Source organism: Terrirhizobium terrae (assembly GCF_030323265.1).
Lineage (GTDB): Bacteria > Pseudomonadota > Alphaproteobacteria > Rhizobiales > Rhizobiaceae > Neorhizobium.
Map to the genome: position 1 here is coordinate 286,158 of NZ_CP104991.1, position 54,380 is coordinate 340,537.

General features: G+C 58.5%; 66 protein-coding genes and 4 pseudogenes (2 of these 70 cut by a window edge). 30 read left to right on the plus strand and 40 right to left on the minus strand.

The window, feature by feature from the left end:
• The 10 genes from N7E02_RS05145 to N7E02_RS05190 all read right to left on the minus strand — a co-directional run.
• Window positions 1-887, minus strand: the 5' portion of a protein-coding gene (locus tag N7E02_RS05145; protein WP_286578964.1) for an HAL/PAL/TAL family ammonia-lyase. It extends 616 nt beyond the left edge of the window; only the first 887 of its 1,503 coding nucleotides appear in the window; its start codon is at window positions 885-887; the stop codon falls past the left edge of the window.
• A complete protein-coding gene (locus tag N7E02_RS05150; protein ID WP_286578965.1) occupies window positions 884-1,885 on the minus strand; it encodes an ornithine cyclodeaminase family protein in 1,002 nt (333 codons plus the stop codon). The genes N7E02_RS05145 and N7E02_RS05150 overlap by 4 nt, the downstream gene beginning before the upstream one ends.
• A 12-nt stretch (window positions 1,886-1,897) precedes the next feature.
• A complete protein-coding gene (locus N7E02_RS05155) occupies window positions 1,898-3,214 on the minus strand; it encodes an LLM class flavin-dependent oxidoreductase (RefSeq protein WP_286578966.1) in 1,317 nt (438 codons plus the stop codon).
• A complete protein-coding gene (locus tag N7E02_RS05160; protein WP_286578967.1) occupies window positions 3,211-4,176 on the minus strand; it encodes an LLM class flavin-dependent oxidoreductase in 966 nt (321 codons plus the stop codon). Before N7E02_RS05160 ends, N7E02_RS05155 begins: the two co-directional genes overlap by 4 nt.
• 88 nt (window positions 4,177-4,264) lie before the next feature.
• Window positions 4,265-4,894, minus strand: coding sequence for a DUF427 domain-containing protein (locus N7E02_RS05165; protein ID WP_286578968.1), 630 nt, complete (start codon window positions 4,892-4,894; stop codon window positions 4,265-4,267).
• A gap of 126 nt (window positions 4,895-5,020) precedes the next feature.
• Window positions 5,021-5,953, minus strand: coding sequence for an ABC transporter ATP-binding protein (locus N7E02_RS05170; RefSeq protein ID WP_286578969.1), 933 nt, complete (start codon window positions 5,951-5,953; stop codon window positions 5,021-5,023).
• The gene (locus N7E02_RS05175; RefSeq protein WP_286578970.1) at window positions 5,892-6,590 is read right to left on the minus strand and encodes an ABC transporter permease; all 699 of its coding nucleotides are present in this window, start codon (window positions 6,588-6,590) and stop codon (window positions 5,892-5,894) included. Before N7E02_RS05175 ends, N7E02_RS05170 begins: the two co-directional genes overlap by 62 nt.
• Window positions 6,591-6,600: 10 nt before the next feature.
• Window positions 6,601-7,218 carry an ABC transporter permease gene (locus N7E02_RS05180; protein WP_286578971.1) on the minus strand — a complete coding sequence of 206 codons (618 nt, stop codon included), beginning with the start codon at window positions 7,216-7,218 and terminating at the stop codon, window positions 6,601-6,603.
• A 118-nt stretch (window positions 7,219-7,336) separates the two neighbouring features.
• On the minus strand, window positions 7,337-8,212 hold the full coding sequence (locus tag N7E02_RS05185) for a glycine betaine ABC transporter substrate-binding protein (RefSeq protein WP_286578972.1): 876 nt from the start codon (window positions 8,210-8,212) through the stop codon (window positions 7,337-7,339).
• A gap of 387 nt (window positions 8,213-8,599) precedes the next feature.
• A complete protein-coding gene (locus tag N7E02_RS05190) occupies window positions 8,600-9,529 on the minus strand; it encodes a LysR family transcriptional regulator (protein ID WP_286578973.1) in 930 nt (309 codons plus the stop codon).
• Window positions 9,530-9,693: 164 nt separating this feature from the next.
• Between N7E02_RS05190 and N7E02_RS05195 the strand changes: the two genes are divergently transcribed.
• From N7E02_RS05195 to N7E02_RS05205, 3 genes are all read left to right on the plus strand, one after another.
• Window positions 9,694-10,113, plus strand: coding sequence for an ester cyclase (locus N7E02_RS05195; protein WP_286578974.1), 420 nt, complete (start codon window positions 9,694-9,696; stop codon window positions 10,111-10,113).
• Window positions 10,114-10,259: 146 nt separating this feature from the next.
• Window positions 10,260-11,042 (plus strand): NAD(P)H-dependent oxidoreductase, encoded by a 783-nt coding sequence (locus N7E02_RS05200; protein ID WP_374730628.1) that lies wholly within the window; start codon window positions 10,260-10,262, stop codon window positions 11,040-11,042.
• A gap of 70 nt (window positions 11,043-11,112) precedes the next feature.
• On the plus strand, window positions 11,113-11,949 hold the full coding sequence (locus N7E02_RS05205; protein ID WP_286578975.1) for an NAD(P)-dependent oxidoreductase: 837 nt from the start codon (window positions 11,113-11,115) through the stop codon (window positions 11,947-11,949).
• A gap of 440 nt (window positions 11,950-12,389) precedes the next feature.
• On the opposite strand, the gene N7E02_RS05210 is transcribed toward N7E02_RS05205, so the two are convergent.
• From N7E02_RS05210 to N7E02_RS05230, 5 genes are all read right to left on the minus strand, one after another.
• Window positions 12,390-13,004 carry a VOC family protein gene (locus N7E02_RS05210; protein WP_286578976.1) on the minus strand — a complete coding sequence of 205 codons (615 nt, stop codon included), beginning with the start codon at window positions 13,002-13,004 and terminating at the stop codon, window positions 12,390-12,392.
• A gap of 394 nt (window positions 13,005-13,398) precedes the next feature.
• Window positions 13,399-14,469: an ABC transporter ATP-binding protein gene (locus tag N7E02_RS05215; RefSeq protein ID WP_286578977.1), complete on the minus strand. Its 1,071-nt coding sequence runs from the start codon at window positions 14,467-14,469 to the stop codon at window positions 13,399-13,401.
• 23 nt (window positions 14,470-14,492) lie between these two features.
• Window positions 14,493-15,377 carry a carbohydrate ABC transporter permease gene (locus tag N7E02_RS05220; protein ID WP_374730629.1) on the minus strand — a complete coding sequence of 295 codons (885 nt, stop codon included), beginning with the start codon at window positions 15,375-15,377 and terminating at the stop codon, window positions 14,493-14,495.
• A complete protein-coding gene (locus N7E02_RS05225) occupies window positions 15,370-16,311 on the minus strand; it encodes a carbohydrate ABC transporter permease (protein WP_286579086.1) in 942 nt (313 codons plus the stop codon). The genes N7E02_RS05220 and N7E02_RS05225 overlap by 8 nt, the downstream gene beginning before the upstream one ends.
• Before the next feature lie 107 nt (window positions 16,312-16,418).
• On the minus strand, window positions 16,419-17,714 hold the full coding sequence (locus N7E02_RS05230; RefSeq protein ID WP_286578978.1) for an extracellular solute-binding protein: 1,296 nt from the start codon (window positions 17,712-17,714) through the stop codon (window positions 16,419-16,421).
• Between the two features lie 228 nt (window positions 17,715-17,942).
• Here N7E02_RS05230 and N7E02_RS05235 point away from each other — a divergent pair.
• From N7E02_RS05235 to N7E02_RS05270, 9 genes and pseudogenes are all read left to right on the plus strand, one after another.
• A pseudogene (locus tag N7E02_RS05235) lies at window positions 17,943-19,141 on the plus strand (ROK family protein).
• A 36-nt stretch (window positions 19,142-19,177) separates the two neighbouring features.
• On the plus strand, window positions 19,178-20,281 hold the full coding sequence (locus tag N7E02_RS05240) for a Gfo/Idh/MocA family protein (protein WP_286578979.1): 1,104 nt from the start codon (window positions 19,178-19,180) through the stop codon (window positions 20,279-20,281).
• A gap of 22 nt (window positions 20,282-20,303) precedes the next feature.
• Entirely contained in the window at window positions 20,304-20,684 is a 381-nt protein-coding gene (locus N7E02_RS29465; protein ID WP_353622810.1) for a ThuA domain-containing protein, read from the plus strand.
• Complete coding sequence (locus N7E02_RS29470) at window positions 20,618-20,944, plus strand: ThuA domain-containing protein (RefSeq protein WP_353622811.1); 327 nt, start codon at window positions 20,618-20,620, stop codon at window positions 20,942-20,944. The genes N7E02_RS29465 and N7E02_RS29470 overlap by 67 nt, the downstream gene beginning before the upstream one ends.
• Before the next feature lie 352 nt (window positions 20,945-21,296).
• A pseudogene (locus N7E02_RS05250) lies at window positions 21,297-21,646 on the plus strand (antitoxin Xre/MbcA/ParS toxin-binding domain-containing protein).
• Window positions 21,647-21,653: 7 nt separating this feature from the next.
• Window positions 21,654-22,151, plus strand: a complete 498-nt coding sequence (locus N7E02_RS05255) for an RES family NAD+ phosphorylase (protein WP_286579087.1) — start codon at window positions 21,654-21,656, stop codon at window positions 22,149-22,151.
• Window positions 22,152-22,344: 193 nt separating this feature from the next.
• On the plus strand, window positions 22,345-23,382 hold the full coding sequence (locus N7E02_RS05260) for an IS110 family RNA-guided transposase (RefSeq protein ID WP_286577931.1): 1,038 nt from the start codon (window positions 22,345-22,347) through the stop codon (window positions 23,380-23,382).
• Between the two features lie 410 nt (window positions 23,383-23,792).
• Window positions 23,793-24,092, plus strand: coding sequence for a hypothetical protein (locus N7E02_RS05265; RefSeq protein WP_286579088.1), 300 nt, complete (start codon window positions 23,793-23,795; stop codon window positions 24,090-24,092).
• Window positions 24,092-24,523: a type II toxin-antitoxin system VapC family toxin gene (locus tag N7E02_RS05270; RefSeq protein ID WP_286578980.1), complete on the plus strand. Its 432-nt coding sequence runs from the start codon at window positions 24,092-24,094 to the stop codon at window positions 24,521-24,523. The genes N7E02_RS05265 and N7E02_RS05270 overlap by 1 nt, the downstream gene beginning before the upstream one ends.
• A gap of 246 nt (window positions 24,524-24,769) precedes the next feature.
• Here N7E02_RS05270 and N7E02_RS29475 read toward each other — a convergent pair whose 3' ends face one another.
• The 6 genes from N7E02_RS29475 to N7E02_RS05295 form a co-directional block, all read right to left on the minus strand.
• On the minus strand, window positions 24,770-24,913 hold the full coding sequence (locus N7E02_RS29475) for a BA14K family protein (RefSeq protein ID WP_353622812.1): 144 nt from the start codon (window positions 24,911-24,913) through the stop codon (window positions 24,770-24,772).
• A gap of 535 nt (window positions 24,914-25,448) precedes the next feature.
• A complete protein-coding gene (locus N7E02_RS05275) occupies window positions 25,449-25,844 on the minus strand; it encodes a DUF1236 domain-containing protein (RefSeq protein WP_286578981.1) in 396 nt (131 codons plus the stop codon).
• A gap of 191 nt (window positions 25,845-26,035) precedes the next feature.
• Window positions 26,036-26,236, minus strand: a complete 201-nt coding sequence (locus N7E02_RS05280) for a CrpP-related protein (protein WP_286578982.1) — start codon at window positions 26,234-26,236, stop codon at window positions 26,036-26,038.
• A 700-nt stretch (window positions 26,237-26,936) separates the two neighbouring features.
• Complete coding sequence (locus N7E02_RS05285; RefSeq protein WP_286578983.1) at window positions 26,937-27,413, minus strand: methylated-DNA--[protein]-cysteine S-methyltransferase; 477 nt, start codon at window positions 27,411-27,413, stop codon at window positions 26,937-26,939.
• Between the two features lie 147 nt (window positions 27,414-27,560).
• Window positions 27,561-27,962 (minus strand): Ada metal-binding domain-containing protein, encoded by a 402-nt coding sequence (locus N7E02_RS05290; RefSeq protein ID WP_286578984.1) that lies wholly within the window; start codon window positions 27,960-27,962, stop codon window positions 27,561-27,563.
• Window positions 27,962-28,366: a YybH family protein gene (locus tag N7E02_RS05295; RefSeq protein ID WP_286578985.1), complete on the minus strand. Its 405-nt coding sequence runs from the start codon at window positions 28,364-28,366 to the stop codon at window positions 27,962-27,964. The genes N7E02_RS05290 and N7E02_RS05295 overlap by 1 nt, the downstream gene beginning before the upstream one ends.
• Window positions 28,367-28,542: 176 nt before the next feature.
• Here N7E02_RS05295 and N7E02_RS05300 point away from each other — a divergent pair, with 176 nt between their 5' ends.
• From N7E02_RS05300 to N7E02_RS05315, 4 genes are all read left to right on the plus strand, one after another.
• Complete coding sequence (locus tag N7E02_RS05300; RefSeq protein WP_286578986.1) at window positions 28,543-29,055, plus strand: RrF2 family transcriptional regulator; 513 nt, start codon at window positions 28,543-28,545, stop codon at window positions 29,053-29,055.
• 11 nt (window positions 29,056-29,066) lie between these two features.
• A complete protein-coding gene (locus tag N7E02_RS05305; protein WP_286578987.1) occupies window positions 29,067-29,819 on the plus strand; it encodes an SDR family oxidoreductase in 753 nt (250 codons plus the stop codon).
• 15 nt (window positions 29,820-29,834) lie between these two features.
• Window positions 29,835-30,272, plus strand: coding sequence for a cupin domain-containing protein (locus N7E02_RS05310; protein WP_286578988.1), 438 nt, complete (start codon window positions 29,835-29,837; stop codon window positions 30,270-30,272).
• Between the two features lie 92 nt (window positions 30,273-30,364).
• Complete coding sequence (locus tag N7E02_RS05315; protein ID WP_286578989.1) at window positions 30,365-30,811, plus strand: carboxymuconolactone decarboxylase family protein; 447 nt, start codon at window positions 30,365-30,367, stop codon at window positions 30,809-30,811.
• Window positions 30,812-30,875: 64 nt separating this feature from the next.
• Here the strand turns inward: N7E02_RS05315 and N7E02_RS05320 are convergent.
• A pseudogene (locus tag N7E02_RS05320) lies at window positions 30,876-31,798 on the minus strand (SDR family NAD(P)-dependent oxidoreductase).
• 101 nt (window positions 31,799-31,899) lie between these two features.
• Between N7E02_RS05320 and N7E02_RS05325 the strand changes: the two are divergent.
• The 3 genes and pseudogenes from N7E02_RS05325 (at window position 31,900) to N7E02_RS05335 (ending at window position 33,679) form a co-directional block, all read left to right on the plus strand.
• Complete coding sequence (locus N7E02_RS05325) at window positions 31,900-32,775, plus strand: LysR family transcriptional regulator (protein ID WP_286578990.1); 876 nt, start codon at window positions 31,900-31,902, stop codon at window positions 32,773-32,775.
• A 290-nt stretch (window positions 32,776-33,065) separates the two neighbouring features.
• Entirely contained in the window at window positions 33,066-33,362 is a 297-nt protein-coding gene (locus N7E02_RS05330; RefSeq protein ID WP_286578991.1) for a type II toxin-antitoxin system RelE/ParE family toxin, read from the plus strand.
• 4 nt (window positions 33,363-33,366) lie between these two features.
• Window positions 33,367-33,679, plus strand: a pseudogene (locus tag N7E02_RS05335) (addiction module antidote protein).
• 131 nt (window positions 33,680-33,810) lie between these two features.
• On the opposite strand, the gene N7E02_RS05340 reads toward N7E02_RS05335, so the two are convergent.
• Entirely contained in the window at window positions 33,811-34,260 is a 450-nt protein-coding gene (locus N7E02_RS05340; RefSeq protein ID WP_286578992.1) for a type II toxin-antitoxin system VapC family toxin, read from the minus strand.
• Window positions 34,257-34,508, minus strand: a complete 252-nt coding sequence (locus N7E02_RS05345; RefSeq protein WP_286578993.1) for a type II toxin-antitoxin system Phd/YefM family antitoxin — start codon at window positions 34,506-34,508, stop codon at window positions 34,257-34,259. Before N7E02_RS05345 ends, N7E02_RS05340 begins: the two co-directional genes overlap by 4 nt.
• Window positions 34,509-34,765: 257 nt before the next feature.
• Here N7E02_RS05345 and N7E02_RS05350 point away from each other — a divergent pair, with 257 nt between their 5' ends.
• Complete coding sequence (locus N7E02_RS05350; RefSeq protein WP_286578994.1) at window positions 34,766-35,416, plus strand: LysR substrate-binding domain-containing protein; 651 nt, start codon at window positions 34,766-34,768, stop codon at window positions 35,414-35,416.
• 278 nt (window positions 35,417-35,694) lie between these two features.
• Here N7E02_RS05350 and N7E02_RS05355 read toward each other — a convergent pair whose 3' ends face one another.
• The 6 genes from N7E02_RS05355 to N7E02_RS05385 form a co-directional block, all read right to left on the minus strand.
• Window positions 35,695-35,835, minus strand: coding sequence for a nucleotidyl cyclase domain-containing protein (locus N7E02_RS05355; RefSeq protein WP_286579089.1), 141 nt, complete (start codon window positions 35,833-35,835; stop codon window positions 35,695-35,697).
• Between the two features lie 290 nt (window positions 35,836-36,125).
• Window positions 36,126-36,323: a hypothetical protein gene (locus tag N7E02_RS05365; protein WP_353622813.1), complete on the minus strand. Its 198-nt coding sequence runs from the start codon at window positions 36,321-36,323 to the stop codon at window positions 36,126-36,128.
• A gap of 9 nt (window positions 36,324-36,332) precedes the next feature.
• On the minus strand, window positions 36,333-36,632 hold the full coding sequence (locus N7E02_RS05370) for a DUF982 domain-containing protein (protein WP_286578995.1): 300 nt from the start codon (window positions 36,630-36,632) through the stop codon (window positions 36,333-36,335).
• A 77-nt stretch (window positions 36,633-36,709) separates the two neighbouring features.
• Window positions 36,710-37,183, minus strand: a complete 474-nt coding sequence (locus N7E02_RS05375; RefSeq protein WP_286578996.1) for an Hsp20 family protein — start codon at window positions 37,181-37,183, stop codon at window positions 36,710-36,712.
• Window positions 37,184-37,331: 148 nt separating this feature from the next.
• Window positions 37,332-37,622: a hypothetical protein gene (locus N7E02_RS05380; RefSeq protein WP_119944829.1), complete on the minus strand. Its 291-nt coding sequence runs from the start codon at window positions 37,620-37,622 to the stop codon at window positions 37,332-37,334.
• Window positions 37,623-37,715: 93 nt separating this feature from the next.
• On the minus strand, window positions 37,716-37,988 hold the full coding sequence (locus N7E02_RS05385; RefSeq protein WP_286578997.1) for an usg protein: 273 nt from the start codon (window positions 37,986-37,988) through the stop codon (window positions 37,716-37,718).
• A gap of 277 nt (window positions 37,989-38,265) precedes the next feature.
• Here N7E02_RS05385 and N7E02_RS05390 point away from each other — a divergent pair, with 277 nt between their 5' ends.
• The 3 genes from N7E02_RS05390 to N7E02_RS05400 are packed head-to-tail and all read left to right on the plus strand — an operon-like array spanning window position 38,266 to window position 40,547.
• Window positions 38,266-38,580: a co-chaperone GroES gene (locus N7E02_RS05390; protein ID WP_286578998.1), complete on the plus strand. Its 315-nt coding sequence runs from the start codon at window positions 38,266-38,268 to the stop codon at window positions 38,578-38,580.
• Between the two features lie 52 nt (window positions 38,581-38,632).
• Window positions 38,633-40,261 carry a chaperonin GroEL gene (gene groL, locus N7E02_RS05395; RefSeq protein WP_286578999.1) on the plus strand — a complete coding sequence of 543 codons (1,629 nt, stop codon included), beginning with the start codon at window positions 38,633-38,635 and terminating at the stop codon, window positions 40,259-40,261.
• 52 nt (window positions 40,262-40,313) lie between these two features.
• Window positions 40,314-40,547, plus strand: a complete 234-nt coding sequence (locus tag N7E02_RS05400) for a hypothetical protein (RefSeq protein WP_286579000.1) — start codon at window positions 40,314-40,316, stop codon at window positions 40,545-40,547.
• Between the two features lie 65 nt (window positions 40,548-40,612).
• On the opposite strand, the gene N7E02_RS05405 is transcribed toward N7E02_RS05400, so the two are convergent.
• From N7E02_RS05405 to N7E02_RS05415, 3 genes are all read right to left on the minus strand, one after another.
• Window positions 40,613-42,451: a PAS domain S-box protein gene (locus N7E02_RS05405; protein WP_286579001.1), complete on the minus strand. Its 1,839-nt coding sequence runs from the start codon at window positions 42,449-42,451 to the stop codon at window positions 40,613-40,615.
• A gap of 577 nt (window positions 42,452-43,028) precedes the next feature.
• Window positions 43,029-43,238 carry a hypothetical protein gene (locus N7E02_RS05410; RefSeq protein ID WP_286579002.1) on the minus strand — a complete coding sequence of 70 codons (210 nt, stop codon included), beginning with the start codon at window positions 43,236-43,238 and terminating at the stop codon, window positions 43,029-43,031.
• A 309-nt stretch (window positions 43,239-43,547) separates the two neighbouring features.
• Window positions 43,548-45,590, minus strand: a complete 2,043-nt coding sequence (locus tag N7E02_RS05415; protein ID WP_286579003.1) for a histidine kinase dimerization/phosphoacceptor domain -containing protein — start codon at window positions 45,588-45,590, stop codon at window positions 43,548-43,550.
• Between the two features lie 283 nt (window positions 45,591-45,873).
• Here N7E02_RS05415 and N7E02_RS05420 point away from each other — a divergent pair, with 283 nt between their 5' ends.
• The 5 genes from N7E02_RS05420 (at window position 45,874) to N7E02_RS05440 (ending at window position 50,606) form a co-directional block, all read left to right on the plus strand.
• Entirely contained in the window at window positions 45,874-46,989 is a 1,116-nt protein-coding gene (locus N7E02_RS05420) for a PAS domain-containing protein (protein ID WP_286579004.1), read from the plus strand.
• A gap of 3 nt (window positions 46,990-46,992) precedes the next feature.
• Window positions 46,993-47,406 carry a response regulator gene (locus N7E02_RS05425; RefSeq protein WP_093003416.1) on the plus strand — a complete coding sequence of 138 codons (414 nt, stop codon included), beginning with the start codon at window positions 46,993-46,995 and terminating at the stop codon, window positions 47,404-47,406.
• A 488-nt stretch (window positions 47,407-47,894) separates the two neighbouring features.
• Window positions 47,895-48,767: a GAF domain-containing protein gene (locus N7E02_RS05430; RefSeq protein WP_286579005.1), complete on the plus strand. Its 873-nt coding sequence runs from the start codon at window positions 47,895-47,897 to the stop codon at window positions 48,765-48,767.
• Window positions 48,768-48,879: 112 nt separating this feature from the next.
• On the plus strand, window positions 48,880-50,202 hold the full coding sequence (locus tag N7E02_RS05435; RefSeq protein ID WP_286579006.1) for a sensor histidine kinase: 1,323 nt from the start codon (window positions 48,880-48,882) through the stop codon (window positions 50,200-50,202).
• A complete protein-coding gene (locus N7E02_RS05440; RefSeq protein WP_286579007.1) occupies window positions 50,199-50,606 on the plus strand; it encodes a response regulator in 408 nt (135 codons plus the stop codon). The genes N7E02_RS05435 and N7E02_RS05440 overlap by 4 nt, the downstream gene beginning before the upstream one ends.
• Here the strand turns inward: N7E02_RS05440 and N7E02_RS05445 are convergent.
• Window positions 50,586-50,900, minus strand: coding sequence for a hypothetical protein (locus N7E02_RS05445; protein WP_286579008.1), 315 nt, complete (start codon window positions 50,898-50,900; stop codon window positions 50,586-50,588). The two genes, N7E02_RS05440 and N7E02_RS05445, sit on opposite strands and share 21 nt — an antisense overlap.
• A gap of 236 nt (window positions 50,901-51,136) precedes the next feature.
• On the opposite strand from N7E02_RS05445, the gene N7E02_RS05450 reads away from it, so the two are divergent.
• Both N7E02_RS05450 and N7E02_RS05455 read left to right on the plus strand, forming a co-directional pair.
• Complete coding sequence (locus N7E02_RS05450) at window positions 51,137-51,394, plus strand: DUF982 domain-containing protein (RefSeq protein ID WP_286579009.1); 258 nt, start codon at window positions 51,137-51,139, stop codon at window positions 51,392-51,394.
• A gap of 46 nt (window positions 51,395-51,440) precedes the next feature.
• On the plus strand, window positions 51,441-51,707 hold the full coding sequence (locus N7E02_RS05455; protein ID WP_286579010.1) for a DUF982 domain-containing protein: 267 nt from the start codon (window positions 51,441-51,443) through the stop codon (window positions 51,705-51,707).
• 66 nt (window positions 51,708-51,773) lie between these two features.
• Here N7E02_RS05455 and N7E02_RS05460 read toward each other — a convergent pair whose 3' ends face one another.
• The 6 genes from N7E02_RS05460 to N7E02_RS05485 form a co-directional block, all read right to left on the minus strand.
• Window positions 51,774-52,226 carry a hypothetical protein gene (locus N7E02_RS05460; RefSeq protein ID WP_286579011.1) on the minus strand — a complete coding sequence of 151 codons (453 nt, stop codon included), beginning with the start codon at window positions 52,224-52,226 and terminating at the stop codon, window positions 51,774-51,776.
• A gap of 219 nt (window positions 52,227-52,445) precedes the next feature.
• Window positions 52,446-52,721 (minus strand): hypothetical protein, encoded by a 276-nt coding sequence (locus N7E02_RS05465; RefSeq protein WP_286579012.1) that lies wholly within the window; start codon window positions 52,719-52,721, stop codon window positions 52,446-52,448.
• Between the two features lie 79 nt (window positions 52,722-52,800).
• Entirely contained in the window at window positions 52,801-53,181 is a 381-nt protein-coding gene (locus N7E02_RS05470) for a DUF6481 family protein (RefSeq protein ID WP_286579013.1), read from the minus strand.
• Window positions 53,182-53,211: 30 nt separating this feature from the next.
• Window positions 53,212-53,436 carry a hypothetical protein gene (locus N7E02_RS05475; protein ID WP_286579090.1) on the minus strand — a complete coding sequence of 75 codons (225 nt, stop codon included), beginning with the start codon at window positions 53,434-53,436 and terminating at the stop codon, window positions 53,212-53,214.
• 121 nt (window positions 53,437-53,557) lie between these two features.
• Window positions 53,558-53,767, minus strand: coding sequence for a cold-shock protein (locus tag N7E02_RS05480; RefSeq protein ID WP_018902430.1), 210 nt, complete (start codon window positions 53,765-53,767; stop codon window positions 53,558-53,560).
• A gap of 417 nt (window positions 53,768-54,184) precedes the next feature.
• Window positions 54,185-54,380: the end of a response regulator gene (locus N7E02_RS05485; RefSeq protein WP_353622814.1), read on the minus strand. It continues 317 nt past the right edge of the window; the window shows 196 of its 513 coding nt (coding positions 318-513); its start codon lies off the right edge, out of view — the gene reads right to left on this strand; the stop codon is at window positions 54,185-54,187.

Below are 54,380 nucleotides of genomic sequence, written 5' to 3' on the forward strand. Positions count from 1 at the left end.
CGTTCGGCGCGCTCCAGCGCATCGGCAAGCGCACCATGGATCGATGCGATGCAGCGCAGGCTGAGCGGATCCTGGATCGCCGTGTTTGCTTCGTGGAGGGACGATCCGTCCAATGCCTTCCTTAGCGCGCGGGCTTCCTTGACCTGGCCCGGTCCTGGCCGGGCGATCTGGATAGCGGCTGCGAGGATGGCCGGGTTGCCGGCCATGCCTTCGAAGCTCAGCGCCGCCGCCTGCCTCTGCCAGCCGAGGAGACGTCCAAGGTCGTGCAGGACCAGAGCCCCCTCGCCCGCCGATACCGCTGATGCATTGAGCAAGGCAATCCCGTCCTTCGGCTGCAGGATTGAGGGCTTGAGGCCGGCACGCGCGAGCGCCTCCGAGGCGGGCAGTACCTCGCCGTGATATTCGGCCTCTCCCTCGCCGACGAGAACGCGCGCCATGGCCGAGAGAAGGACGAGGTCGCCGGCGCCGATGGAGCCGATCGAGCGCATCACAGGATGCACGCCGGCGTTGAGGAGAGCTAGCAAGGCCTCGAAAACACCGGGCGATATGCCCGATCCACCGACGGCGAGCATGGCAAGCCGCGCGGCGATGACCGCACGGGTCACGTCACGCGAAAGCGGTTCACCGACGGCCATTCCCCTGCCCTGGATCAGTTGCAGCTGGAAGGCCGCAAATTCGTCGGTAACGGCGGTCTTCAGATTGGCGCCAAGGCCGGTATTCATGCCGTAGATCGGTTGGCCGGAGGCTGCCACGCTTTCGAGCACGAGCCGTGCCTCCACGAGACGGGCAAGCACATGCTCGTCGGCCGCAACCTGCACCTGGTTCCGGGCGATCGTCGCGATATCCGCAATCGAGACGCCCGAACCCGCCAGCCGGATCGTCGTCATGCGAAACGAAGCCTCTGCCCGAGATTGGCGGCCTTGGCTTTTTCGAGAAGTGCCGAGCCAAGCGCGATATCACTGAGGGATAGGCCGCGATGCCACAAGAGAATGGTCTCCTCGTCGCTCTGGCGGCCGGGCTTCAGACCGGCGACGATCTGGCCGAGTTCCGCATGCAGGGTCTGTTCGGAAAGCTTTCCGGCTTCCACATGCGCGCGCAGCGAGCCGAGCTTGCCGCCCTTGCACTGACCCCAGTCGTCAACCACCAGCTTGTCCATGATGTCGGTCAGCGACAGCTCGACCGCGCTCATGGTGCCGTAAGGCACGACGAAGGCGCCCTTCTTGATCCATTCCGTCTTCAGCATCGGTTCCGGCGCGTTGAGCCGTGATGCCTCGACGACAATGTCGGCGCCTTCGACGCAATCGCGCCAGTTGTCGGTCACGGTGATCTTCTTGCCGAGGTCTTCCTCAAGCGTGGCGCCGAAGGCGTCGCGGCTTTCCGGGCGGCGCGAATGGACGCGGATCTCGTCGAAATCGAAGAGGTGGTCGAGCAGCCGCACGTTCCAGTAGGCGGTGCCGCGCGCGCCGATATGGCCGAGCACTTTCGATCCCTTTCGGGCAAGATGTTTCGCGCCCATTGCGGTGACCGCGCCGGTGCGCATGTCGGTGATGGCGGTCGCGTCGAGGATCGCCTTCGGCACGCCGGTGCGCGGATCGAAGAGATTGAGCACGCCGAATTCCGACGGATAGCCAAGCTTATAGTTGTCGACATAGTCGCCGACGACCTTAATGCCTGCCAGACCGAGCGGCGCCACATAACCGCGCAGCACGTTGAAGTGACCGTGGAAGCTTGCATCCGGTTCCAGATGCACGCGCGGTTCGATCACGGTCTCTTGCCTGCCCTGCGCGCCGAGCGATGTCTCGATCGCACCCAGGATCTCGTCATTGGAAAGGTCGAGCGCATCAATGTCGAAGGCGTTGAGATAGTCGATGTAGATTGGGTCCATTGTGATCTCACTTCATCCTTTGTTGGGCAAGGCAACGCCGAGATTTGTTCGTAACGTCCTGCCCTCGTACTCTTCCCGAAACAGGCCACGGCGCTGCAGTTCCGGCACGACCAGCGTGACGAAGTCTTCAAGCCCCGAGGGAAACAGTGGTGCCATAACGTTGAACCCGTCGGCAGCACCGTCGAGAAAGCGCTCTTCCATGGCATCGGCGACCTGGGCCGGCGTGCCGACCACCTGCCAATGGCCGCGGGCGCCGGCGAAATGCCGGGCCAGTTCGCGGATCGACAACCCTTCGCGCTTGCCAAGATCGATGATCAGCTGCTGCCGGCTCTGGATCAGATTGGTCTGCGGCATTTCGGGCAAGGGACCGTCGAGCGGATAGGCGGAAAGATCCTGGATGCTGAGATAGCTTGCAAGCAGCGCTACGCCGACAGCATCGGGAATAAGGTCCTGCAGGGCGCGGTATTTGGCTTTCGCCTCGTCTTCGGTGGCACCGATGATTGGAGAGATGCCCGGCATGACCTTCAGGTCATCATGCCCGCGGCCATATTTCGCAAGCCGTGCCTTCACGTCGGCGTAGTAGGCCTGGGCTTCCGCCTTGGTCTGCGAGGCGGCAAAAACGACGTCTGCGGTGCGCGCTGCGAGATCCTTGCCGACATCCGAGGCGCCGGCCTGCACCATGATCGGTCGGCCCTGCGGCGAGCGCTGGCTCTCGAGAATTCCATCGATGGCGAAGTGCTTGCCGTGCCGATGGACAGGATGAAGCTTGGACCGATCCGCAAAAGCTTCACCGTCGGCCGGGAGGTAGGACCCGTTTTCCACGCTGTCCCACAGCGCCAGCGCCGCATCGGCAAATTCTTCTGCGCGTTCGTAACGTTCGGAATGAGGGCGCAGGCCGCTGGACGCAAAATTTTCCGCCTCCAGTTCACTTGCGGAGGTGACGAGGTTCCAGCCTGCGCGGCCTCCGCTCAACTGATCGAGCGCTGCGAAGCTGCGGGCAAGCCCATAAGGCTCCGTATAACTGGTCGATGCCGTCGCCACGAGGCCGACATGGGATGTGTTGACGGCGATTGCGGCAAGAAGGCTCAGCGGTTCGAAGGCCGTCGAGCGGGCGGCCTGGCTGGCGAGATCCGGATTGCGCTCGCGAATGGCTGCCGCGTCCTCGATGAAGATCATGTCGAACTTGCCGCGTTCGGCGATCCTGGCGAGCTGGATGAAATGGTCGATATCGCTGCCGGCCCGCGCATGTGCATCCGGATGCCGCCAGGCCGCGATATGATGACCACCCGCCATCAGGAAGGCACCGAGTTTTATCTGAGGTCTGCTCATCGCGAGATCTCCTCACCAAGGGCAGAGGGGTGCACCGATTGCGCAAGGCCGAGCCTGTCACGTAAGGTCGTGCCGGCGTTGGGGCCGGTCATCCCGCGCTGCCTGAGTTCGGGGGCAATTTCGGAGATGAAACGCTGGCTGATCTTCAGGGTCGGCGGGAAAATGGTGAAACCATCCAATCCGGCAGCCGCTGCCAATTCCAGCAACTGATCGGTGATTTCTCCGGTCGTCCCGGCGATGCGGACTGCCTGATCGTAGCCAGGAAATCCTGATGCATCATCCGTTCCCTGTGAGCCGGACACGATGATCGGGACGATGCTGGCCAAAAGCCGGATGCCGCGCCTCGAACGACCTGCTGCCTCTACGGCCTTGACGGCGTGAGCCGCTGCCGTGACGAGCCCATCGGCCGTCTCCGCCTGCAGCAGAAGCAGGTCGCCGGTTCTGGCCGCGAGGGCCTTGTTGCTGTCTGCCAGAAGGTGGGCAACGAGCGGCCTGCCCTGGGGCGAGCGATTGACGTTGAGCGGGCCGCGGACGGAAAAATGTGGGCCCTTGTGATACGCGACATGCATCTTCGACGGATCGAAGAAACGGCCGGCCCTCTTGTCGTAGAGGAAGGCATCATCCTCAAAACTGTCCCAGAGAGCCGTGACGACATCCACATATTCGCTCTCGCGACCGGCATCGCTGTCGTCCGTAACGACCAGCCATCCCGCTCGCCCTTTACTGATAAGATCCAGCGACGCAAAACGGCGGGCGAGGTTATAGGGCTCGTGCTGAACCGTGGACGCCGCCGCGATGATGCCGATCCGGCCTGCGCGTGTCGCCAGTGCCGAGGCAGACAGTGTTGGCTCGAAGGGCACTGCCACCGACGAAAGATCGTTCACGGGACGAAGGCCGAGCCGATCTGACAGCAGGACGAAGTCGAAGCCCGCCGCCTCGGCGGCAGCGACTTGACCCAGCAACGCATCGAACCCGAGAAGCCGCGCGTCAGGCGCCTGTCGCCAGGCGTCCGGATCATGGCCGAAGGGGAGAGCGAATAGCCGAGCAACATCAGGATGCAGCCTCTATGCTGACGCAGATCTCGTCGACCTTCTCGTTAAAGAAGGAGATCAGGCCGGCAATCTTGGCGCTCTCGTCAAGGGGTTTCGGATGGGTCCAGACGATATCGTCGTGCCGTTTGCCGTCCAGCTCGAAATGGAAATAGGAGGCGGTCCCCTTATAGGGGCAGTATGTCTTCAGTTCGCTCTCTACGAGCCTTCCCGCGACGATGTCCTCGGCGGGGAAATAGTAGCGGGTGATGAGCCCGGTCTCGAACAGGAAGATCGCACGATTGCTGCGCGCGGCAAGCCGGCCGTCGACGAAGACCTCGACCAGACGCGAACTCGGGATCGTATCGACCCGCTTATGAACGTTGCGCGGATGACGGAAGATTTCCTCATCCTCCTCGAACCAGAGAACGGCGGACCATTCCACCGTGACGAAGCCGGCAAGCTCGTGTCGCCCGATGGCTGATCCGTCGAAGGACCATGCCTTGGACGTGCCGATCCCGGCCACGTCGAAGACCTGTCTTTCTCCCAGAAGCGGCGAGGCCTCGCCCTTTGCGGCCGGAGACAGGATATCGGCAAGAAAGTCGCTCTTCGGCAAGTAATAGACCGGATGGCCGCCATTCTCGTAGATCACGATCGCGCCTGTCGTGTCAGCGATTGTCCTCTCCCCGCCTTAAGGCGGATGCGGCGATGAGTGGGCTCGATCAGGACCGCGGGCACTTCGGAAGAACGATAGGAAATGGACATCGGCTTTCTCCGGTCAGATCGAGAAGATCGCTTCGCGTGTCAGATGGCCTGTCACGGCGCCGTCCTCGCCGGTCACGGCCAGAACGTCGGTATTGCCCGCCACCATCAGGGACAGCGCATCGCGCAGGTTGAGCGATGCGGCGACGCTGGATGCGGCATTGTCCGGTGGCCCGGCGCGCGCGGCATCTGCCACCGAAAACAGGCTGAGCCGCTTGATCGCGCGATCGACGCCGACGAAATTGGAGACGAAGTCGTCCGCAGGCTTGGACAGGATCGCGTCCGGCGTATCATATTGCACGATCCTGCCCGCCTTCATGATGGCGATGCGATCGCCCAGCCGGATCGCTTCGTCGAGATCATGGGTGACGAGGACCACCGTCTTACGCACCCGGCTGAGGATCTGCCGGAATTCGTCTTGAAGGCGTGCCCGGGCGATCGGGTCGATCGCACCGAACGGCTCATCCATTAGGAGGACAGCGGGATCTGCGGCGAGCGCGCGGGCGACGCCGATACGCTGGCGCTGGCCGCCCGAAAGCTGGCGCGGGTAACGGTCCAGCATTCCCTTCGGGTCGAGGCCGACGAGATCGAGCAGTTCCACCGTGCGCTTCTGGATTCGCGGCTGGTCCCAGCCGAGCAGGTTCGGTACCGCGGCGATGTTTTCCGCGATCGTCATATGGGGAAAGAGGCCGACATTCTGGATCACGTAGCCGATATGACGGCGCAACTGCACCGGGTCGGCGCGCGTCACATCCTCTCCGTTGAAGAAGATGCGTCCCTCCGTCGGCTCGATCAGGCGGTTGATCATCCGCATCGTCGTCGTCTTGCCGCAGCCGGACGGGCCGATCAGCGCCACCGTCGATCCTTCCGGTACTTCCAGCGTCAGGTTATCGACCGAAGGCGCGGCCCCTTCTGCATAACGCTTGGTGACGTTCTCCATGCGGATCATGCGGTTGTTCTTTCTGCAAAAGCTTCTTCTCGGTAAAGCCGAGGATGAATTCGGTGCCGAGAGCGAGAATGGCGATCGGCGCGGCGCCGACGAGAAGGCGCGACATGTCCATCATGCTGATGCCGCCGGCGATGAAATCGCCAAGCCCGCCACCGCCGATGAACGGCGCGAGCGTTGCACCGGCCAGAACCTGGACGGCGGCGGTTCGCGCACCGGCGAACATCGCCGGTGCGGCGAGCGGAATGCGGATCTTCCATAAGACCTGAGAACGGCTCATGCCCATGCCGATCGCCGCCTCGACGGCATCGGGATCGACATCCCGAAGCCCCACATAGGCGTTGAGCAGGATCGGCGGCAGGGCAAGCACGGTGAGCGCCACGATCGACGGCCTCAGGCCGATACCGAGCAGCGGCATCATGATGGCAAGGATCGCAAGGCTTGGGATGGTGCGCAGTCCGTTAACCGTGTTGATGACGCCGAAGGCGAAACGGCCGTAGTTGACGATCGCCACCGACAGCGGCAGGGCGATGGCGAGCGCGATTGCCAGCGACACGCCGGACATGACCAGATGCTGGCCGAGCGCGCGCAGGAATACATCGGGATTGCTGGCGATCCAGGTCAGGGCATTGTTCAGCATGAAAGCCTCCTCACTGCCATCGGACCAGCAGCCGTTCGGCGCGGGTCAGGATCAGGTCGAAGGAGATGGCAAGCAGCGCCGTCAGGATGCCGCCGACCAGGATTTTTTCGAGATATTCCTGATCGATGCCGATCAGGATGATCGTGCCGAGCCCGCCGCCGTCGATGAAGGCGGCAACGGTGGCGATGCCGATCGTGGTCACGAGCGCAATGCGGGCGCCCGACAGGATCAATGGTGCGGCCAGCGGCAGTTCGATGCGGAAGAGCCTCTGCCAGCGCCCGTATCCCATGCCATCGGCGGCATCGAGCACATCGGCAGGCACGCCACGCAGGCCGGTGACGATGTTGCGTAGCAGGATTAGCAGACAATAGGAGGACAGGCCGATCAGTGCAGGCTTCATGCCAAGCCCGACCAGTGGAATGAGCAGCGCAAAGAGCGCCAGGCTCGGGATGACGAAGATGATGTTGGCGACGGTCAGCGCGACGGCATAAAGCCTCTGCCGGCGAGCGCAGAAAATGCCGACGAGGAGCGCGATGACCAGTCCGATCAAAACTGCGGAGATCGACAGGACGAGATGCTGCCAAACGGCGAGCGCGATCTCTGGAATATGTCTGGGAGTCCACTTCAACGATCAGGAACTTTCTCTGAAGCGATCATGAAAAAGAAAAGGGAATGGATGCGGCACAGCCTAGAGAACCGGCCGCATCCCCATTTCAAGTTGCGCGTCGCGCAATCATATCAAGTCTTCAGATGCCCTGGGCTTCGAGGAATTCGGCGGCGACGTCCGCCGGTTCTTCCTTGTCTCGGTCGACCTTGGCGTTCAGCTCGCGCATGTTCTCGTTGTTGAGCAGCGGGCTGATCTTGTTCAGGACCTCAGCGATCTTCGGGTTCTTGGTCAGCGTGTCCTGGCGAACGACCGGAACGAGATAGTAGGGCGGGAATAGGCTCTTGTCGTCTTCGAGCACGACGAGCTTGTTTTCCGAAATCTGCCAGTCGGTGGCAAAGCCGTAGGAGACGTCGAGATCCTTGCTGGTCAACGCACTGTAACGGATGCCGAGCTTCGCGAAGATCTTAAACTCCTTGAACTCGATACCGTAGGTTTGTTTCAGACCCGGCAGGCCGTCCTTGCGCTCGCCGAAACCGGCTTCGGCACCGAAGGTCAGGTCCTTCGAGGCGGGCCCAAGATCGGTGAGCGTCTTCAGCTTGTACTTCTCGGCCGTTTCCGGAAGCGTGATGATCGCATAGCCGTTGTTGATCTTGGTCGGTTCGAGAAGCGTCAGCTTCAGGTTCTTCTCGTAATAATCCTTGACCTCGCCGTAGATCTTCTCGGAGCTGCCGGACAGATCACCCTTCACGACGGCCGCGAGCGCGGTGCCGGTATATTCGGGATAAAGATCGATCTCGCCATTCGTGAGTGCGGTATGGGCGACCAGCGTCGCACCGAGATTGAGGCGACGCTCGACTTCGACGCCGGCCTTTTCCAACGCCTGGGCGTAGATCTCGGCAACGACGAACTGTTCCGTAAAGTTCTTGCTGCCGATTTTGACGGCCTGCGCGTTTGCCTGTGCAGCAAGTCCGATAAAGGCCGAGGCCAAAATGCCTGTAAAGATCTTCAAATTCATCAGCTTCCCCTATTTGCCGTGATTGCGACGACACTTTTTAATGGCTTGATGCTCCGACCGCACAGGACGCTATGCTATTTTCGGACATTCCCGAGAAACAAATACCTGTGATTTTGATTGGCCAGACAGAAGGTGGATAATTAGATCAGCGCGCTCGAAAATCGAGGTATGGATAAGTTGATCGTGCGCAAAAGTTTGTCCTTTCCTCAGGGCGGTCCGGACCCCATAATCGGCTCTAGCCCTTACCGCTAAACCTAGCGTAACGATGGCGATGTCTTAGCTGGCGGCGGCGCATCGCGCTAACACTGGATCGATCTCGATCAGTCTCCACGCGGCGGCGTCGTGTTCGGGAAAATAGGCCTAGTCTTTTATACGTTGGGCGGAGTGTCATGCCAACGCAGCGAGCCTGTCACGCAGCCAGCTTTGTGCTGGATGGTTGGTGGTTCGGTCGTGCCAGATAATGGCGATGATAAAGCCGGGTATGTGGAGGGGCGGTCCCAGTACCTGAAGCCGGTCTGACCAACCTTCTGCGATTCGACGTGGAATTACCGCGATCATATCGGATCGTGACACGATCTCCGGCACGATCAGGAAGCCTGACGTTGACAAGGCAACGGTACGACGGCGGCCGATCGCCTCAAGCGCCGCATCGGTAGGTCCGGCAAAGCCTCCGCCCAGTTTTGAAACGACGACGTGGTCCTGCGCGCAGAACAAGTCCAGATCAAGGACGCCGTGCACGGCCGGATGCCCCTTTCGCGCGATGACCACATACTCTTCCTCGTAGAGCCGGCGCTGGCGCATCGCCGCCGGCGCTTCTTCGGGCCTCGCCAAGGCCAAGTCCACCTCGCCACGCTCTAACTGTGTCGTGAGTGCCATCACGTCGAGCGCCCGCCAGGCGATGCGGACCATCGGCGCCTCGGCCCGCAAGGCGATCGAGTAGCTTGCCAACAGCGCATATTGGACGTAGTCGCTCGCCGCGATCACCACGGTCGCACGTAAAGTCTGCGGATCGACCGGCGCTCCTTGCTCGACGACGCGGCGAACACCCTCCAGCGCCTCGTGCAGTGGCTGCATTAGCTCGAGCGCCCGCTCCGTCAGGATCATCCCGCGCTGGCCCGGAATCAAGAGCGGATCGCCAAGTGCATCGCGGAGTCTTGCTAGCCGTGCCGACAAGGCAGGCTGGCTGAGGTTCAACCGGCGCGCGGCGCGAGTGACGTTGCGCTCCGCAAGCAGGGTCTCAAGCGTCACGAGAAGTCCTAGATCGAGGTTCTTGGTATCCATCGCGTCAATAACGACACATAAAACGTTCGATTTCAATACCGCATCATGCGGCTTTATATGAACAGCGTAAATAGGTTGCAGGGGCGTAGAGCCGTTGAGCGGAAGGCTGCATCGATGCGACAATCCGGACGAACAGCGGCAACTTCCGGGAATAACCCTTGCTCCAGGCTCGGGCACACACGGTTAAACAGGAGAACATAATGTCTGACATAGGCAACACTTTCATGCCTCGCTTCGTTCAGTTCATCAATACTGCTGACGAAAAGCTTGGTGAGGAACTCATCGCGCCGGATGCGGCATTTCACGTTCCTTTCCAAAGCGAGCCGCTCATAGGGCCGACGGGCTGGCTCAAAGCCGTCGAGGTAATGCGTGGCGGCTTCCCGGACGTTCAGTGGACGCTCGAGGAGTTGGTCGTCGAGGGTGACAAGGTCGCCGCGAGATACACGATGCGTGGCACACACGACGGCACCTTCTTCGGAGTATCGGCGACCGGAAAGCAGATCGCCATCCAGACCATGAACTTCTATGCCATGGCCAACGGCAAGATTGTCGGCGAGCGCGGTCAGCCTGATCTCCTCGGGTTGATGCAGCAGATCGGTGCCGTGCCAGCTGGCAGTTGATCGCAACAGAAGATCCACCGAAGGGTAGGTTTCGCGCTCGCGATGGCCGAAATTGCTGGCGCCTTCCTGCTACCGGAGGTCTGGCGGCAATTTCGGTCAGATCGTCGACGGATGCTGGCACCCCCAACTATAAAGAAGAGATCATCATGAAAGTTCTTGTTGTTTACGCGCACCCTGAGCCCACTTCGCTGACGCGGCAGTTGGTCGACGTGACCGTCGAGACGTTGTCGGCAGCGGGACACAGCGTGGTCCATTCGGACCTCTATGGCATGAAATGGAAGGCGGTGTATGACGCCGATGACTTCCCGGTGCGTGAGAATCCAGAGCGACTGTCGTTCATCATGGAGTCGGGACATGCTTACACAAGCGGGCATCAGACGCCCGACGTGATCGCCGAGCAGCAGAAGCTGCTCGCGGCCGATGCTGTGATCCTGCAATTCCCGCTGTGGTGGTACGGCGTGCCCGCGATCCTGAAGGGCTGGATAGAGCGGGTCTATGCCTTCGGTTTTGCCTACGGCTATCAGAATGGCTCCAACGAGTTTCGTTTTGGCGACGGCATCCTCAAGGGCAAGCGAGCGCTGATCAATGTGCAGGCAGGCGGCCCAGTGGCCGATTATGGCCCGCGGGGTATCAACGGGCCGATAGAGCAATTGCTGTTCCCGCTGACTCATGGCGCGCTGTTCTACCCCGGCATGGACGTGCTCCCGACGCACGCGGTCTATGGCGCGGGCCATGTTTCCACGGCGGAGCAAGTGGACGAGATCAAGGCAGCATGGCGTGTGCGCCTCGCCGGCCTATTCACCGACAAGCCGATTCCCTTCCGTTCCCAGAACGGCGGTGACTTCCCCGATCGCCACACCATGGCCGACCATGTTGCGCCGGGTCAAACCGGCCTCGTCGCGCACATTGCCAGTCTGGTCGACGTTTGACAAGCAACGCCGATGTCCCCTGGTTGGTCAACTCAGATCGCCGGGGCCTTCGGAGCTAAAGGAGATGAAAATGGACGTATCATTTATCGGGCTCGGGCAGATGGGCTCGGGCATGGCCGACAATCTCGTGGCGGCCGGCCACCAGGTCACCGTCTGGGACCGGGCCAAGGCCGAGCCGTTCGCCGCTCGGGGTGCGCAGGTCGCTGCCGACCTCGCCGCGGCCGCCCGGGCTGGCACCGTCATGACGATGCTGGCCGACGACGCGGCCGTCGAGGCGGTCGTGTTCGGGGACGGCGGACTGCTCGCAGCAGGTCCCAGCCTGCTCCATATTTCGTGCAGCACGGTCAGCGCGGGCCTTACCGCCAGGCTTGCGGCTGCGCATGCCGAGGCTGAACAGCGTTTCGTGTCGGCGCAGGTATTGGGCCGCCCGGACGTCGCGGCGGCCGGCAAGTTGTCGGTCATCGCGGCTGGCGCGGCGGCGGATCTGGATGTCGCACAGCCGTTGTTCGACGCGATCGGGGCGGCAACGCAACGGCTCGGTGACCGCCCGGTGATGGCCGCGGCGGTGAAGGTCGCACTCAACGCCGGCATCCCGGCCATCATGCAGATGTTGACGGAACAGTTCCGCATCGTTGCCTCCCACGGTATTTCCCCGGATCGGATGGCGGCGCTCCTCCGCGACGTAAACTACGGCAATCGCCTGATCGGGAGCTACGGCCCGATCATCGCGGAAAAGCGGTTAGAGCCGGCGGGGTTCCCGATGCGGCTGGGTCGCAAGGACGTGGGATTTGCGCTCGCGGCGGCAGGCGACGCCGAACTGCCGCTGACTGAGTTGATCGCCGAGCGCATGGACGCGATCATTGACGCCGATGGCGGTGAATGGGACTGGTCAGCGATCGGCCAATGATGTGACACGCCGCAGGGTCGCCGGCGCCAGCCGAACCGGCCTCGCGCTGTTGCCGTCAAACATGCCGAAACCGGATTCGAGCGAAAAAATCTCGGCCGGTTCGCCGCACGGAGCGACATGCTCCTGCGGTGGCGCATTGGCCTGATCCGCCAGTCATACATATACAGGGCGAGGCGTCGAGGCGCTGATATGGCTAAAGAGCCCCACGGTAGTCCGGTCAAAAAACCAAGACGAAAGAGGTGCTGCGGACTATGAAGTCAACTGATGAAAGTGCCGGGATCAGACGTGGCGCCTCTTTTCTCAAATGAACGGCTGATGCCGACCCTTGATAGCGGTGCTCATGCTTGGTTCTCTTCGGAAGGGGTGGTGCGCTTTGCCAGCATCTTTTGGGGCTGATTGGCGGTGTGTCACGGTCTCTCGATCCAAAGGTTGCGACCTTGTTACGCTTCAAACAGTTCGATGATCTCGTCGTCAGGACCTACAACGTGGGCTGCACGGACCACGAATGAGCGCTTGAATGGAGGTCGGGCTTTCAGTTTGATGGTCGTAGGCCCGTCCCACACGCCGCCGGAACCATCTCTTATCGGATATGGCTTGGCGCCGGCTGCTAGTGCCTGGTCATAGGTTTCCTCCAAATCGGATACCCGCAAGCCGATGTGATTGAAGCTTGAGGCACGTTCTCCTGGCGGGACCGCATTTTTGGGTGCAGGAATCAGTTCAAGAACCTGCCCGTCTCCCATATCTAGGTGAGCGCCCTGAAGATTGTTGCGGAAATATACGCTTCCGTCATGAAGCCCTTCTACGCCATCCCATCGGAACAGGAGGGAGAAGCTAAAAGCTTCCATATAGAAGTCGATGGCCTTGTCTATATCGCGAACGCGAACGTTGATATGATGCAGGCCTGAGCCGTAGAGGAGATGGAGAGGCTTACCTGGTCCGGAAGGAGAGACGCCATTCACAGCATGATGTCGAGATGTTTCTTTGACGTCCGCAGCCTCTACCTTTTCGCCACTGACAGTTTTCGCGGCTGTGCCACCTTGTGCAATGGCTGTCATAACTTGCCGTCTGAGTAGTTGCATACCGTATCTCCCGTACTGCGTTTACCTACCAGCAAATCCTGTGGGCGTCTGGTCTTATAGCTACGAGGCAAGTCGACGTTTTGTTACTAAAAAATAAGATCTTTGCAGGTTTGGGGCTAGGGCTTTTCTCCGCGCGCAATGAAAACGCTGCTTGAGATGCAATTTTACGTTGGTGCTAACTGATCATGCAGAGCAGCTCATGGTTCGCGGTCCGGCAAATTTCGCCGGACGCTTTACGACCGTTGTTTTCTATAGCCACCCGTGCGAGAACTCTCATCCTCGCCAGCAGAGTTCTGTCAATCGTTCTATTCGCCAAATAGTCGGCAACGATTTCTTTGCTTATCAACTCGCCTTCGATTGCCCAGACACCCTACAATGCGACGCCGGTGTCGCGGTCGAAAACATGCACCTGTTCCGCAGCGATGTTAGCCTGGAAAAGTGCACCGTAACGCTGCGGATATTCGCCATCGACAATCGCCGTCACAGGCTGACCGGCGAGGTCGAAGATTACGTGTGTCTGCGCGCCGGTCGGTTCAACAAGCAGGGTCTGACCGGTGAGCGATGTACCTCCCTTGCCCGGACTCAGATGTTCCGGCCTAAGGCCAATCTTGATCGGCTGACCGCGCCTGACCTTGCGATCCTGCGCGATGCGGATCGCCGTACCATCGGACAGGCGGACAGTAGCCTCTTCGCCTTCGGCATCGATCGTGCCGTCGAGAAGGTTCATGGCCGGTGACCCAATGAACGCTGCCACGAAAAGATTGGCCGGATTTTTGTAAAGTTCCATCGGCGTGCCCTGCTGCTCCACCCTGCCCTGATTGAGCACGACGATACGGTCGGCCAGCGTCATCGCCTCGATCTGGTCGTGGGTGACATAGATGGAGGTCGTGTTGACCTTCTGGTGCAGTGTCTTGATTTCGGAGCGCATCTGCACACGCAGCTTGGCATCGAGATTGGAAAGCGGCTCGTCGAACAGGAAAACCGCCGGATTGCGGACGATCGCCCTTCCCATGGCCACGCGCTGGCGCTGGCCACCGGAAAGCTGCGCGGGTTTGCGCTCCATCAGGGGCAAGAGATCGAGCATGCGCGCGGCCTCATTGACCCGCTGGGCGATTTCCGCCTTGCTTGTCCCGGAAAGCCGCAGGTTAAAACCCATGTTCTCCGCGACCGTCATATGCGGATAAAGCGCATAGGACTGGAACACCATCGCGATATTGCGCTCGCGCGGTGTCAGGTCGTTGACGACGGCGTCATCGATGATGATCTCGCCGCCGGAAATATCCTCCAACCCGGCGATCATGCGCAACAGGGTGGATTTGCCGCAGCCGGAGGGGCCGACCAGCGCCACGAACTCTCCATCCTCGATGGACAGCGAAACGCCGTGAATGACTTCGAGCGCGCTAAAAGCCTTGCGGACTTCGTGAAGTTCTACGGATGCCATGTGTGATCCTCCGGTCCGGGCTATCAGGATTTCACCGCACCGGCGGTGAGTCCGGCGATGATGTGTTTCTGGGCGAGGAAAAAGACGATGATGGTAGGCAGTATGGTGAGCGTGATGAAGGCCAGAACCAGCTGCCATTCGGTGTTGAATTCACCGCGATAGATCATGATGCCGAGCGGCCAGGGATAACGGCTTTCCGAATTCAGCATGATCAGCGGCAGGATATAGCTGTTCCAGCTGCCAACGAAGGAAATGATGCCGACGGTGGCGATGATCGGTCGCGACAGCGGCAAGGTGACATGCCAGAAGAAGCGCATGTAACCGCAGCCGTCGACGAAGGCCGCATCGAACAGTTCCGATGGCAGGTTCCGAAAATAGTTGCGGAACAGCATGATGCTCATGCCGGTGCCGAAGGCCACCTGCGGCAGAACCACACCCCAATAGGTGTCGACCAGACCGAGATCGCGGATGCGGATAGAAAGCGGCAGGATGGCGGTGGCGGCCGGAAACATCAGGCCGATCAAAAAGTAGTTGAGCAGATAATCCGAGCCGAAAAAGCGGATATGGGCAAAACAGAAGGCCGCCATGGCGCCGAAAGCCAGGGTCAGGAACACGGTCAGCACCGCGATCACCATTGAATTGCTCATCTGCAGCCAATAACGCTGGCTAACGATGATATCGCCATAGTTGGACCACTGCCATTCCGTGGGCAGGCCAAACGGGTTGCCGCGCAGATCGCTGAGTGACTTGAAGCCGCCGAGCGCTGCGCTGATCAGCGGCACCACGACGACGGCGGCGACAATGATGAGCGCCACATACATGTAAATCTGCGTGGCGGTGCGTAAGCGCTGGCCGGAACCGGGCGCCATTGCGGCATCGATGGGCGGGGATGAGGCGATATCAGTCATGGCGCATAAATATCCGCTTGTAGCTGAAGGCGAGTGTGACGCAGATGACGAACAGCACGACGCCAACGGCGCTGCCGAAACCCACCTGCATGCGAGTCACCCCGAAGTTGTAGAGAAAGGTCACCATGGTCTGCGTCGAGTTGGACGGACCACCACCGGTGAGCGGCATGATCATGTCGAACAGTTGCAGCGAACCGACCACCGCGAAGAACACCGACAGGCGTACCGTGGAGCCGAGCAGCGGCAGCGTGACCAGGCGAAATTTCTGGAAACCGGTGGCGCCATCGATATCGGCCGCTTCCAGCACGCTCTTGTCGATCGCCTGCAGGCCGGCGATGAACAGCATCATGTGAAAACCGAAATATTTCCAAATGACGACGCCGAGGATGGCGTACATGGCGGTATCGCGATCGGCCAGCCAATAAGGTGGTTCGGCGCCGAACAGATGGGCGATGCCACCAACGAGACCAAAATCGCCATCGTAAACGAAACGCCAGATCATGCCGGCGGCGACATCGGCCAGAACATAAGGCAGGAAGAAGATCAGCCGGAAAAACAGCGCACCCTGGATGCGGCTGGAAATCATCGTCGCCAGCCAGAGAGCCAACGGGATCTGGATCAGGATCGAGGCGACCACGATCATGCCGTTGTTGATCAGCGCCTGGCTGAAGGCGCCGTTGCGGAAGATCAGCTGGTAATTGCGCCAGCCGACCCATTGCTCCGGCAAGCCATAACCGTTCCAGTTATAGAAGGAATACCAGGCCGCCTCGCCCATGGGCAGGATGACGAGCACCGTGAACAGCATGAGTGCCGGCGGCAGGAACAGCAGCAGCACCGGCCACTTGCTGTGCTTCAGCGACCGTTTTCGCCGTTGCAGCGTCGCACGTGGTCTGGCCGCAGAATAGGTTCTGCCGGGCATGGTGGTTTCGCTCATGCTCATTCGCATTCCTCATCTCGCACGGACGGGGCGGTATGGTCGCAAAAGGATGCCTGCGCTCCGGGGCCTGAAACCCCATGGAGCGGGAGCGCAGGCAAAGCGCTCTATTGGCGCTCGAGGGAAAAGGCATCCTCGATCTGCTGGGCGGCATCGGCCGGTTCCATGCCGCCGGAGACGATCTCGACGCTGACATCGTTCACGACCGCACCGACATTGGGCCCGAGGTCCTGATCGAGAAAGTTCTGGTGCCAGGTTTCCTTGGCCAGCGTCTCGGCGACGTCCTTCAGGAGTGGTTTGTCGATCGCTTCGCTGGCGCCCTTGGCGACCGGCATGATCTGCGTGTCCTTGGCGAGACGCTTCTGGACATCGATACCTGCCATGTAGCGCAGAAATTCCTCGGTTTCCGGCGGCGCGTCTTTCGTCACCGCCCAGCCGTTCAGGCCACCGAAACTGTCGGTGATCAAGCCGGGGGCACCCTCGATGGTTGGGAACTGGAAGCGGCCGATATTGTCTTCCGACAGCCCCTTGCGGCTGGTCGAATTCGACGCCTGCGTACCCGGCGTGCTTTCGAAGCCGAGGAGAATGGCGGCACGACCATCGCCGAACGTGGCGAGCGCGTCGTTCCAGGTGGCGCCGAGATAACCGTTCTGGAAAGGCTCGAGCTTGCCGAGTTCGGCCAGATGCTGGCCGGCTTTCACAAAGGGCTCGGCCATGAAGCCGTCATTTTCGCCGGCCTTGGCATCGGCAAAGCCTTTCTGGCCGGCCTCGCGCATGGCGAGATAACTCCAGTAAAAATGCAGTGGCCACTTATCGAGACCGCCGCCGGCTATCGGCGTGATACCGGCACCCTTCAGGGTTTTCACCGCACCCAGAAAATCATCCCAGGTGACAATCTTCGCGGCATCGACACCGGCCTTCTGGAACATTTCCTTGTTGTAATAGAACGAGACAAGCCCGCTTTTGGCAGGCGACGCCCAGACTTTTCCATCGAAGGTCAAACCTTCGATCGCATTCAGGTTGATGGAATTGCGCCATTCACCGCCATTGGCATCGAGCGCCGTATCGATCGGCCGCAAGGCGCCGGTTTCGGCCTGCGCCTTCAGAACGCCACCGCCCCATGTGTAAAACATGCTCGGCGCGTCCTTGGACTGCAGCAATGTCGGCATCTTTGCCTTGAAAGCCTGGTTCTCCAGGAACTGCATCTCGATCTTGACGCCAGGATGTTTTGCTTCAAACTCTCTGGCGACCTCCGTCCAGAGGCTGACGGCCGCGGGCAGTTGTTCGACATGCATCCAGCGGATGACACCTTCGGCGCTCGCGGAACCTGCGCAGACAAGGCTAAAGGCGGCCACAGTGGCGGCGGTCGATAACATGCGGAATTGGAAAATCGTGTTCGACATAAAAGGCGCTCCTCCCAAAGCTCTTTTAATCCCGTATCCGAATTAAATAATTGAGGACCGTATCCGGCCTGTCAATAGCCAGATTGAAAATCCGGCAATTTTGACCGGTTGGCGGCTTATTTCGCAAAAACTCTCTTGCGCAACGGCAGAAACTCACCCTACAAACATCGAAATTAATTTGGATTGCGTATTAAATTGCGTTCTACGCAAGAGGCTTGCGCACACGATATGAAAACCGCCGACCCCGAACTGATGCGTGCGATGAACCGGTTGAGCGTGCTGGATGCGATCCGGCGGCATGGGCCGATTTCCCGCGTCGAGATTTCCGAACGCACCGAGCTGTCGACCACCACGGTTTCCGCCATTACCGGATCGCTGCTGGACGACGGCCTGATCTTGACCCGGCACGAAGGCGACATCCGCAACGCCGCCGCCCGCGGCAGGCCACGGGTAATGCTGGAACTCAACCCAGCGGCGGCGCGCGTCGTCGGCGCAAAGATCACCGCCAGCCGCATGGTGTTCGTCGTCACCGACTTTTGCGGTGATGTGCTCTCCACCCTCACCCTGCCGATCCGTATCGACCGCCAGCCGATCAGCGTGATTGCCGACCTGATCGAGGATGGCGTGCGCCGCTGCGTCGTCGATGCCGGCCTGTCGCTTAAGGATGTGCACAGCGTCTGCCTCGGTCTTCCAGGCGTGATCGAGCACCGCACCGGCCGCATCCGCTTCAGCCCTATCCTGAAGGACACCAATGTCGATTTCGCCACCGAAATGTCGGCGCGACTCGACACGCCGACAATCATCGAAAGCGACGCCACGGCCATCACGCTCGCCCATCACTGGTTCGGCAAAGCCAGAGATCTCGAGGACATGGTGCTGGTCTCGCTCGAACAGACGCTTGGGCTTGGCGTGCTGCATGAAGGCCGGCTGTTTCGCGGCGCCGGCGGCCTCAGTCACAATCTCGGCGATCTCGTGCTCGGCATGGGCGAGGACGGTGCCGTGCGGCTTTCGACCAAGGCCGGTGAAACCGCCATTCTGGCAGACCAGCGCGGTGACGGCGCCTTTGCCGAAGCGGTGAAACTCGGGCGCGGCATGGCGCATGCGCAGGCCCTGATCAAGGCGGAGGATAGCCAGCTGGTGACGGCGGCGATCAGGGCCGGTGAAGCCATCGGGCTCAGCATTGCCAATATCGTCACGCTGTTTGCGCCGCCGCAGGTCATTCTGGTCGGCACCTCGCTGGCGCTTGGCGCCCTTTTCTGAAAAGCCTCGGGGATGCCTATGCGCTTGCCATACCGCCGTCATTGCAGGGCGTGAGTGAACTCGTTTTCGACGATTCCAACGACGATTTCTGGGCCCGCGGCGCTGCCGCCGTGGCGCTTTATGAGCTCTATGAATCGCCCTGGAGCACGACCGGACCGGCGCGCTGACGCGCCACAAAAACAATGCCATCGGGAGGAGACAAGATGGATAAAGTCGGTATCGGCATCATCGGATGCGGCAACATTTCAGGCGCCTATCTGAAGGCCATGACCAGCGCTTTCGGCATCCTCGACATCAGGGGGCTGGCGGATCTCAACCGGGACATCGCCGAGGCCAAAGCCGCCGAATTCAACCTGCCCGTCAAAACGATCGATGAACTTTTCGCCGACCCGAAGGTGGAGATCATCGTCAACCTGACCGTGCCCAAGGCGCATGTACCCGTTGCTCTGCAGGCGCTCGATGCCGGCAAACACACCTATTCCGAAAAACCGCTCGGCATCAATTTCGCCGAGGGCAAAAAACTCGCCGATGCCGCCAGGGCAAAGGGCCTGCGCATTGGTTCTGCCCCCGACACGTTTCTCGGCGGTGGCCACCAGACGGCACGGGCCCTGATCGATCAAGGCGTGATCGGCATTCCGGCCGGTGGCACCGCCACCTTCATGTGCCCCGGCCATGAGCGCTGGCACCCCAACCCCGGCTTCTATTACGAAGTCGGCGGCGGCCCGATGCTCGACATGGGGCCCTATTACATCACCGATCTCGTCAACCTGCTCGGCCCGGTCTCGAAAGTCGCCGGTTTTGCCACGACGCCGCGTTCGGAGCGCATCATCACCAGCGAACCGCGCAATGGCGAGCGCATCCCAGTGCAGGTGCCGACCCATGTGGCCGGTGTGATGGCCTTTGCCAATGGCGCCGTCGTGCAGATCGGCATGAGTTTTGATGTTGCCGGCCACAAGCATGTGCCGCTGGAAGTCTATGGCACTGAAGGCACGCTGATCGTGCCCGATCCGAACCACTTTGGCGGCGAGGTTTCACTGCTTCGAAAAGGCGGCCAGTTCGAGGAACAGCCGCTGACCCAGCCTTATGCCGACGGCAATTATCGCTCGATCGGCGTGGCCGACATGGCCTATGCGATCCGCAACAACCGGCCGCACCGTGCCAACGGCGATCTCGCCCTGCATGTGCTGGAAGTGATGGAGGCGTTTCACAAGGCCTCGACCGAGGGGCGCACGATCGACATCACCACGGCGACGGAGCGCCCTGCCCCGTTGTCGGCTTCATTGAGCGGCGAAAAGCTTTCGAACTAGAAATTTCTGGAGGAGATACATCATGCGGGAAGCACTTATCGTCTGGGGTGGCTGGAGCGGCCATGAGCCGGAAGAATGCGCGGCAGTCATCAAGGGCATTTTGGAAGAAGACGGCTTTAAGGTTTATGTCGAGCACTCGACGGAAGCATTCGCCGACCCGTCCATCCATGACCTCAGCCTCATCGTGCCGATCATGACCATGTCGAAGATCGAGAAGGAAGAGGTGAAAAACCTCGCAGCCGCCGTTCAGGGCGGTGTCGGCATTGCCGGTTACCATGGCGGCGCGGGTGATGCATTTCGCGAGTCCGTCGATTACCAGTTCATCATCGGCGGCCAGTGGGTGGCGCATCCCGGCAACATCATCGACTACACCGTCAACATTACCCGGCCGGACGACCCCTGATGGAGGGCATTGCCGATTTTCCCTATACGTCTGAGCAATATTACATGCATGTCGACCCCTCGAACGAGGTGCTCGCCACCACGACCTTTACCGGCGAACACGCTTACTGGGTCGATGGCGTCGTGATGCCGGTCGTATGGAAACGGAAATACGGTGAAGGGCGCGTCTTCTATTCCGCGCTCGGCCACCAGGCCAAGGAGTTTGACGTGCCGCAGATGAAGACGATTTTTCGACGCGGCGCCAACTGGGCGGCACGTTGATCGAACATTGCGAACCTCAGACGGCGGTCATCGCCGCCGTCTTCGCTTACCTACTACAGCGCCAATATCTTTGACTTGCCGCCTAAGCATTTTAGGTCTTGAAGGGACCTGAACCGCCGCCCCACAGTCTAACGCCCAACTTCAATGTAAATTCCTACTCTCGTCGAGACGATCGACGCCGAGCGGGCGGGAGGACGAGGCGCGGTTGAGTGCCTGCATCATCAGCTCGCCGATCTGCAAGCAGCATCTGTCCTTCTTGTCGCCTCCTCCCCTTTCCTCCTCATTGAAGTCCGAGAATTCTGACGCTATATTGCGTCACAATGATCGGTGGATCGAACGGGGTTTTTTTGAGATGGGTCTCGCCCAATACGCTGATGGCGGACTTTTTCGCCGCGCAAGATCGCCAGCGCCCTGCGCACCACGAGCGAAGAGATCGCTCGGACCGCAGGGCTCGGGAAGGACGCGATCCAGCGGCAGGATCGCATTCGCTCGGACAAGACGCAGCGGCGTCTTCGGGAAATGACCGAGATCGTCAATAAGGTCGAGCCTCGGTTTGGCTCCGCCCTGATGGCCTATGCCTGGTATCGCTCCGAACCGTTGCCCGGCTTTTCAGGCTTCACAGCGATGCAGCTCGTACGCGACGGCCGTGCCGACGAGGTTCTCGACTATATCGACGCCGTCGATGCCGGCGTTCACGCCTGAAAGTGCGATGGAGTTTCGAGGAACACTTTACCGGGCGCTCAACCCGATCTATGCGCGCGAGCCGATGTCGGGACGCGGCGCCGAACTTTATGGAGGTCGGTTCAACCGAAAGGGGACGCCGGCACTCTATACTTCGCTGACAATCGTCACGGCTTTGCGTGAAGCCAATCAGGCCGGCTCCCTGCAACCCACGACGCTCGTCTCCTATGACGCGGCATTCGAACGCATCTTCGATACGCGGGATGATATCGCGCTGCGCACTGAAGGCATGGACAATGCGGGTCTGGCGGATCCTACATGGCGCGATCAGATAAAAGCGGCCGGAGAGGCGAAGACGCAAGCCTTCGCAGGTCGGCTTGCCGCTGCCGGCTATCATGGATTGATCGTGAGGAGCTTCGCACCCGGCACGACCCGAGACGATGCCAACCTAGTCCTCTGGACGTGGAGCGATACGGCGCCTTGCCGGTTGACGCTAATCGATGACGAAGGTCGCCTGTCGCGATAGGATCGGTGTCGACCGCCAACTGCATCGACATAAAACTCACCAGCTGGAGAGCATGGCCCTTTTGGTTTTTCACCGACGCGTCATTGAAGAAACCTTGTTTCTTTACCGCTCTTGATGTTGGAGTGGACGGCCCCTGAACGGCATCGAAATGTGCCAGAATGAGCTGTTAAGATCTCAATCGAAGGGGCCGCCCATGGACAAGATTATTCGTATTGGCATGGATACGTCAAAGCACGTCTTTCAGCTGCATGGCGTGAATGCTGGAGAGAAACCGGTCTTGCGTAAAAAAATGCGACGCAAGGAGATGATCGACTTCTTCACGACCTGCCCGCCAACTTCTATCGCGATCGAGGCCTGTGGTGGTTCCCATCATTGGGCGCGGTTACTCGCCTCATTTGGACATGAGGTGAAGATGATCGCGCCACAACTCGCCAAGCCATATGTCAAGCGGAACAAGAATGACGCTGCCGACGCCGAAGGGCTGTGCGAGGCGATGGCCCGCCCAACGATGCGGTTTGTTCCGGTCAAGACAGTTGATGACCAAGCAGCACTCATGCTGATCAGCGTCCGAACCCGTCTGATCGCTAACCGGACCCAACTCGCTAACGCTATACGGGGTTACGCCACCGAATTCGGCATTTCCGCAGCTAAGGGGTTAGCACATATTCCGATGCTGCTTGAAAAGATAAAAGCTGACAAAACTGTGCCAGAGCTCGCACAGGAATTATTTATGAGCCAGGCCGAGGAATACGCTGAACTGGAAAAGAAGATCACGGATGTGGAGGCCAAGGTAAAGGCATGGCAGCGTAACGACCAACGCAGCATACGCCTCAACACCATCCCCGGCATTGGACCCATCGGTTCGGCTCTTTTGATAATGAAAACTCCCGCTCCGGAGCTCTTCAAATCTGGTCGCCAGTTCGCTGCTTGGATAGGGCTGACGCCAAAAGATCACTCGACCGGCGGCAAGCTGCGGCTCGGAGGTATCACGCGAGCCGGCGATGAGGCTCTGCGGGCCATCCTGGTGAACGGAGCAACCGCTGTCATTCATCACGCGCGGCGATCCGGTAAGGCTTCTCGATGGCTGGCGGAACTGCTTACGCGAAAGCCGCCTAAACTGGCAGCTGTCGCACTCGCCAACAAAATGGCGCGCATAGCTTGGAAACTCATGGTCTCTGGAGAAACTTACAGCGCAAGATCAGGAGCGGTTTTGAAGCAATGCGCCACATGAAGACTAGGAAGCAAGAACCAACTGTATCCTGATCTTCACCACGTGTAGGCAATACTACAACTTGCAAGATAATAGCAGATGGTGTGATCGATCGATCCGGGACACAGGACACCCCGAGAATCCCATCGGCCCGTCAAGGCCGCCTTGATGTTTGGGACCGGTGTCGCGGAAACCATCTTGGCCAGCGTTCATGTGCGAACGCAACAACAGGCCGGACATATGGACGCAAGCGATCAGATCAAATTATCGAAATATCTTGCGGGTCGGGGGCCGTCCACATATAGGATTCGAACCGACGGCCAACGATTGTGATTATGCGCCGCATCAGCCAGGCCCAACCATCCTATCTCCAGACGCCTTGCAGAGACCAACGCGTCTGGCTATATTACTGGAAATATCTGGAGGATCCGATGGCCAGCTCTCAGACACGTGCAATTCAGAATTACAGAAGCCGCTTGGGCGACCGCGGCCTCGCTCGTTTTGAGGTACTTGGGCGCGACAGCGATCGCAGCTTAATTAGATCACTTGCTCGCAAATTGGCCGAAGATGGCCCTGAAGCAGCTAATCTCCGTGCCGTCGTCAACGAAACGCTTGCTGGAGAGCCGCCTAAAAAGGGTGGTATTCTCGCAGCTCTCCGCCGATCGCCGATGGTCGGAGCCAATCTCGACACCGCCCGTTCACGCGAGGAAGGTCGCGAGATAGATTTGTGATGCGCTATTTGCTCGACACCAACATTCTCAGCAACGTCACCAAACCAGAGCCTTCGACGTCACTGTTGGTATGGATGGCCGAGCAATCCGACGATGATTTGTTCATCGCTTCGCTTACTGTCGCGGAGATACACCGAGGAATTCTGGAAAAGCCAGCGGGAAAGAAACGAGCCGCTCTTGAAGCCTGGTTTGCCGGCAATGAAGGGCCGCAATCGCTCTTTGCCGGTCGCGTGCTTCCGTTCGACGAAAAGGCAGCTCTGATCTGGGGCGAGCTGATGGCACACGGAAAGGCGACGGGCCGCCCACGGAGTGCCTTAGACCCAATCGTTGCTGCCATTGCGCAATCCAACAACTGCATCGTTGTCACCGATAATGAGCGAGATTTTCAGGGGATCGACATTATCAATCCCCTCCGGGCGACCGTAATTTAAGTCGGTTGCCAAAGTTTCGGTCTTGAACCATCGCGAACCGCCGACCTGCTCATCCGAAGCTTACCGGATACTCTACGCCTCAGACATGGCGAGCATCCGGGTGAGCGACACATCGGAAGTCACCTCTACCGCCGGAACAACAGCACCCTAACACCGCTGATCTCGCTTTCTGTTATTGGTTTGGATCGGGAATCAGTACTCGTCAGCCTCTCCACGATAAGAGTGTGCGGTACTCGAAGTACGGTGTTAACGGTGTTCGGAACTGGGCGATTGCAGAGTTTTGACTGAGTTGCTGGCCGACTGCGATTCTGGCCCGGGACAATGCTTCCGGCCTCCAGTGAATGGCTGGTATGTGTTGTCCTCTATGCGGTACGAGCTGTATCTCTCCATGCACCACCTCGCGTTTGCATCCAGCCCGTTAGCATCACCACTGTTTGCTATCTCCTGGACGGGAATTGCCGGTGTCGCGATCGGAGCGACACAGGTTTGGCGAGCCCCTCCATAAGGCCGATATGTGTTGCTGGCCGGCAACCTGTGATGACTGATCTGCCCCTCCCGGCGGCCTCAAATCGGCACCTCTAACGTCACGGGCTGAGCTGCGACCGCGCATTTCTCGAGATTATTGGAAGGCTTTCGTGATGACCCATTAGACGGAATGCGCTTGGCGATCGAACGGCTGCCGAAGTCTCCGGAAGTCCGCTGCACTACCGATGGCCGTAGGGAGAATTCAGTTTCTAAGGATAAGGGCGCTACGACAAACCGGGGTTTGACAAGTTGCAGGTTCAGCGAAGGATACCCTACTCGCGTAGATTTCGCTGTCCTGCGCGGGCACGGCGGATACTGCCATAACCTTGATCACCGAGGACCAGCCATGATTTCGGCTAAATGGGATAATGGCCGGACAGCGAAGTCCGGCCACCGTAAATCAATCGATGACCTGAACAACTCGACGCGAAGAAGGCTCGACAATCACACGCTGCTGATTGACAACAGCATAGGCGTAGTTCGGGTCTTGAGGGATCTGCTGAACGACGACTGTCTGTGGCAGAGGTTCACCGACAACAACGCGTTCCTGGACGACGACGCGTTCGGCGGGAACCGGGGCCTGCCGCACATATGCGACAACCCTTTCCGGCGGCGGATCGATCGCGGTTCCGGCGATAGCGCCCACCACGCCGCCGACGGCTGCGCCGACCGGGCCACCTACGACCGCGCCCGTCACAGCACCACCTGCGGCGCCGGTCACCGTGGAGTTTTGGGCGAAAGCAGACCCTGCGATGAGCATGGCAGCACCTGCAATGATAAGACGATTTGCGAGCATGAATTCCTCCATTGGCGCTTTAAGCGCTGCCAACAACGCCACGGCCTCCGGTTGGTTCCCTCCTGATAATCCGTTCTGCCCGCGCTGGAAAAAGAACCGGTAACGTAACGCGGGGCAGGATCACTAGAGTTGCTCGTAACGAGCTTAGCTATAGCTATCGATCACGCACCAGCGACCGCGAGGCCTTCAACTCACGAGACGCGGGTGGCATGTTCGATATTCCAGCCAAACATCCAAGCGTCCGCTTTCTGCATCGGGCTGTCCTTTTCTCTCGGGCAGCTTGCCTCCTGAATATAGCAAATCAGTGGATTGTTGCCTGCAGAGAGGCCAAGCACCCGTGCGTTGATCCCGCGCTGTTGCCAATCAAGCATAGTTTCGACATCCAAACTCATTTTCGATCCTCATGATCGCTGTATCATTCTGTCAAACCTTGAAGTGCCGCGGCCTCCCGCGAATCAAAAATTGGGAAAACCTATCTTAGATTTTTCCAAGCTTCGACTTGAAGAGGCCTTCTTTGCTCGTACGTTATCGTACGAAGAGCTGATGCTGGACGTGAGATCAGCCCTCCGTCGACTGGCGTTTAGGCTTCGATACCGCTGGTCGTTTCTGCTTCTATTCCTCTCTCGCTTTGGCGCCCTGACCTTGCGCCGCCGCCTCTCGCGATTTCGCCAGCCGCCTGATGGAAGCGCGCCGGGGCGGAACCTTTAAAGTTCCTGTTTCCGCATCTGGAGGTGTCATGCGGTGCAAGGGTTCCAGCCTGCTGAATTGGGAACGATTGGTCTCGCCTTGCGTGCATCCAAAGCCGCGAGCCGAGTCAATGAGATCTTGCATGGCTACTTGTCTAACGCAAAGCGATCAATACCGCGGTCATATATCACGCTCGCCGAAATGTCTTTGAGAAGCTGCTCGTTTTTTCAACTCTCAAAAAGGCCCTATCCCTTGAGCTCTTGATGGTGTCCAAACCTGACCCCGGCAATACTCTCAGCTCAAGCAGCTGTATATAATCGCGAAACTGGGTTAAGAGCCACCGCAGGCTTTCGCGAGCCTTCGCATGATGCGTAAACTTGGTCGGCGAGCTGCTTGGCAATGATGTCAAAGTTGCCCTACCTCCCTGCGCAGGAGCTCGTCCTTTCGCGAGATACCCCACGTATAAGCAAAGGTCGTCCCGTCGTTTTTAACGACGCGGTGGCATGGAATTGCAACCGCCAGAGGGTTGCTCGCACAGGCGCTAGCGACAGCCTTTCCTGCTTTGCCAAGACCGAGCCGAATTGCAATCTCGTCATAGCTGACTGTCTCGCCCGGCGGCACCTTACGCAAGGCCGCCCATACGCGCCTCTGAAACGCCGTCCCCCGAATATCGAGGGACAGATTGATGCTTGCGCCAGGAGCCTCCACCATTCCGACAACCTGGGCGACGACTTCCTCATAGCCGCGATCTCCTCCAACGAGAACGGCGTTGGGAAATCGATCCTGAAGATCCCTTAAAAGCTCTTCGCGATCGTCCGCCATCAGGATCGCTACGACGCCCTTCTCGCTTGAAGCGACAAGGATTGAGCCCAGCGACGTCAAGCCGATAGCAAAGCGGAGGGTCTCCTTCCGACCACCTGCTCTAAAGTCAGCCGGAGCCATCCCCAGCGCACGATTTGCGACCGCGTAGAACCGGCTGCTCGATTCGAAGCCAGCATCGTAGAACGTCGACGTAATCGACTTGCCTGGCTAAAGTCCTTCCCGGACGAGCTGCGCCCTCCTCTCGAGCATGTATGCGCGCGGCGTCATCCCGGTATGTTCCCGGAACACACGGTGGAAATGTCCCTCGCTGATCCCAAGGGCGTGCGCGAGAGCCGCCACCGTCGGCGAGCTGTCTCCGGCATCTATCAGCCTGCAGGCTTCCGCCACTAGAGCCGTGTTCCTCTTTGCGAACTCCTCCTCGTTTGGGCGGCATCGCCGGCAAGGGCGGAAGCCGGCCGCCTCCGCCTCCGCCACGCAGACGAACCGGCGCATGTTTTCCGGCCGAGGCGGACGCGAGATGCAGTTCGTCCGGCAGTAGACTCCCGTCGTGACGACGCCCCGGAATACGGGTGTCGTCGCTGCATTTCCGATATCCGCTGCTTCCGTCATCAGGCCGCGTTCCTCTGCATCGAGCCAAACGGGTTGTCGATGAGGTAACGCCACAGGCCGTCGGGACCGCGGCGGGCGATGTCCGTCGCAGTGGCTACCATGTTGATCTCGGTCCCATCTTTCGCGGTGCCGATGTATGACCAGTCGAGGATGAGAGAGGCGACATCGCCGGCGACGAACAGGTGGCGCTGGGTGATCGACATCTGAAGGCCGAGGCTGAAGTACTTTGCAAGCTCCTTGCCGATTGCGTCTTTGCCCACGTGAGCGACGCCCGCAGCGTCGACGATCAATCCTTCCGGGTCGTAGAAGCCGAGCATGGTCTCGACGTCGAGCGAGTTCAGATGGGCGAGAAGAGCTGGGACGATGCCCTCCGGCGTCGAGGAAAGTGCAAGCTTCATGGTCATTCGATGTCCTTCGTTGTTGTTTCCGCTCCTGCGAGCGTCCTGACTATGGCAAGGCACCAAGGCGTCGAAACTCCGTTTTCTGATCTCATATTCCGATTTTCGACCGGTCTAAATGATCGGGGATTGACAACTCTCCTAATCGTAGATATTTTATATCCACGATTAGGAGATGCAAGATGAAACTGAGCGAAGGCGTCGAACAGGCCATTCACTGCACGGCATTCCTGGCGGGGCTGTCGGAAGACGGCGTGCTGTCTGCCGCGGCACTGGCCGAACTTCACGGCGTGTCGACGAGCTATCTGCTGAAGCACCTGCAGGCGCTGTCCGGCGCGGGCATCGTTGCAACGATGCCGGGGCCTAAGGGTGGTTATCGGCTGGCCAAGGCCCCGAAGGATATCAGCCTTCTCGACATCGTCCTCGCGGTCGAAGGACCGGCGCCCGCCTTCCGCTGTGCCGAGATCCGTCAGCGGGGGCCGAACCCTCTGCCGCAGCGCTACTTCACAAAGCCCTGCCAGATCAACGCTGCGATGCTGAAGGCCGAGAAGGCCTATCGCGCAGAACTCGCCAAGGTATCCGTCGCGGACCTTCTGGCGGATCTCGGCGCAGACGACGACGGTGGTATCGCCGCCCGCGGATGCGCCTTCCTCGAACTCCACGAACGCAAGACGGGCAATCGCGCCTCGTCATAGGAGAAAGCACCATGAGCATGATGAAGAAGGTCGTCGTCATCGGCGGCACGGGCCTGATCGGCTCGAAGACAGTGAAGCTGCTTCAGGACGCAGGCCACGAGGCCGTCGCCGCAAGCTCCCGCAACGGCATCAATGCCTATACGGGAGAAGGACTGGCCGATGCGCTAAGGGGCGCCGACGCCGTCATCGACGTGTCGAACATGATGTCGTTCGATAAGGCCGTGATCACCGACTTCTTTGGAACGTCGAGCCGGAACTTGACGAGCGCCGAACGGGCCGCGGGCGTGCGCCATCACGTCGTTCTTTCCATTGTCAACGCCGATCAGCTCGCGGCCAATCCTTACATGGCAGGCAAGCTGGCGCAGGAGCAGGCCGTCGCATCTTCGGGCCAAGCCTACACCATCGTCCGTGCGACCCAGTTCCACGAGTTTATCGAAACCCTGGTCGGCGCATATGCAGCCGACGGCGTGGTGAACGTGCCGGATATCGACTTCCAGCCGATTGCTGCCGACGACGTCGCCGCTGCCCTGGTGGAGGCCGCGCTGGGCGAGCCTAAGAACGGAACAGTCGATATTGCCGGACCGGAACGGGCACCCTTCGAATGCTTCATCCGGACGTATCTCACCTCCAAGGGCGATGCCCGTTCGGTGATTGCGGACACCGCCGTCGACTACTTCGGAGCCCCGGTCGTCACTGGCTCCCTGGTTCCCGGCAGAGACTACATCAAGGGCCGCGTCACGGTCGCCGAATGGCTTAAGGCATAGAAGGAGCGTACGATCATGAAGACCATTGCATATGCGGCTGTGGCATTTGCAGCCTCCCTTGCCACCGCATCAGCTCATGACGTTGCTAAGCCAGGACTCGCCTACGATACGAAGGACGCCAAAGTGACGCTCGTCTACGAGCACGCCCTGCCCGACGTTCCTGGCAAGAGCGTCAAGGGCGTGCTCGTCGAATACGGACCAGGCGGCTACAGCTCCGCTCACACACATGCGAAGTCCGCACTCATCTACGCCACGGTTCTCGAGGGAGCGATCCAGAGCGCCGTGAACGGCGGCGAGACGAAGACCTTTACCGCCGGTCAGAACTTCACCGAGCTGCCGGGCGACCGGCACGACGTCAGCGCCAATGCAAGCAAGACCGAGCCGGCGAAGCTGCTCGCCGTCTTCGTCGTCGATACCGACGACACCGTCCTGACGACGCCGCGCAAGCCGTAGCGCTAACTACCAGATCCACCCCCTCACCTACCGCACAAGCAACGACGGTTTCACCGGCGAACGGAGAACCTCGTCCACAAGAAAGGAAAAATATGTCCCGAATGAACTGGTCCGAAGTCGCCCCCGACGGCGCAAAGGCGCTGTTTGGTGTCCATCACTACGTCACAGCCAAGACGAACCTGCCGGCCGAGCTGATCCACCTCGTCTTCCTGCGCGTGTCGCAGATCAACGGCTGCGCCCACTGCATCGACATGCATAGCCGTGATCTGCGCAAGACGATGTCCGTCGACAAGATCGCACTGGTGCCGGTGTGGGACGAGGTGCCTCACCTGTTCAGCGACCAGGAGCGGGCCGCTCTTGCGTGGGCGGAGGAAGTGACGAACGTCAGCCAGACCCATGCGTCCGACGAGGCCTATGCCGCCGCCGCGGCCGCCTTCGAACCTAAGGACCTCGTCGATTTGACGATCACGATCGCCGCGATGAACGCCTTCAACCGACTTGGTGCGCCGTTCCGTCTTCCGGTTGCGGCAAAGGCCTGATCGCGTCGCAACGCTCCGAAGAAGCCGACCTGCCGGTCCGTTCGTGGTCCGGCAGTTACTTCAACTACAGCGGCGACGAGACCATCCGCGTCGCCATCTCCCGGAGTCGGAAAGCGTTTTCGGGATCTACCGCGTATCTTGCCACCCCTTGAAGGGTCCTGACCCGCGCTCATCGACGACCGGCGCCTCCTGGCAGTCGTCGAAATATCTGCCGGAAATTCCCTCCACGAGCGGCGAGCCCGCGAGCAGCACCGACGTGGCTGCCCCCTGCTCTATCGTCTTTCGCAGATGCTCGGGCGTCCGAAGGCCGCCGGTATGCTTCTGAAGGCCGGTTGCGATCGCTCCGGGGTTGAGGGCATTCGACGTGATGCCGTCGCATGCCCACGCCTGCCTGATGCCAACGGACATGAGGATACAGGCCGTCTTCGACTGGCCGTAGGCGAGCAACGGATCGTATGGAATGAAGCGGAAGTCCGGATCGTCCCAGAACACGGGCGCAAACAGGTTGCCCGTCGAGGCGACGGAGACGACGCGGGCGCCGTTCGCGCTGGCCAGATGCTTCCGCAGGCCAAGCGCGAGCGCGAAGTGGCCGACGTAGTTGGTGGCGAATTGCATCTCTCGCCCTTCCGCACTCCTCTGCAGCTCCGGAATGGCCATGACGCCTGCGTTGTTGACGAGGACGTGCAGGGGTTCGTCCCAGCTTTCCGTAAATTCCCTGACGGAAGAAAGATCGGAGAGATCAAGGCGGCAAACGCGCAGCCGAGCCCGAGGCATTGTTCGCGTCAACTCGGCGACAGCTCTCTCGGCCTCGTCCGGACGGCGGGCCGCAATCGTCACAGCCGCGCCTGCGGCCGCGAGAGCGCGGCTCGTCTCCAGTCCGATGCCCGCAGCACCTCCGGTCACGACGACATTTCGTCCGGCAAGGTCGACCCCTTCCAGAACGTCGGCGGCGGTTGATGAAAACCCAAATGGGATGGTTGAAGTCATGGTCATGCTCCTTCAGACATTCGACTTGCCCGGGAGAAAAGCGCGAGGCATTCGTGAACTAGATGACCAACGCTACACGCAATGATGAGATAATTCGTACAGTGAGTTCGCTTCCACCGGGCGAGCTGGCGGCCTTTCTTGCCGTCGCCGAACATGCGGGGTTTCGTGCTGCGTCGAGGTCGCTCGGCCAGACGGCGTCCGCATTGAGCCACGCTGTCGCCGGACTGGAGAGGCGTCTAAAGGTGCAGCTTTTCCATCGCTCGACGAGGAATGTTTCGCTGACGGAGGCCGGACGGCGGCTTGCGGAGCGGATCATGCCGACAATCGGGGAGATCGGACTGGCGGTCGAGGAGCTTCACGAGCAGACCGCATCGCGGTCCGGACTGGTAAGGATCAACTGCGACGCAAACGCGGCCGAGCAGGTGCTTATGCCCATCCTCACCCGCTTTATGAAGCTTCAGCCTGCGATGCGGTTCGAGATCAGCTCCGAGGGAAGACTGGTCGACATCGCCGAAGGAGGGTTCGACTGCGGCATCCGCACAGCCGAACTCGTCCCCGACGAAATGGTCGCGATCCCACTCGGCCCGGACCAGCAACACATTGTGGTAGCGTCGCCCGCATATCTTGACGGGGCACCGCCCCTTGACCGCCCATCGGATCTAGCTCTGCATCAGTGTATCCAGCTTCGCATGGCGGGCGGCTCGATCTATCGCTGGGAGTTCCAACGTCGCGGCGAGGATATTGTCGTCGCGACAAACGGCAATCTCGTCGTTGATCAGTCCCAACTTCTTCTTTCGGCAGCACTGGACGGCGCCGGTCTCGCTTATGTGACGCGGTGGATGGCGGCCGATGCTCTTGCCAACGGAAAACTGCGGCAGATGCTCGACGACTGGACGCCGCCCTATCCTGGTCTTTGCCTCTACTACCCCCGGCATCGCCACCTAGGTAACGGCATGAGAGCGTTCCTCGACTTTTGAGATCTCCACTGCCAAAGCGAAGGTCTTGAGCGGATACGAACCGTCGACCCGTCGGCCAGATCAGTTATATTTGCTGCAATTTTACCTTCGGAAGGGCCGTCCTTAGGCCGCCCTAAGGGGCCAAAACGCGTAAGGACAGCCACAACAAAAAAGATTGGTCATCGTGATGTGACGAAGATGGAACCGAATCAATCATTTGGCCGACCACACTCAGGCCAAAAGCCTCAAACAGCCATATTCCCGGACAACCACCGACTTGATGTTTTGTCCCCTATGGGTTACATAACTTCATGTTCACGATTAGGCGCACCCGTGATTATGCGGACTGGATCAAAACTCTGAAGGACTTTCGTGCCCAAGCTCGAATTGCCGACCGCATTGACCGTCTCGCTGCAGGAAATCCTGGGGATGTAAAGCCAGTCGGCGAAGGCGTGAGCGAACTCCGCATTAATTATGGGCCTGGTTATCGGGTCTATTTTGTCCGGGATGGGTCGATCGTTTACGTTCTTCTCTGTGCTGGCGACAAGAGTACCCAAGACAAAGACATTCGATTGGCTAAAAAACTAGCACAGCAATTGAAGGAGTAATCACATGCCACTTGAGACGTTTGAGTACGACTCCGCCGAATTCCTTGGAAGTGAGGAAGCGATTGCTGAATATCTTTTAGCTGCAAGCGAAGATGGAGACGCAAGCCATATTGCTCGTGCTCTTGGTGTTGTCGCGCGCGCGCGGCATGTCAGATCTTTCTCGGAATACCGGCCTTACACGACCTGCTCTCTACCGGGCATTAAGTGGGGATGGCAATCCAGAGTTTGGGACGATTGCAAAGGTAGCTGACGCACTTGGTTACAGGCTAAATCTTGTTTTGAAATCCGACAGGGGATCGACCGCCGCAGTGAAGTGAACAGCATATTCGAGCATTGACTAGACGATTTTTTGCTCCGTGCCAGAGAAGCAGTCCGTTTCTCATGGTTTAAGCTCTTGATGAGATACGAACCTCAGCCCCGTAGTTCACGTGAACTTACAGCTAGCTTTTTAAACGGCTCTGAAAAAAGCTGGGAGGTCTACGGCTACATTCAGAGGCTCGAAGTGCCGCAAATTTTCGGTAATCACCGTCAAATCGTAGGCGCGAGCTGTCGCGGCGATGACGATGTCACCTAACCCGGGGCTCTGGCCTTTTCCACTCGCTTCATCCTCCATGGACCCGGCGATTCGAGCGACAACGATGTCCATGGGTAAGATTCGATCATCAAAAGTCGTGGTAATAAAATCCAGCCAGAGCGAAAGCCTCTTCGCCCGTTCAAAACCGCCACGGCGATGGAGCGACCGCAGTCCTCTCTCGACCTCAGCTACCGTCATCGCGGACAGGAATAGCGCATCCGCCTCACCTTGCTGATGAAACCAGTCGCGAACCTCAGCAGAGGGCAGATTTTTATCCGGTGCAAACTTGCTGATGATATTTGTGTCTAGCAGATACGCGGTCACAGATCGGCGTCGCGCATACTTGAATGGTCACGCCCGACGTCCGCACCGCCTGGAAAGGTCAACAAGAAATCCCCAAAGTTCGCCCTAGGCTTCATCAGCGCCTTCTTTGCTGCTTCCGCAGCCTCAACGCTCACAATCACCGCAGCCGGTTTTCCATGCCTTGTGATGGTTACAAACTCACCCTTGGCGGCTTCATCGACAAGTCCTGCGAATCCAGCTTTCGCCTCAGCGACACTAATATTCGACATGCAACCTCCACATTATATGACCATATATAGTCATATAGCAATCGCTCTGGATAATGAAGTGCCAGCTCACCCTACGCAATATTGCGATCTCAGCCTTTGAATGAGGACCGCCCGCCCATCTAACTGGCTTCCCAGGTCTTATCGGCATAATCGTAAACATGCCCTTCCGATTACTTTGTGTCTAAGGCGGCCGAACGTTGGGCCGTCTCGCGATCGCTAGATGGATCAAACTGCTGCGCTCGAATGGCGGGTGATCGTTGGATTTGGCGTTCTCATTGACAAGGGATTTCTCCTGTAACGATTTTGGCTTCCCAGCCGAAGAGAGCGACTACGTTCAGTATGCGCTGCTGGCACGCTACTCAGTCGTTTTGCGGGCCGAGGCGCCAATGGTTCGCGTCGCCTGGCGGACACTCGACGTGATGGCACTCACGACACAGTTGGAGCGTGGCGAGGTAGACCTGGCTTTGGCAAGGCCCGAAGAAGCGCCGGCGGCGATGCGCCAGCTCCAGCTCTACGAAGAGAAGTATGTGGTCGTCGCGCGACAGGAGCATCCGGCCGTGCACGGGGTCCTAGATCTAGACTTGTTCTGCGCGCTGGACCACGTCGTCGTTTCAAAACTTGGCGGGGGCTTTGCCGGGCCTACCGATGCGGCGCTTGAGGCGATCGGCCGCCGTCGTACCGTTGCCTTGTCCACGTCGGGCTTCCTGATCGTGCCGGAGATCGTGTCACGATCCGATATGATCGCGGTGATTCCACGTCGGATCGCAGACGGTTGGTCAGACCGGGTGCAGGTGCTGGAACCGCCACTCCACATACCCGGCTTTGCCATCGCCACTATCTGGCACCATCGGACCACCAACCATCCAGCACAAAGCTGGCTGCGTGACAGGCTCGCTGCGTTGGTATGACATTCTGCCCGCATATAAAATTAGTCCCATTTTCGCGATGCACGAACGAGGTCCGAGACGCGCAAATAACCGCTCTGGTTCGAATCTGTCCTTTGACGAAATCTATGCAAAGGGCGGCGTCGTCCCGGACCCTTCGGGGCATTGGGCAACTAGTTACTTTCCGGTGATCGTCAGGCGTCCGCGATGATTGCAACGCGCACTTAGCCAAGGCCGTGACGATTTCCTCCGCCGCTTTTGAAGCCTCATCCGGGTTAACCTTAAACAACATAAGGGCAATCTCATCGTCGCCGAGACAAGCAAAAGGTCCATCGGTCGCGCCTCATGGCGGATGACTGCGCAGCGTGTCTCAGCGCCCCATCCCCTGCCGTGAGGCCGTACCGGTCAGTAATGAATTTGAACCAGTCTAGGTCGAACAGCATCACGCTAAATTCGCCTTCAGCGGCGCCGCCGGTGAGGCGCAATCGGCGCGGCGGCGATGACGCTCGTGCTTGGGCGGCCTCACGGCGCGTTTCTCCATCTCGTGCGCCGCTTATTTGATCTTCCACCGGGCGGGTCAAAGCCTATGTCGGTTGATACGGAGCTCTGACGCTGGAATATGGCGTGGTAAATTTCCACGCCAGCCACGTCATTAAAGCTGATGCCACCGATCGAGTTCGATGAGTGCGTCCCGCACATCATCAATCGATACTGCTTCCGGCGTACCTGGCAGCTATCGAAGTGCCGGTCTCGAATCGATGGCGTAGAGGTCGGATGCCCAAGCGGCCAAAATGGTACGCTTGTCCTCGATGGACAGCGCTGAGGTTTCTACCACATCGCGTGGCCGGTAGAGTTGCAGGCCTTCCATCAAAACTACAGGCCCGATGGAAACGGCTTTGTCGGTCAGTTGTTGAAATATCGCTGTCGTCATGACACGCACTCACTGTACATGGGGATCCGTGTTGCCACGCGACCGAGCAGCCACGATTGCCGGCGTCCCGATCGTTACAAGATCATGCTTTTGTGCAAACGCCACGAAGAGGCCCCGCGCCGTCTCTGCTTCGATCTCGCCACGCAGCGCTGCCTGGCATGCCTTCAGGGCTACAGCGTGAGCCCTGTCCCTAAAGGAGCCTGGCCACTCGGCAAGGATTTGATAGGCATCCATCACCCCGCGAACTTGCGCCGGGAACCCGAGGCCGACAAGAATGGTGACGGGTTCTCTGAACATATCGGGCTTCATCATTCTCTCCTTCCCAACCCGCAATGTTGACGGGCGCCATCGCAATGGCGCCCTGACCTAATGAACGAATTTCAGGATCAGGCCGCCTTTTGCGCTTCGATCTGTGCTGGAGCGGCAGAGGTCAGCGCAGGCGTGCTCTCGATCGAAATTTTCCTCGGTTTCAGAGCCTCGGGGATTTCACGAACGAGCTCGATCGTCAGCAGACCGTTGTTCAAGTCGGCCCCATCCACGCGTACGTGATCAGCCAGTTCGAAGCGGTGCTCGAACGGGCGACCTGCAATGCCGCGATGCAGGTAGCCCTTTGTCGGGGATTCCTGCTTCTTGCCGGTGACTGTCAGCAGATTGGACTGGAAGGTGATGTCGAGATCGTCCTGGGCGAAGCCCGCGACCGCAATCGAGATACGGTAGGTGTCATCATCTGTTTTGACGATGTCATAGGGAGGCCAGTCGTTCGACGGGCGAGCGCGCTGCGCGTTTTCGAGAAGATTGAAAATCCGGTCGAAGCCGACGCTCGAACGGTAGAGCGGTGCATAATCATACGATGTTGCCATAGCCATATCCTCCTTGAAGCAACATGGGTACGGGAATGCCAAAAGCGGCGCTCCCGGCAAAGCCAGCCCATTATTGAGCGGCTGGCGACATTCGATTTTGGTTTGCCGATTTTTCGATTCAAGATCTGTCGCGAAAAAATCGACGGTATCAGTGGATCGAGCGGCTTAGGACGCGATGGGGATAAGTTGCCTTGAACTGCGATATCATCGCGCATGCTTGCTGCAACAGGCGCGCCGCCGTTTCAGGCGTGTCGCGCGCAAGGTCATCAGCGTTGGCACGGATCGCCTGAGCCAAGTTTGCAGACATCAAGGCGAAACGTCCCTCGCCATAGACCAATGCATCCTGGGACGTTGTCTCCAGCCACCGGGCGAAATCGATAATGATTTCTTCCCTTTCGGAAACGCTCGCGTTTTTCATGATCTCGATATTCTGTTCCATGCCGTCTCGACTCCATACAGACGTGGAAAGCGACCGAGCTCATCAAGCCTCGGCCGCCGCTCAGTTAGGAGAGCAAGAAATCGAATTCAAGGTTCACTGCAGCTTGAATTCGCCATCGACGCGTCGCCATTCATTCGGCCCGATCAGGCGCTGGTGGCTATAACGAACAGAGTGCAGAGGCCCATCGAGAGAGGTCTTCCAGAAATCCAGGAACTTACGCATCTCGGGGAAATCAGGTGCGAGATCGTAGTCCTGCCAGACATAGGTCTGAAGAGCGAATTCAAAGTCTGGGATACGATAGAGGATGTAAGCAGTTGTGAGGCCGTAGCCATTGAGCTGTCGATCAATGTCCGATGAGAATGGCATGCTTCATCTCCGTTTCGTGACACTGCGAAGATGACCCAAATCATGAGCGGCTTCAAGATGGAACCATTATTTTTCTCGATTTTACTCAACGATTGCAGTGTGTTAGCAGCCTATACGGCCGAGTGCTAATTTTATTCAGTTCACCCTCTTGAAATCGAAAAATCTCAAAAATAAATTTTGCCCGCGAGCGCTCGAGTGAGGTTCGCACCCGTCCGGATTGGTCACCCGGTCCGGTAGGGGTCTTCAACGTCATCATTTTTGCTCAACGGAGGAAAACATGTCGTTCCGACCGCTTCATGATCGCATTCTCGTCCGCCGGGTCGAATCCCAGGAAAAGACTAAAGGCGGCATCATCATTCCGGATACCGCCAAGGAAAAGCCATCCGAGGGCGAGGTCGTCGCCGTCGGTCCTGGTGCGCGCAACGAAGCCGGCCAGATCCAGCCGCTCGACGTCAAGGCGGGCGACCGCATCCTGTTCGGCAAATGGTCAGGCACCGAAATCAAGATCAATGGTGAAGACCTGTTGATCATGAAGGAAAGCGACGTCCTGGGCATTATCGAAGCCCAGGCTGAGCAGAAGCAGGCTGCGTAATCACGCACTGCCGCCCATGCGTCAAAAAGCTGCCTATTGAAGGAGTGAACAAATGGCTGCGAAAGAAGTCAAATTCAACACCGATGCCCGTGAACGCATGCTGCGTGGCGTCGATGTTCTTGCCAATGCGGTAAAAGTCACGCTTGGTCCGAAAGGCCGCAACGTCGTCATCGACAAGTCGTTCGGTGCGCCACGCATCACCAAGGACGGCGTCTCCGTCGCCAAAGAGATCGAACTGGAAGACAAGTTCGAAAACATGGGCGCGCAGATGCTGCGCGAGGTGGCGTCGAAAACCAACGATCTCGCCGGCGACGGTACCACCACGGCAACTGTTCTCGCCCAGGCCATTGTCAAGGAAGGTGCCAAGGCGGTTGCGTCGGGCATGAATCCGATGGACCTGAAGCGCGGCATCGATATCGCCGTCGACGCTGTCGTCAAAGAGCTGAAAGCGAACGCCCGCAAGATCACCAGCAACTCGGAAATCGCCCAGGTCGGCACCATCTCGGCCAATGGCGACGAGGAGATCGGCAAGTATCTGGCCGAGGCGATGGAAAAGGTCGGCAACGAAGGCGTCATCACCGTCGAGGAAGCCAAGACAGCCGAGACCGAGTTGGAAGTCGTCGAAGGCATGCAATTCGACCGCGGTTATCTCAGCCCGTACTTCGTCACCAATCAAGACAAGATGCGGGTTGAGCTCGAAGAGCCTTATATCCTCATCCATGAGAAGAAGCTGTCCAACCTTCAGTCTTTGCTGCCGGTGCTGGAAGCCGTTGTGAAGTCCGGCAAGCCTCTGCTGATCATTGCTGAAGACGTTGAAGGTGAGGCTCTTGCAACACTCGTCGTCAACAAGCTGCGCGGCGGCCTGAAGATCGCTGCCGTCAAGGCGCCGGGCTTCGGCGATCGTCGCAAGGCCATGCTCGAAGACATCGCCATCCTCACGGGCGGAACGGTCATCTCCGAAGACGTCGGCATCAAGCTCGAGAACGTCACGCTGAACATGCTCGGCCGCGCCAAGAAGGTGGCGATCGAGAAGGAAAACACGACGATCATCGACGGCGTTGGCTCCAAGGCCGAGATCGACGGACGAGTGGCCCAGATCCGCGCACAGATCGAGGAGACCACATCCGATTACGACCGCGAAAAACTGCAGGAACGACTTGCCAAGCTCGCTGGCGGCGTTGCCGTCATCCGCGTCGGCGGCTCGACTGAAGTCGAGGTGAAGGAGAAGAAGGACCGCGTCGACGATGCTCTGCATGCGACGCGCGCGGCCGTCGAAGAGGGCGTTTTGCCTGGCGGTGGCGTAGCATTGCTGCGTGCTGTCAAAGCGTTGGACGGCCTCCCGACGGCCAATGACGATCAGCGGGTTGGCATCGAGATCGTCCGCCGGGCGATCGAGGCACCTGTGCGTCAGATCGCTGAGAATGCCGGCGCCGAAGGCTCGATCATCGTTGGCAAGCTTCGGGAAAAGACCGATCTGTCGTTCGGATGGAACGCGCAGACCGGCGAGTACGGAGATCTCTACGCGCAGGGCGTCATCGATCCGGCCAAGGTGGTTCGCACCGCACTGCAGGACGCGGCCTCGGTCGCAGGTCTGCTGGTCACGACCGAAGCGATGATCGCCGAAAAGCCTAAGAAGGACGCCGCCCCCGCCCTGCCCGCTGGTCCGGGCATGGACTTCTAACCAGTTCCAACGCCCGCCCCAGCGAGGGGCGGGCTATTCTGGCGGGGATAATATGACAGCACCAATTTCGAAAGAGGATGCACTTTTCTGTGCAGGTGTCGTAAAGGAAGTGGCACGCGCTCAAGGCATCGTGCGCGATCCCGCAGCAATTGGTCGCCTGACCGCAACGGTTGCCAGACTTTACAACAGAGGTATGCACGATCGTGACGAGCTTCTCAACGCTGCCCTAAAGTCAGTCAATGGCGAACAAGACTCTAAGGTGAGAGCTGAAGAGAAATCCCCGTGAGATTTGGGGCTGCGGGCTCTGCGCGGGGCGATCGGAGAGCCATCGTGTTTTTAGGTGTCCCAATCTTATGCCGATGGGACCTCACAGACCTGCGACATGTCTGCCTCAACAACACATCTCACGCCGCTCCTTTCGTAAAAAACCTTCGCGTGGCCCCTCAGCTCGGCTGAGAGAAGTCGCTCTATCAATGTCGAGCCGAACCCTATACGCACGGGCAGTGCGACTTCTGGGCCGCCTTGCTCTTCCCATATGATCGTAAGCCTGCAGTTCTGGTGCGGCTCGTAATGCCACGAAACGCTGATGCGACCGTCAGATACCGAAAGCGCTCCGTATTTCGCGGCATTCGTCGCGAGCTCATGTAGTGCGAGTGAAAGCGCGATAGCCGCTTTGGGCGGCAACGGTACACTTGGTCCGCTTATGGTGAAGGCTTCGGCCGGATAGGGCAAGATCGCTTGCTCAACAACGGCGTTGATGTCGGCGTACTGTCCCTCCCCGTGGATCAGGAGGTCCTGCGCCCTGCTTAGCGACGCGAGCCTGGTTTCAAACGCCTCGACATCCACCCGATTTGCCTTGTCGCGGCCAATCGTCTGTCTGGCAATTGCAATCACGGTTGCAAGTATGTTCTTCACGCGGTGATGGAGTTCGTTGACCAGAATAGCCTTTAAGCGCTCAGCATCTCTGCGGCTGGTTATGTCGTGCGTTGTCTTGGACGCGCCAACGATACGTCCTCTGGCGTCACGGATCGGCGATACGCTAAGAAGGACGTCGACAAGCCGACCATCCTTGCGAAGGCGCTGGGTTTCGTATGGCTCGACGATTTGTCCGGCTTTGATCTGTCTGAGGATTGTTGGTTCCTCATCCTTCCTTTCTTCCGGAACCAGCATCAAAACTGTCTGTCCTATGGCCTCTTCTGCTTTATAGCCGTAGAGTCTTTCCGCCGCCGCGTTCCAGCTGGTGATGGTCATGTCCAGGTCGATACCGAGGATCGCGTCGTTAGAGGAGGCGATCATTGACGCGAGGTGCCTTTCGACTTCCTGTGCATGCCGTCGCTCGCCGATATCGATAGATATAGCGACAGCCTGCGAGATGTTGCCGCGTTCGTCCCGGATTGCCGACACCGAGTTCGAAACCCAGACAAGACTTCCATCACCGCGAATGTAGCGCTTCTCGATTTCGAAGCTGTCTCCCGTCTCGACCATATTTTCGAACAGGCGCCGGTTCTCCGATAGGTCGTCTGCATACGTAAAGTCCTGCATCGGCATGCCGATTAATTCGCCGCGGGGACGACCAACGATCTGACAGAAATGGTCGTTCACACTGATCAGCCTTCCGGTCAGATCGCCAAGCGCTATCCCAGCGGCCGATTGAGAAAATATCGCTCGAAGGCGTTCCTCGCTCTCTCGCAATGCTGCATCAGCTTTGACCCGGTCGGTCGTTTCGTTGACGATGCAGAGCACCCCACGCACAGCGCCATCCTGGTCCGAGACCGGAGAATACGAGATGTCGAAATACACCGTTTCGGGATAGCCGAACCTTTCGATATAAAACGGCCGATCCTTCGCAGCAACGGTTTCGCCCTTGTCGAGGACGCGCTTCAGCAACGGCTCCAAATCGCTCCAAAGCTCGCTCCAGTATTCGCGCGCCGGCTTTCCAAATGCGTGTGGATGTTTATCGCCAATCGTCGGGGCGTATGAATCGTTATAGAACGCGACAAATTCGGGTCCCCAGAACATCACAATCTGTGCCTGCGATGGGATCATGATGCCGATCGCAGCTTGAAGACAGGCGGGCCAGTCTGATTTTGAGCCGACTGGACCAGCCGCCCAGTCTACCGTCTCGAGCAGTCTGGCTACCGGAACAGCGGTCTTGGGTTCATTGGCGTTGTCCAGGACGATGCTCTCCACTGACTAACAGATTGTAACTTTTATAGAGGTTGCGATGGGGTTCAAGCAGTTTGATGCTTATGGAACCACCCGTTTCCGAGGGCGGCGGCGACCGGCGAAAACTTTTCGCGAGGCCCTGAATTCGTCTAAGGCGGGAGCATCCTTTTCCTCTTCGACGCGAACGACAATCCCTTCGCGACGGTACTTTCCACTGCAATGGCGTGCACTATACTCCGATGACGAGTGGTGCGATTACGCAAGATACAGGAGGACACCGTTGCCAGACCATTCGTTTCCAGAGTTTGCTTTACCTTCTCTTGGCCTGTTCAGTTGGAGCCTCTTTGACAACAGACTTGTTGCAGATGAAAATTACGCAGCCATCTACGGCCTTGACCCCGGTAAACTCGCTAGAGGAATGAACATCGAAAGCATAATCAATCTTATCTTTGAAGAAGACCGAGAGGAGGCCGCAAGGCGGACGCATGCAACTATTTTGAGCGGCAAATTCGATACGATCACATTTAGCGTGAAGCGTAGACGGTTAATTGTTCGAGTGGGAGCTTACGGCCGATGTCTTCGTGACGAAGCCGGGACCCCATCAATCTTTACTGGTGCCGTCTTTGAGCTGAGTGATAGCAGCGGTTTCTGGTTCAATCGTTTTCGTCAGTGACGCCTCACACTTCGCGATGATGGCTAGTCGCGACAAGATCGCCTCGACCGAGACCGCGTCACGGCTCACGAGCGGCGGACGCGATGCAGTGGCGCGGATTTCCGCAAGCAATCCGGCCAGTTTCGAAATCTCGTCCATCTGTGACTCTGTATAGTTTCCAATACCCTGCACCTGTCTATTAGTTTTGCGACATATGCAACAATTATGATTTTCGATCACATTATTGGCGCATCGCTCGCGGCATTTGCGATCACAATCGCGTGCGCCCGCAAGTGAACGGAAAGTTGGAAAACGTAAGCTCAACCTCAAGCACTTCGTCTATAGCGTGCAGCGATCCAGCCGACATAAAGGCCACGCTAATTGCTCGCCTACTAACAACCGGTTCTGTCTGCGCTGGAAAATCCATAGTCAAACGGGAAACCGATCTTGATTAGGCGCCTCAATTCATCACTGGATCGGCGCGGTCACGATGACCCGCAGTCCCGGCGCGTTGTCCTCTTCGTCGATATTCCCTTTGAGACGATCAATGATGGCCGTGAGAATGCGCGATCCGAAACCACTCGACTTGGCCGACTTCGACTTACCACGGCCGACATCTGAGACGATCAGGCGCAACGAGTTGCGGTGCTGCTCAAGCTTGACGGCAAGCGGTCCCGGTGCTCCGTCGTAGGCGTATTTCTGGGCGTTGATGACCAGCTCGGTAAGGATCAGACCGACATTGACGGCCTTGTCGGTCGCGATCAGGATTGGCGCGAGATCGAGCGTCAGATTATCGCGCCAGTTAGCGTCCATCGTGGTCGCCATCTCCTCGATCAGGCTCTCGATATAGCGCGAGAGGTCGATGACCTCAACGCTTTCGTCCTGATAAAGACGCCGATGGACGAGCGCCACGGCGTTGAGCCGCTTCTGCGCTTCGTCAAGGTTCTGCTTTACCTCGTCGTTTGTCGCACCACGGGCCTGCAGGCGCAGGAACGCGGAGACGAGCTGCAGCGAGTTCTGGACGCGATGATTGACCTCTTTAAGAAGGTAGTCCTTCTGCGAGACAAGACCCTGGTTCTCACGTAGGCTGATGGTCAGCTCGCGGTTGAGCTCGCGAAGGCGCTGGTTGTTGCGGTATTCGAGCATCAGACGCACGGCACGACCAGCAGACTCGACCTCAGCATGCGTCCAGGGCCGAGCCTTCCCACGGACGCTTTCGCTCCACGCCTCGAACGACGAGCGCGGTGTCAGGACCGCGGCGGGGTCGTGCGCCGTGTCCTTGTGCGGGTTGCCCGCCCATTTGAGAACTTCGACGTGCTCGGCGCGGAACCACATCAGAATGGTCGGCACCTCGGTCGACATGGTGACCGCCAACAGGCCGCTGGCCACGTCCATGTAGGCCGACGCCTCGTCCCATTTGGCAGAGAGGCTCGCCGTCGCATAAGTCTGCTGGGATGCAGGGACCTTGAGGTGGTCAGCGAGCTTGCGGATGTCGATCGGATCAGGCGTCTTGCCATGGACGTACAGTTCGCCTCCCTGCACCGCGGCGAACCCGTCTGCGTAAAGCATCTTGGCGATTTTTTCTCCCGACTTTGCAAACAGCTCGTCCAAGGAACTCTCTGGCCCCAGCAGGGTGAGAATGGCGTCTTCCTGTGACCGAAGGCGGATACGCTCGCGGTGAAGCTGGGCGTCCTCTTTCGCTTTGATCTTGCGGGCCAGCGAGTTCGCGAGCGTCTGGCACCCCATGCGGGCGGTAAGCGGGATGGTCCGCGGCTGGTGGTGATGACAGGCGAGCAAGCCCCACAGGACATTGTCCTTGATGATCGAGAAGGACGCCGACGCTTTCACGCCCATGTTCTGCAGATACTGGATATGGATCGGCGAGACGCTGCGCAGTGTGGAATCGCTGAGGTCGATGTCCCGCAGGTCCCTGTCCGAGGTGATTGGCTGCGGCACGTAGTCCACGTCCGGGATGACCCTGACCTTGTTGCGCAGGTAAAGCGCCCTCGCCTGCTTCGGGATGTCCGATGCAGGGAAATGGTGATTCATGAAGTTGTAGTTCCCCGGTGCGACGCTTTCGCCTACCACGACACCCGCGTCGTCGTCGAGGAATTGGTAGACCATCACCCGGTCGTAGCCCGTCAGCTCGCGGAACACCGTCGCGGCGCTTCTGCAGAGTTCTGAAACGCTGGCGGATCGTTCGAAGCGGGCGCTGGCGGCGTCGAGGTCGACCAGATAGGGAACCGCCTCGACGGCCGTCTCCTCAGCCCTGTCCATCTCAACGACGGCGAAGTCGCCCGAGCGATAGGCGATAGCGTTGAGCGGGCCATTGCGTCCCTCGACACGACCCAGGACGGCGATCTTGCCCGACGCAATGGCCGACATCCGCCCAAGGGCCGACGGGTTGAGGATATCCCCGAGTTCTTGCCCGACGACGGTCTGTCCCAGAAAACTCTCGACGTCACCCGCCTCTCCTACGCAAACAAGTGAGCGGGCGTCCGCGATCAGCATGATGCCGTGCGGCTGGATCGAGCCGGGAATATGGATCGGCTCGACATCGCAGGCCGTGACGTTTTGTTGAAGCATAGCCGGCCTTTGCGCGTTGTCTTTCAAGCCGGCAATGCCGACGACGCCTGCAGGAGACCGGCGTTTCCTCCGTTGATTAGCACGAGCTGGAATGACGATCAAAAGCCACGGGTTGCGGCTGAAGTAATTTATTACCGAAACGCTTGTATTGACGTTATCGGCGGCATCATTAGTTACCCGTTGACCCTGCACTCGATCGGACACCGGAATGAACGATACGCAACAGACCCGTCTTGCACGCGAGGCAGGCCAACGACTTCTCGCCGAGCACATGTCGGAAGACCCGTTCGCGGCAGCGTTCAAGGCAACCCGCATGCCGATGCTGATCACGGATCCCCGCCAAGACGACAATCCGATTATCTTTTGCAACACAGCCTTTTGTATGCTTTCGGGATATAGCGAAGAAGAGCTGATCGGCCGCAACTGCCGCCTGCTGCAAGGCACGGACACGGACCCTGAAGCCATTACGAAAATCAGGCAGGCTATTGCTGCGGAGGCAGACGTTTCCATCGACATCCTGAACTACCGCAAGGATGGCTCGCCGTTCTGGAACGCACTCTTCGTTAGTCCGGTCCGAAACGAGGCGGGCGAGGTCATTTACTTTTTCGCCTCTCAGCTCGATTTTACAAACATTAAGAGCAAGGAGGCGGAGCTGGCGCGCGCCCGCCATGTTGCAGAAGAAGAGGTTGCTGATCGCACCGCCGACCTGACGAACGCACTTAAGGCCAAAACCCTCCTGGTTCACGAGGTTGATCATCGGGTCAAGAACAACCTCTTAACCATCGCGTCCATCGTCAAGCTCCAAGCGCGCATGTCGGAGGATGACACTGCCCGAAAGACACTCCGGTCGGTTCTCAACCGCGTTGAGGCGCTGAGTACCGTGCAGCGCAAGCTACTAAACGACGATGACGTTGGCCATTTCGACGTCGCCGACTTCGCGCAGGAGCTGGTCCACGACCTAGTTAGCGCACTAAGGCGGAGCGATATCCGCGTAACCACAGATTTGCACGAAGTCGTCGTTCCCGCCGCTAAGGCCTCTCCCATCGCGTTGGTGGTCAACGAACTGATCGGCGATGCCGTGCGGCGCGGACTGGGTGACGGTGGCGGCGAAATACATCTCGAGGTCCGGCGGCTGAACGGGCACTTCCTGATCAGGGTCTCCGATACGGTATCCCCAGTAGAAGCAGATAGAGAAGAACAAGCGTTCAGCGCCATGATGCTTGAGACTTCCGCACGACAGCTGGGTGCCAAGATCGAGAAGACCGTCGAAGGCCATCGGACGGACGTCCGCGTCACCCTTCTCGTTGACGAACATAAGGACTGAAGAATGCGTATCATGATCGTGGAAGACGAGGCGCTGTTGGCGCTGGAAATGGAAAGCGAACTCGAGGCCGCTGGCCACGAAGTGGTTGGCCTTGCCGCTGAGAGCAAAACTGCGAAAGAACTGATCGGAGCCGCGGCTCCAGAGTTTGCGTTCGTCGACATCCAGCTACTGGATGGCCCGACAGGCATTGATGTCGGCAGGGAGCTGGCATCGCAAGGCGTGCCCTATGTGTTCGTGTCGGGAAACCTCAAGCGAATACCCGACGACTACGCGGGTGCGATTGGCGGCATTGAGAAGCCCTACACTGTCAACGGGTTCCAGAACGCTCTCACCTATCTGGTAGCCTATGTCGGTGGGATGCGTGGCGCACAAGTGCCCCCGAGCCTCGTCCTCGCGAGCTCCGCTCAGGCGGCATGAATTCTATTGCTTATGGGCCTCCAGGATGGCGATTCAGGCTTTGGCCATGACGAACCGTTTGCGTTAACACAAAGACTTCTCCTCACGCATTCGAGGTTTTCCAGCGTCCGCAGCTCATTGACGTGAACTTTTCTTTTGGATGCCGTCACTTTCACCGTCATACCGCGAATTTGCGTCCGGTATTCGAAAGAAAAGCAAGTATGCCGGCGCTGGGACATACGCTAAGTCGTCTGCCATGACCTCTCAGCCATCAGCCGAACCAGCGAGGCCATCGAAATGCACGGAAGGCAAAAATCGTGTCCAAGCGCGAGTTTCCTGCCCGAACGGGCCCTGCCCGCATTTGATGTCTACAAGCAAGCTCTTTGATTATGCCGATTCATCCTAGATCCGCAATTGTCTTTTCTACCCGATCTCCCATCTAGAAACGTGACGGCAAAATAATATCTGTCCGAACACTTGACCGAACATCAGATGAGGTACTCGCGCACTTGCTAAATACAACCAAACGCATTCGTGCCGCGCGCAATGCCGGATTGTTCGAGCCTCACCATAAGTCAGAGTTTAACGACATCGTAGAGACCGTAAAGACGGCGTTGCACTGTCCCGTTGCGATTGTATCTATTCTCGACGAAGACAGGCAGGTGTTCGCGGCACATGTCGGGCTGCCCGCACCCTGGGCGGAGCGCGGGGAAACGCCGCTGACGCACTCATTCTGCCAACATGTGGTCGATGACAAGCAGCCTTTCATCGTCGGAGACGCGACCCTGCACGAGCGTGTTCGCGACAACCTCGCTATTGGAGACCTGGGTGTAGTTTCATACATGGGTGTCCCCGTGAACCTCCCTGACGGCACGATCATCGGAGCGATCGCTGCAATAGATGGGCAACCAAGAGACTGGAGCCTGTCTGAACTTGGCCTGCTGAAGCAGTTCGGAAAGATCGCCAGCAACCACATTGCCACGCTTGTCTCGGACCGGCGCTGGAGCAACCTGTTTCACCAGCTCGAGGAAGGGATTGTTCTTGGCACTGTCATTCGCGACCCCACAGGCAACATCGTTGACTGGCGCCACGATAATGTGAACCCAGCCTGGGCTCGGCTTGTTGGGATTTCGACAGAACCGCCCGTTGGCAGGACAATCCGCGAGGTACTTCCAGGGATCGAGGATGACTGGGTCACCGACGTCGCCGAGGTGATAGCGACCGGCGAGTCGAAACGGTTTACCCGGTCCGTAGACTCCTCGGTCGCTGGCTTGACGGGTTCATTCAAGCCACGGGGGAAGACACATTCATTACCATGTTCCTGGACGTCACCGAGCGCATGTCCGCAGTGGAAGCTCTGCAACAGAGCGAAGAGCGGCTGAGATTGCTGATACAAGGGGCTAAGGACTATGTCATTGTGACAACTGATCTCGACGGCCGGATTTCGAGCTGGTATGGGGGGCAGAAGAGACATTCGGCCGCACAGAAGCCGAGATGATGGGACGGCCTTTTTCGGACATTTTTACGATCGAAGATCAGGCCGCGGGCGTTCCCGATCTCGAGCTAGCCAGGGCCGCGGAAACAGGCGTCGCAATAGACCGGCGCTGGCATATCCGGGCAGATGGCACGCACGCCTTTCTCGACGGGACCGTCCGGCCGCTCGTAACGGAGAGTGGTGCCGTTCGTGGATATATCAAGATTGCCCGAAATGCGACGCTCGAGAAACAGTCTCAGGACAGGCAGCTTGCTTTCCTGGAGTTTGGCGACCGTATCCGGGAGCTCAAAACTGTTACCGAGGTCGCCTTTGTTGCATCTGAAATTATGGTGCGCAACCTTGAGGGCGCAACTCGCGCGGGCTACGGTATGGTCGATGCTGTCGCCGAGACCGTTCAAATGCTGCCGGGCTGGTGCGCTCCAGGCATCGATCCAGTTGCAGGGCTCCATCAGTTCCGGGATTACGGGAGCTTTATCGACGACCTGAAGCGCGGCGACAACATAATCATCCCAGATGTAACAATTGATCCACGTACTGCGGGCTCCGCCGATCTCTTTCGGCAGATCTCGCTGGCTACCCTGGTAAATATTCCGATCATTGAGCACGGCGTGTTTGTGGGCGTTATGTTTGTCCATTACGACAAGCCGCACGAGTTTACGCCCGAAGAGCGGGATTTCGTGCGAACGATTGCTGATCGGACACGTGAAGCTGCCTCCCGTATCCGCGCCGAGGAAGACCAACAGATCCTCAACCGCGAGATTAGCCATCGCCTGAAAAATACCATGGCCATGGTCCAGGCGATCGCGACGCAGACACTGAGACCGGTCACCGATCGGGCGCCGGTAGAGGCCTTCACAAATCGCCTGCACGCGTTATCCAAGGCCCACGAAGTGTTGTTGGGCCAGGATTGGACATCGGCGCGCATGACTCAGGTAATGGACACAGTCCTTCACCAGATGGCGCTGCCCGAACGATACACGATCGAAGGGCCTGACCTTGAGCTTGGCCCGAGGACCGCTTTGTCGCTGGCGCTGCTTATGCATGAGCTCGGCACCAATGCCCTGAAATACGGCGCGTGGTCCAATGAAAAAGGTCGGGTTTCAGTCACGTGGCGAACCGAGACCGGGAACGGCGACGACACCCTCGTCCTATTATGGCAAGAGAGTGACGGTCCACCAGTTGCAGAACCAGCCGGCAAAGGTTTTGGCTCCAAACTTATTCGTCTTGGCCTCATGGGAACAGGCGGTGTCGATGTCAGCTACGAGCCTAAAGGGTTGAAGGTTGAAATGCGGGGACTGGTCTCCCAGTTGCGACAGTCATGATGAGCGAAATGTCAGAAACGCGCACACCACCTGTAGTCCTAGTGGTAGAGGACGAGCCGCTGCTGCGGCTGGCAGCAATTGATCTTGTCGAGATGGCCGGCTACGAGGCAATACCCGCAGCCGACGCAACCGAGGCCGTAAAAATCCTAGAAGCCCGCAATGATATTCGGGTTGTCATGACCGATGTCGACATGCCACGTGGCGTCGATGGGATGCGGCTCGCAGCTATCATTCGCGACCGCTGGCCACCGATCAAAATCATCATCGTTTCCGGCCATGTCGAGGATCCGGGCAATCTCATTCCTGCCGAAACCATGTTCTTCTCGAAACCCTACCGAGAAGAGCAAATTATGGAGACAATCCTTGGGATGATGAGCACCTGGTCAGTTGCCGAACTTCGATAGGTCGTGACCCACTGCGATATCAGTCAGTCCCCTGTGACCGTCCATAGCCTGAACCAGCTCGGGCAGTGTATTATGCCCTTCGCGGAAAAGATTGAGGCAGATCTCGGCAGCGATTACTGCGTCGGGGTCATCTTTACTCAAACCGTACCGATTTCGCCAGGATTTCAAGGCGACGTCGATGATTTCCAGTTCGGGCGGGCCAAAGGTCGTTTCTAAGAATGATGGCATTCGGTATTCCTTCCCAGCGCAAAGCGATGTGGGAAGGACTTCAAAGAATTCAAGCGGCTCGGCCAAGTTTAGCTTATGAAGGGATGAGAACCACCGCCCGACTTATAATATTCGCCAAGCATCTGAAAATACTGTCACTCAGGACCGTTGCCTTGGCAGCAGGCCGCCGGAAATCCGCACCTCATCGTCGGCCCTCACTTGCACTAGAGAATTCACCAGGACGGTCGTTTAGAGTTGAGTCTCTGCCTTAATTTTCGCCTTTACTCATCCGCGCGCTACATAGGTTTTTTGGGAGCACAAATATGCGAACCGTGTACTGGGATAAGCCGGTGGATTTTGATGGCCGCCTGATCTTCGGGCCTATGGAGGCGCACAAGTCTATGATGGGCGCCAGCTGGGTGACGATTAGAGACCGTCCGTTTGCTGCCGCAGCAAACAGCATCAATGACGCTCTGAACGGTCGCGTATCTCCTGACTTCGCGCGGGAATTATTCGAAACGGCGCTGAAATCCCGGCGCCATATTCGATTGCAGCTTAAACAGCAGCGTTCAGTGCTTTGAACCTTTACAACCCTCGGCCAATCGAACCCGCGGGAAAGGGAAGCTCGTGAACTCCGTAATCCCCGTAGGTTTCGGTCTCGAGTGGGAGTTTGCTGTCTTCGTTCAAGATGGCCTGCTCGATAAGCCCATCACTGGGCCAAGAGCGGCTCTCAAATTTCTTCATGAAAATTTTCGCCATCAAACCGGAGCACCTTTCCGCGCTGCGATTGCTGACTGCAACAGTGCGCTCACATATCGCTGCGATGCCGAGATTGCCAGATTTTCATTTATCGCGGCCTACGCAGATTACAGAGTGAAGCTCGATCGCCGCTAATGCTAAGGCAAAGGCTCCAGGAAAAGAGGTTGCTCCTGGCTCTGCGTCAGTCCATACCTTGAACGATTATCGTTCGCTGATGCTCGGCAGATGAAGCGCGACATCTCGTCGACCTCTTTCGTCGAGAGTTTCGACGTTTGCTTGCCAGAAAGCCTCTGCTTCGGAAGGATCATTCTCCCATGACCGCGTGGTGACGATATTGTCATCCACCTTCGCCCGGCGTCGTCCACCGAGATTGAGGTAACGCATCGCGGTCGCATACGAGGATGTTTCACCCTGATCCTCGCTGAGCTGGCTTTCCGGCCTCGGGTGCGATTGACCCAATATTTGCAGCAGGGCTTCAAATTCGGGCTTGCCCACATTGCGATTGAGGAAATCCGCCACAGGAATGCGGGTTACCTGACCGCCTGAAGGCGCGTTCGCTTCATGCACCACCACCGTTTCACCCGAGACCTGATGCTTTTCAAGCGACCACCGGTCGCCATTTGAACTGACGGAGAAATCTTGTTTATCGATCATCGAATGTGGTTCCTTACGGTTGCTGATCGAGACGCAAAAGCGCGTACGATCTGCTTGATAGGAAAGGTCTGATACTCATAACGCCGACACCCAAACGAGCCAGGCGTGGCGGTGTTCCAGGTGCGCTCCCGCGCTCAAGCTCGATCGCAAGCCGTTTTTGTTCTGGTGGGATGGCCGCACCTGGATGCGTTGATTACCTGCTGCCTGGAGGGTTGGCGATCAGGCACGATCGTAGGTAAAGGATGTCAGCAGCGTCGTAACAAAGTTGCTCGCCCGCTCTTTGACCAAAACCTCAGTCCATTCGTCCGTGCCACGAAGCCGCAAGTCCGTTTGGATGCTGTCGACTGCGGCTTCTTCGATCCGTTTGATATGTGTTTTGAAAGCTTCTTCGCCGCTTCCGTGGTACATATCGCGTATCACCATCCGCAGGATTTCCTGGATCGCAATCTGCCAAGCCGTATTGATCGCCTGCAGTTCGTTTTTGTCTGGTGACATGGCATGCTCCTAATGCGGCCCTCACGGGAGCGGTCGCTTCGTCAAGCCGGGACGTGCCCCGGTTTAATCTGCTGGCGATTTAGGCCTGCCGAGCCTTGCGGTTCGCATAGCGGCGATCGCGCGCGGCCTTCCGAGCAGCATCATCCTCAACGACACGTCTGATCCTTGCACTCTCTGCGATCGCGCGCTCCTCCGTTTCCGCTAACGCAGCAGCTTCGATAGCTGCCTGCTTTTCGGCCGCATCGGCGTCGCGTCGGTTACGCTCCTCAACTTTGAGACGGTCTCGTTCTACACGGCGTAAGTCGCGCGCTTGAACAAGTGCGGTGCGCTCGGCCTGTTTTGCATCCCGTATGGGATCGTTAGCGGTCTTGGCTACCTGGTAAGCGGCAAGGAGCGCCGCTTTCGCATGAGCAGCAGCGGATAGTCGGTCAGCGAGTTCAGTGTTTCCAAAGTTTCTCAAATAGTATGTCCTCAAGCGCCGATGGCGCGGTTAGCGCACCTTGGTGCGTTTGGCGACGAGTGCGGCGGTTGCCGACATCCGTTCAGCCTGCTCTTTCGCAAGCCTTGCTTCTCTGAGCCGTAATGTCTTCGCCTCGCGTGCGTGTTCTTCCGACTGCAACTCTTCCAACGCGTTGTTCTTGGAAAAGAATTGGGATTGAACGTTGCCGAAGGCGACTTCGGCTTGCTGGCGAGATTTGCTGTATGTTTCCGTCATGGACTCCTCCATCGTCGGTCGTTCGACCAAATTAAAAAGGCCAGGCAAGCCGCCTGGCCTCAGACTGATAAGTGCTTCCGGCGATGCCAGTACATCCGTGGTCAAAGGGAAGCAGATATCACTAAGCGGACTGCAGATTGCAGGCCGACATCTTGCCCGACTTCATGTCGCGCTCAAGTTCGAAGCCGATCTTCTGACCTTCAACGAGTTCGCGCATTCCGGCGCGCTCGACAGCGGAGATGTGAACGAAAGCGTCAGCGCCGCCATTGTCAGGCTGGATAAAGCCGAAGCCCTTGGTGGAGTTGAACCATTTTACTGTGCCAGTGGTCATGATGAACCCTTTCAAAGCATAGATTGAGGGACCGCGAGGCAAATGCTACGCGGGTATGAACCGACTATTTTTGAAAGAGAAGTTCGCTTAAAACGCGGTGCCAATCACGCCGTAGACAAGCTCGGCAAACAAAAGATCGATTTAAGATACATAGGCTGCAAACAGTCCGGCGTCAACGTTTAGTTTTTTTGACGAGCGCGATCGCCACTTTAGGTTGTTGCAAACTCAAGCACATGTAGTCCGAGGCGTTTACAGGAAAAACGAAGGTGGCCGACCAATGTCCTTTGCGTGCCACAAGGTTTCAGACGGAATAGCCGGACGTCGACCTCCTCCCCGCGCGTCTTGCCTCCCTCCGTTAACCAGACGCCGAGCCGCTACATCAGCAGTTGGTGAGCAGTGCAGAGCTACCTTACTCGGTCATTGCCGCGTGTATCGACCGAATGACGAGCTCGAAGTCGTACGGCTTGGCAACAAAGGAACGCCGGGCGGCAGCTCACCTGCGCCCGGGATAAACCTGCCTGATGTGACAATGATTTTGATGGGTGGCCAACGATCGCGAACGAATGCTGCAAGTTTTAGTCCGTCCATCGTACCCGGCATATCGATATCGGTG

Bases quoted from the DNA above. Each gene is read 5' to 3' on its own strand.
- N7E02_RS05215 (WP_286578977.1), bottom strand. From the start codon at position 14,469: ATGGCATCCGTAGAACTTCACGAAGTCCGCAAGGCTTTTAGCGCGCTC.
- N7E02_RS05440 (WP_286579007.1), top strand. From the start codon at position 50,199: ATGATGAGCGAAATGTCAGAAACGCGCACACCACCTGTAGTCCTAGTG.
- N7E02_RS05260 (WP_286577931.1), top strand. From the start codon at position 22,345: ATGGACAAGATTATTCGTATTGGCATGGATACGTCAAAGCACGTCTTT.
- N7E02_RS05200 (WP_374730628.1), top strand. From the start codon at position 10,260: ATGAAAGTTCTTGTTGTTTACGCGCACCCTGAGCCCACTTCGCTGACG.
- N7E02_RS05175 (WP_286578970.1), bottom strand. From the start codon at position 6,590: ATGCTGAACAATGCCCTGACCTGGATCGCCAGCAATCCCGATGTATTC.
- N7E02_RS05390 (WP_286578998.1), top strand. From the start codon at position 38,266: ATGTCGTTCCGACCGCTTCATGATCGCATTCTCGTCCGCCGGGTCGAA.
- N7E02_RS05230 (WP_286578978.1), bottom strand. From the start codon at position 17,714: ATGTCGAACACGATTTTCCAATTCCGCATGTTATCGACCGCCGCCACT.
- N7E02_RS05385 (WP_286578997.1), bottom strand. From the start codon at position 37,988: ATGCCATTCTCATCGGACATTGATCGACAGCTCAATGGCTACGGCCTC.
- N7E02_RS05370 (WP_286578995.1), bottom strand. From the start codon at position 36,632: ATGAAGCCCGATATGTTCAGAGAACCCGTCACCATTCTTGTCGGCCTC.
- N7E02_RS05185 (WP_286578972.1), bottom strand. From the start codon at position 8,212: ATGAATTTGAAGATCTTTACAGGCATTTTGGCCTCGGCCTTTATCGGA.
- N7E02_RS05150 (WP_286578965.1), bottom strand. From the start codon at position 1,885: ATGGACCCAATCTACATCGACTATCTCAACGCCTTCGACATTGATGCG.
- N7E02_RS05295 (WP_286578985.1), bottom strand. From the start codon at position 28,366: ATGACCATGAAGCTTGCACTTTCCTCGACGCCGGAGGGCATCGTCCCA.
- N7E02_RS05465 (WP_286579012.1), bottom strand. From the start codon at position 52,721: ATGTCACCAGACAAAAACGAACTGCAGGCGATCAATACGGCTTGGCAG.
- N7E02_RS05210 (WP_286578976.1), bottom strand. From the start codon at position 13,004: ATGACAGCCATTGCACAAGGTGGCACAGCCGCGAAAACTGTCAGTGGC.
- N7E02_RS05275 (WP_286578981.1), bottom strand. From the start codon at position 25,844: ATGCTCGCAAATCGTCTTATCATTGCAGGTGCTGCCATGCTCATCGCA.
- N7E02_RS05480 (WP_018902430.1), bottom strand. From the start codon at position 53,767: ATGACCACTGGCACAGTAAAATGGTTCAACTCCACCAAGGGCTTCGGC.
- N7E02_RS05170 (WP_286578969.1), bottom strand. From the start codon at position 5,953: ATGATCCGCATGGAGAACGTCACCAAGCGTTATGCAGAAGGGGCCGCG.
- groL (WP_286578999.1), top strand. From the start codon at position 38,633: ATGGCTGCGAAAGAAGTCAAATTCAACACCGATGCCCGTGAACGCATG.
- N7E02_RS05270 (WP_286578980.1), top strand. From the start codon at position 24,092: ATGCGCTATTTGCTCGACACCAACATTCTCAGCAACGTCACCAAACCA.
- N7E02_RS05280 (WP_286578982.1), bottom strand. From the start codon at position 26,236: ATGAGTTTGGATGTCGAAACTATGCTTGATTGGCAACAGCGCGGGATC.
- N7E02_RS05265 (WP_286579088.1), top strand. From the start codon at position 23,793: ATGGCCAGCTCTCAGACACGTGCAATTCAGAATTACAGAAGCCGCTTG.
- N7E02_RS05225 (WP_286579086.1), bottom strand. From the start codon at position 16,311: ATGAGCGAAACCACCATGCCCGGCAGAACCTATTCTGCGGCCAGACCA.
- N7E02_RS05310 (WP_286578988.1), top strand. From the start codon at position 29,835: ATGAAGACCATTGCATATGCGGCTGTGGCATTTGCAGCCTCCCTTGCC.
- N7E02_RS05195 (WP_286578974.1), top strand. From the start codon at position 9,694: ATGTCTGACATAGGCAACACTTTCATGCCTCGCTTCGTTCAGTTCATC.
- N7E02_RS05305 (WP_286578987.1), top strand. From the start codon at position 29,067: ATGAGCATGATGAAGAAGGTCGTCGTCATCGGCGGCACGGGCCTGATC.
- N7E02_RS29475 (WP_353622812.1), bottom strand. From the start codon at position 24,913: ATGGAGAGATACAGCTCGTACCGCATAGAGGACAACACATACCAGCCA.
- N7E02_RS05415 (WP_286579003.1), bottom strand. From the start codon at position 45,590: ATGCTGATCGCGGACGCCCGCTCACTTGTTTGCGTAGGAGAGGCGGGT.
- N7E02_RS05460 (WP_286579011.1), bottom strand. From the start codon at position 52,226: ATGATCGATAAACAAGATTTCTCCGTCAGTTCAAATGGCGACCGGTGG.
- N7E02_RS05220 (WP_374730629.1), bottom strand. From the start codon at position 15,377: ATGACTGATATCGCCTCATCCCCGCCCATCGATGCCGCAATGGCGCCC.
- N7E02_RS05155 (WP_286578966.1), bottom strand. From the start codon at position 3,214: ATGAGCAGACCTCAGATAAAACTCGGTGCCTTCCTGATGGCGGGTGGT.
- N7E02_RS05255 (WP_286579087.1), top strand. From the start codon at position 21,654: ATGGAGTTTCGAGGAACACTTTACCGGGCGCTCAACCCGATCTATGCG.
- N7E02_RS05450 (WP_286579009.1), top strand. From the start codon at position 51,137: ATGCGAACCGTGTACTGGGATAAGCCGGTGGATTTTGATGGCCGCCTG.
- N7E02_RS05420 (WP_286579004.1), top strand. From the start codon at position 45,874: ATGAACGATACGCAACAGACCCGTCTTGCACGCGAGGCAGGCCAACGA.
- N7E02_RS05330 (WP_286578991.1), top strand. From the start codon at position 33,066: ATGTTCACGATTAGGCGCACCCGTGATTATGCGGACTGGATCAAAACT.
- N7E02_RS05475 (WP_286579090.1), bottom strand. From the start codon at position 53,436: ATGACGGAAACATACAGCAAATCTCGCCAGCAAGCCGAAGTCGCCTTC.
- N7E02_RS05400 (WP_286579000.1), top strand. From the start codon at position 40,314: ATGACAGCACCAATTTCGAAAGAGGATGCACTTTTCTGTGCAGGTGTC.
- N7E02_RS05290 (WP_286578984.1), bottom strand. From the start codon at position 27,962: ATGACGGAAGCAGCGGATATCGGAAATGCAGCGACGACACCCGTATTC.
- N7E02_RS05315 (WP_286578989.1), top strand. From the start codon at position 30,365: ATGTCCCGAATGAACTGGTCCGAAGTCGCCCCCGACGGCGCAAAGGCG.
- N7E02_RS05425 (WP_093003416.1), top strand. From the start codon at position 46,993: ATGCGTATCATGATCGTGGAAGACGAGGCGCTGTTGGCGCTGGAAATG.
- N7E02_RS05375 (WP_286578996.1), bottom strand. From the start codon at position 37,183: ATGGCAACATCGTATGATTATGCACCGCTCTACCGTTCGAGCGTCGGC.
- N7E02_RS05435 (WP_286579006.1), top strand. From the start codon at position 48,880: ATGATGGGACGGCCTTTTTCGGACATTTTTACGATCGAAGATCAGGCC.
- N7E02_RS05240 (WP_286578979.1), top strand. From the start codon at position 19,178: ATGGATAAAGTCGGTATCGGCATCATCGGATGCGGCAACATTTCAGGC.
- N7E02_RS05380 (WP_119944829.1), bottom strand. From the start codon at position 37,622: ATGGAACAGAATATCGAGATCATGAAAAACGCGAGCGTTTCCGAAAGG.
- N7E02_RS05205 (WP_286578975.1), top strand. From the start codon at position 11,113: ATGGACGTATCATTTATCGGGCTCGGGCAGATGGGCTCGGGCATGGCC.
- N7E02_RS29465 (WP_353622810.1), top strand. From the start codon at position 20,304: ATGCGGGAAGCACTTATCGTCTGGGGTGGCTGGAGCGGCCATGAGCCG.
- N7E02_RS05300 (WP_286578986.1), top strand. From the start codon at position 28,543: ATGAAACTGAGCGAAGGCGTCGAACAGGCCATTCACTGCACGGCATTC.
- N7E02_RS05345 (WP_286578993.1), bottom strand. From the start codon at position 34,508: ATGTCGAATATTAGTGTCGCTGAGGCGAAAGCTGGATTCGCAGGACTT.
- N7E02_RS05355 (WP_286579089.1), bottom strand. From the start codon at position 35,835: ATGCTGTTCGACCTAGACTGGTTCAAATTCATTACTGACCGGTACGGC.
- N7E02_RS05365 (WP_353622813.1), bottom strand. From the start codon at position 36,323: ATGACGACAGCGATATTTCAACAACTGACCGACAAAGCCGTTTCCATC.
- N7E02_RS05410 (WP_286579002.1), bottom strand. From the start codon at position 43,238: ATGGACGAGATTTCGAAACTGGCCGGATTGCTTGCGGAAATCCGCGCC.